The sequence below is a fragment of the Streptomyces sp. NPDC104814 genome (assembly GCF_055583185.1).
The window spans coordinates 1-56,301 of the sequence record NZ_JBVJOL010000003.1; the positions used below are offsets into that span (position 1 = coordinate 1).

Annotated in this window: 51 protein-coding genes (1 of these 51 only partly in view); 30 read left to right on the forward strand and 21 right to left on the reverse strand. The window is 72.6% G+C overall.

From position 1 onward, the window contains the following. Positions 1-309 (reverse strand): carboxyl transferase domain-containing protein (locus ACZ64A_RS13085; protein WP_469810202.1); only part of this gene is annotated, 309 nt, incomplete at its 3' end. Positions 310-420: 111 nt separating this feature from the next. Here ACZ64A_RS13085 and ACZ64A_RS13090 point away from each other — a divergent pair. Together ACZ64A_RS13090 and ACZ64A_RS13095 are read left to right on the forward strand one after the other, a co-directional pair. Continuing rightward, positions 421-1,281, forward strand: coding sequence for a biotin--[acetyl-CoA-carboxylase] ligase (locus ACZ64A_RS13090; protein ID WP_469810203.1), 861 nt, complete (start codon positions 421-423; stop codon positions 1,279-1,281). Between the two features lie 324 nt (positions 1,282-1,605). Continuing rightward, complete coding sequence (locus ACZ64A_RS13095; RefSeq protein ID WP_469810204.1) at positions 1,606-2,709, forward strand: adenylate/guanylate cyclase domain-containing protein; 1,104 nt, start codon at positions 1,606-1,608, stop codon at positions 2,707-2,709. Between the two features lie 75 nt (positions 2,710-2,784). Here the strand turns inward: ACZ64A_RS13095 and ACZ64A_RS13100 are convergent, their stop codons facing one another. Beyond that, positions 2,785-3,411 carry a hypothetical protein gene (locus ACZ64A_RS13100; protein WP_469810205.1) on the reverse strand — a complete coding sequence of 209 codons (627 nt, stop codon included), beginning with the start codon at positions 3,409-3,411 and terminating at the stop codon, positions 2,785-2,787. A 216-nt stretch (positions 3,412-3,627) separates the two neighbouring features. On the opposite strand from ACZ64A_RS13100, the gene ACZ64A_RS13105 reads away from it, so the two are divergent. From ACZ64A_RS13105 to hutH, 3 genes are all read left to right on the forward strand, one after another. Beyond that, positions 3,628-4,437, forward strand: coding sequence for an enoyl-CoA hydratase/isomerase family protein (locus ACZ64A_RS13105; protein ID WP_469810206.1), 810 nt, complete (start codon positions 3,628-3,630; stop codon positions 4,435-4,437). Positions 4,438-4,681: 244 nt separating this feature from the next. Then, positions 4,682-5,824, forward strand: a complete 1,143-nt coding sequence (locus tag ACZ64A_RS13110; protein WP_469810208.1) for a GGDEF domain-containing protein — start codon at positions 4,682-4,684, stop codon at positions 5,822-5,824. A 109-nt stretch (positions 5,825-5,933) separates the two neighbouring features. Then, positions 5,934-7,472 carry a histidine ammonia-lyase gene (gene hutH / locus ACZ64A_RS13115; protein ID WP_469810807.1) on the forward strand — a complete coding sequence of 513 codons (1,539 nt, stop codon included), beginning with the start codon at positions 5,934-5,936 and terminating at the stop codon, positions 7,470-7,472. Positions 7,473-7,556: 84 nt separating this feature from the next. Here hutH and ACZ64A_RS13120 read toward each other — a convergent pair whose 3' ends face one another. Next, positions 7,557-7,910 carry an LAETG motif-containing sortase-dependent surface protein gene (locus tag ACZ64A_RS13120; protein WP_469810209.1) on the reverse strand — a complete coding sequence of 118 codons (354 nt, stop codon included), beginning with the start codon at positions 7,908-7,910 and terminating at the stop codon, positions 7,557-7,559. Positions 7,911-8,044: 134 nt separating this feature from the next. Between ACZ64A_RS13120 and ACZ64A_RS13125 the strand changes: the two genes are divergently transcribed. The 6 genes from ACZ64A_RS13125 to ACZ64A_RS13150 all read left to right on the forward strand — a co-directional run bounded on the left by ACZ64A_RS13125 (position 8,045) and on the right by ACZ64A_RS13150 (position 16,126). Continuing rightward, entirely contained in the window at positions 8,045-8,398 is a 354-nt protein-coding gene (locus ACZ64A_RS13125; RefSeq protein WP_469810211.1) for a hypothetical protein, read from the forward strand. 224 nt (positions 8,399-8,622) lie between these two features. Further along, positions 8,623-9,870, forward strand: coding sequence for a L,D-transpeptidase (locus tag ACZ64A_RS13130; RefSeq protein WP_469810212.1), 1,248 nt, complete (start codon positions 8,623-8,625; stop codon positions 9,868-9,870). A gap of 84 nt (positions 9,871-9,954) precedes the next feature. Further along, on the forward strand, positions 9,955-10,437 hold the full coding sequence (locus ACZ64A_RS13135; RefSeq protein WP_469810213.1) for a GNAT family N-acetyltransferase: 483 nt from the start codon (positions 9,955-9,957) through the stop codon (positions 10,435-10,437). A 74-nt stretch (positions 10,438-10,511) separates the two neighbouring features. Beyond that, positions 10,512-11,939: an ABC transporter permease gene (locus ACZ64A_RS13140; protein WP_469810215.1), complete on the forward strand. Its 1,428-nt coding sequence runs from the start codon at positions 10,512-10,514 to the stop codon at positions 11,937-11,939. A gap of 49 nt (positions 11,940-11,988) precedes the next feature. Then, a complete protein-coding gene (locus ACZ64A_RS13145; RefSeq protein ID WP_469810216.1) occupies positions 11,989-12,672 on the forward strand; it encodes an ABC transporter ATP-binding protein in 684 nt (227 codons plus the stop codon). A 130-nt stretch (positions 12,673-12,802) separates the two neighbouring features. Further along, entirely contained in the window at positions 12,803-16,126 is a 3,324-nt protein-coding gene (locus tag ACZ64A_RS13150) for a S8 family peptidase (RefSeq protein ID WP_469810217.1), read from the forward strand. A gap of 160 nt (positions 16,127-16,286) precedes the next feature. Here the strand turns inward: ACZ64A_RS13150 and ACZ64A_RS13155 are convergent, their stop codons facing one another. After that, positions 16,287-17,252: a helix-turn-helix domain-containing protein gene (locus ACZ64A_RS13155; RefSeq protein WP_469810218.1), complete on the reverse strand. Its 966-nt coding sequence runs from the start codon at positions 17,250-17,252 to the stop codon at positions 16,287-16,289. Between the two features lie 175 nt (positions 17,253-17,427). Here ACZ64A_RS13155 and ACZ64A_RS13160 point away from each other — a divergent pair, with 175 nt between their 5' ends. Then, entirely contained in the window at positions 17,428-18,474 is a 1,047-nt protein-coding gene (locus ACZ64A_RS13160) for an NAD(P)-dependent alcohol dehydrogenase (protein WP_469810220.1), read from the forward strand. Between the two features lie 133 nt (positions 18,475-18,607). Here the strand turns inward: ACZ64A_RS13160 and ACZ64A_RS13165 are convergent, their stop codons facing one another. After that, entirely contained in the window at positions 18,608-19,393 is a 786-nt protein-coding gene (locus ACZ64A_RS13165; RefSeq protein WP_469810221.1) for an SDR family NAD(P)-dependent oxidoreductase, read from the reverse strand. A gap of 182 nt (positions 19,394-19,575) precedes the next feature. On the opposite strand from ACZ64A_RS13165, the gene ACZ64A_RS13170 reads away from it, so the two are divergent. Both ACZ64A_RS13170 and msrA read left to right on the forward strand, forming a co-directional pair. Next, positions 19,576-20,307, forward strand: coding sequence for a helix-turn-helix domain-containing protein (locus ACZ64A_RS13170; protein ID WP_469810222.1), 732 nt, complete (start codon positions 19,576-19,578; stop codon positions 20,305-20,307). A 75-nt stretch (positions 20,308-20,382) separates the two neighbouring features. Further along, on the forward strand, positions 20,383-20,895 hold the full coding sequence (gene msrA, locus ACZ64A_RS13175; RefSeq protein WP_469810224.1) for a peptide-methionine (S)-S-oxide reductase MsrA: 513 nt from the start codon (positions 20,383-20,385) through the stop codon (positions 20,893-20,895). Positions 20,896-20,944: 49 nt separating this feature from the next. Here the strand turns inward: msrA and ACZ64A_RS13180 are convergent, their stop codons facing one another. Then, positions 20,945-22,063, reverse strand: a complete 1,119-nt coding sequence (locus ACZ64A_RS13180; protein ID WP_469810225.1) for a hypothetical protein — start codon at positions 22,061-22,063, stop codon at positions 20,945-20,947. A 131-nt stretch (positions 22,064-22,194) separates the two neighbouring features. Here ACZ64A_RS13180 and ACZ64A_RS13185 point away from each other — a divergent pair, with 131 nt between their 5' ends. After that, positions 22,195-23,349 (forward strand): cystathionine gamma-synthase, encoded by a 1,155-nt coding sequence (locus ACZ64A_RS13185; RefSeq protein WP_469810227.1) that lies wholly within the window; start codon positions 22,195-22,197, stop codon positions 23,347-23,349. A gap of 159 nt (positions 23,350-23,508) precedes the next feature. Here the strand turns inward: ACZ64A_RS13185 and ACZ64A_RS13190 are convergent, their stop codons facing one another. The 3 genes from ACZ64A_RS13190 to ACZ64A_RS13200 all read right to left on the reverse strand — a co-directional run bounded on the left by ACZ64A_RS13190 (position 23,509) and on the right by ACZ64A_RS13200 (position 24,932). Beyond that, positions 23,509-23,757 carry a hypothetical protein gene (locus ACZ64A_RS13190; protein ID WP_469810228.1) on the reverse strand — a complete coding sequence of 83 codons (249 nt, stop codon included), beginning with the start codon at positions 23,755-23,757 and terminating at the stop codon, positions 23,509-23,511. A gap of 13 nt (positions 23,758-23,770) precedes the next feature. After that, a complete protein-coding gene (locus ACZ64A_RS13195; protein WP_469810230.1) occupies positions 23,771-24,277 on the reverse strand; it encodes a sigma factor-like helix-turn-helix DNA-binding protein in 507 nt (168 codons plus the stop codon). Positions 24,278-24,425: 148 nt separating this feature from the next. Continuing rightward, positions 24,426-24,932, reverse strand: a complete 507-nt coding sequence (locus ACZ64A_RS13200) for a MarR family winged helix-turn-helix transcriptional regulator (protein ID WP_469810231.1) — start codon at positions 24,930-24,932, stop codon at positions 24,426-24,428. A 163-nt stretch (positions 24,933-25,095) separates the two neighbouring features. Here ACZ64A_RS13200 and ilvA point away from each other — a divergent pair, with 163 nt between their 5' ends. From ilvA to ACZ64A_RS13215, 3 genes are all read left to right on the forward strand, one after another. Continuing rightward, positions 25,096-26,325 (forward strand): threonine ammonia-lyase, encoded by a 1,230-nt coding sequence (gene ilvA / locus ACZ64A_RS13205; protein WP_469810232.1) that lies wholly within the window; start codon positions 25,096-25,098, stop codon positions 26,323-26,325. Positions 26,326-26,585: 260 nt separating this feature from the next. Further along, positions 26,586-27,563 (forward strand): ATP-binding cassette domain-containing protein, encoded by a 978-nt coding sequence (locus ACZ64A_RS13210; RefSeq protein ID WP_469810233.1) that lies wholly within the window; start codon positions 26,586-26,588, stop codon positions 27,561-27,563. After that, positions 27,560-28,417: an ABC transporter permease gene (locus ACZ64A_RS13215; protein WP_469810234.1), complete on the forward strand. Its 858-nt coding sequence runs from the start codon at positions 27,560-27,562 to the stop codon at positions 28,415-28,417. Before ACZ64A_RS13210 ends, ACZ64A_RS13215 begins: the two co-directional genes overlap by 4 nt. Before the next feature lie 72 nt (positions 28,418-28,489). Here ACZ64A_RS13215 and greA read toward each other — a convergent pair whose 3' ends face one another. Both greA and ACZ64A_RS13225 read right to left on the reverse strand, forming a co-directional pair. Then, the gene (greA, locus tag ACZ64A_RS13220; protein WP_361634279.1) at positions 28,490-28,987 is read right to left on the reverse strand and encodes a transcription elongation factor GreA; all 498 of its coding nucleotides are present in this window, start codon (positions 28,985-28,987) and stop codon (positions 28,490-28,492) included. 243 nt (positions 28,988-29,230) lie between these two features. After that, positions 29,231-29,629 carry a DUF4307 domain-containing protein gene (locus ACZ64A_RS13225; RefSeq protein WP_469810235.1) on the reverse strand — a complete coding sequence of 133 codons (399 nt, stop codon included), beginning with the start codon at positions 29,627-29,629 and terminating at the stop codon, positions 29,231-29,233. A 252-nt stretch (positions 29,630-29,881) separates the two neighbouring features. Between ACZ64A_RS13225 and mca the strand changes: the two genes are divergently transcribed. Together mca and ACZ64A_RS13235 are read left to right on the forward strand one after the other, a co-directional pair. Then, a complete protein-coding gene (gene mca, locus ACZ64A_RS13230; RefSeq protein ID WP_469810808.1) occupies positions 29,882-30,742 on the forward strand; it encodes a mycothiol conjugate amidase Mca in 861 nt (286 codons plus the stop codon). Then, positions 30,735-30,992: a hypothetical protein gene (locus ACZ64A_RS13235; protein WP_469810237.1), complete on the forward strand. Its 258-nt coding sequence runs from the start codon at positions 30,735-30,737 to the stop codon at positions 30,990-30,992. The genes mca and ACZ64A_RS13235 overlap by 8 nt, the downstream gene beginning before the upstream one ends. 61 nt (positions 30,993-31,053) lie before the next feature. Here the strand turns inward: ACZ64A_RS13235 and ACZ64A_RS13240 are convergent, their stop codons facing one another. Beyond that, positions 31,054-34,260, reverse strand: a complete 3,207-nt coding sequence (locus tag ACZ64A_RS13240) for a tetratricopeptide repeat protein (protein ID WP_469810239.1) — start codon at positions 34,258-34,260, stop codon at positions 31,054-31,056. A 293-nt stretch (positions 34,261-34,553) separates the two neighbouring features. Between ACZ64A_RS13240 and ACZ64A_RS13245 the strand changes: the two genes are divergently transcribed. Together ACZ64A_RS13245 and ACZ64A_RS13250 are read left to right on the forward strand one after the other, a co-directional pair. Beyond that, positions 34,554-36,584, forward strand: a complete 2,031-nt coding sequence (locus tag ACZ64A_RS13245) for a thioredoxin domain-containing protein (RefSeq protein WP_469810240.1) — start codon at positions 34,554-34,556, stop codon at positions 36,582-36,584. Positions 36,585-36,919: 335 nt separating this feature from the next. Continuing rightward, complete coding sequence (locus ACZ64A_RS13250; RefSeq protein ID WP_469810241.1) at positions 36,920-38,101, forward strand: glycosyltransferase; 1,182 nt, start codon at positions 36,920-36,922, stop codon at positions 38,099-38,101. Here ACZ64A_RS13250 and ACZ64A_RS13255 read toward each other — a convergent pair. From ACZ64A_RS13255 to trhA, 3 genes are all read right to left on the reverse strand, one after another. Then, positions 38,088-38,816, reverse strand: coding sequence for a Mut7-C RNAse domain-containing protein (locus ACZ64A_RS13255; protein WP_469810242.1), 729 nt, complete (start codon positions 38,814-38,816; stop codon positions 38,088-38,090). The genes ACZ64A_RS13250 and ACZ64A_RS13255 overlap by 14 nt on opposite strands. 141 nt (positions 38,817-38,957) lie before the next feature. Then, positions 38,958-39,587, reverse strand: a complete 630-nt coding sequence (locus tag ACZ64A_RS13260; protein ID WP_469810244.1) for a TetR/AcrR family transcriptional regulator — start codon at positions 39,585-39,587, stop codon at positions 38,958-38,960. Between the two features lie 79 nt (positions 39,588-39,666). Further along, positions 39,667-40,416, reverse strand: a complete 750-nt coding sequence (trhA, locus tag ACZ64A_RS13265; protein ID WP_469810246.1) for a PAQR family membrane homeostasis protein TrhA — start codon at positions 40,414-40,416, stop codon at positions 39,667-39,669. A 291-nt stretch (positions 40,417-40,707) separates the two neighbouring features. On the opposite strand from trhA, the gene ACZ64A_RS13270 reads away from it, so the two are divergent. Beyond that, complete coding sequence (locus ACZ64A_RS13270) at positions 40,708-42,528, forward strand: phosphoenolpyruvate carboxykinase (GTP) (protein WP_469810247.1); 1,821 nt, start codon at positions 40,708-40,710, stop codon at positions 42,526-42,528. A gap of 450 nt (positions 42,529-42,978) precedes the next feature. On the opposite strand, the gene ACZ64A_RS13275 is transcribed toward ACZ64A_RS13270, so the two are convergent. Together ACZ64A_RS13275 and ACZ64A_RS13280 are read right to left on the reverse strand one after the other, a co-directional pair. Beyond that, positions 42,979-43,392, reverse strand: coding sequence for an SCO4983 family protein (locus ACZ64A_RS13275; protein WP_469810248.1), 414 nt, complete (start codon positions 43,390-43,392; stop codon positions 42,979-42,981). 99 nt (positions 43,393-43,491) lie between these two features. Continuing rightward, entirely contained in the window at positions 43,492-44,703 is a 1,212-nt protein-coding gene (locus ACZ64A_RS13280) for a pyridoxal phosphate-dependent aminotransferase (RefSeq protein WP_469810250.1), read from the reverse strand. 126 nt (positions 44,704-44,829) lie between these two features. Here ACZ64A_RS13280 and ACZ64A_RS13285 point away from each other — a divergent pair, with 126 nt between their 5' ends. Both ACZ64A_RS13285 and ACZ64A_RS13290 read left to right on the forward strand, forming a co-directional pair. Beyond that, positions 44,830-45,702, forward strand: a complete 873-nt coding sequence (locus ACZ64A_RS13285; RefSeq protein ID WP_469810252.1) for a hypothetical protein — start codon at positions 44,830-44,832, stop codon at positions 45,700-45,702. A 463-nt stretch (positions 45,703-46,165) separates the two neighbouring features. Further along, positions 46,166-47,011, forward strand: a complete 846-nt coding sequence (locus ACZ64A_RS13290; protein ID WP_469810253.1) for a S1 family peptidase — start codon at positions 46,166-46,168, stop codon at positions 47,009-47,011. Positions 47,012-47,035: 24 nt separating this feature from the next. Here the strand turns inward: ACZ64A_RS13290 and ACZ64A_RS13295 are convergent, their stop codons facing one another. Continuing rightward, positions 47,036-48,646, reverse strand: a complete 1,611-nt coding sequence (locus ACZ64A_RS13295; protein ID WP_469810255.1) for an N-acyl-D-amino-acid deacylase family protein — start codon at positions 48,644-48,646, stop codon at positions 47,036-47,038. Between the two features lie 10 nt (positions 48,647-48,656). Then, the gene (locus tag ACZ64A_RS13300) at positions 48,657-49,922 is read right to left on the reverse strand and encodes an amino acid deaminase (protein WP_469810256.1); all 1,266 of its coding nucleotides are present in this window, start codon (positions 49,920-49,922) and stop codon (positions 48,657-48,659) included. 130 nt (positions 49,923-50,052) lie between these two features. Between ACZ64A_RS13300 and ACZ64A_RS13305 the strand changes: the two genes are divergently transcribed. The 5 genes from ACZ64A_RS13305 (at position 50,053) to ACZ64A_RS13325 (ending at position 54,590) form a co-directional block, all read left to right on the forward strand. Continuing rightward, positions 50,053-51,105 carry a sugar kinase gene (locus ACZ64A_RS13305; RefSeq protein ID WP_469810258.1) on the forward strand — a complete coding sequence of 351 codons (1,053 nt, stop codon included), beginning with the start codon at positions 50,053-50,055 and terminating at the stop codon, positions 51,103-51,105. Then, entirely contained in the window at positions 51,102-51,875 is a 774-nt protein-coding gene (locus ACZ64A_RS13310) for an IclR family transcriptional regulator (RefSeq protein WP_469810259.1), read from the forward strand. Before ACZ64A_RS13305 ends, ACZ64A_RS13310 begins: the two co-directional genes overlap by 4 nt. Further along, positions 51,872-52,282, forward strand: a complete 411-nt coding sequence (locus ACZ64A_RS13315; RefSeq protein WP_399768283.1) for a RidA family protein — start codon at positions 51,872-51,874, stop codon at positions 52,280-52,282. The genes ACZ64A_RS13310 and ACZ64A_RS13315 overlap by 4 nt, the downstream gene beginning before the upstream one ends. A 184-nt stretch (positions 52,283-52,466) precedes the next feature. Beyond that, complete coding sequence (locus ACZ64A_RS13320; RefSeq protein ID WP_469810261.1) at positions 52,467-53,945, forward strand: GntP family permease; 1,479 nt, start codon at positions 52,467-52,469, stop codon at positions 53,943-53,945. Between the two features lie 54 nt (positions 53,946-53,999). After that, a complete protein-coding gene (locus ACZ64A_RS13325; RefSeq protein ID WP_469810262.1) occupies positions 54,000-54,590 on the forward strand; it encodes a hypothetical protein in 591 nt (196 codons plus the stop codon). A gap of 84 nt (positions 54,591-54,674) precedes the next feature. On the opposite strand, the gene ACZ64A_RS13330 is transcribed toward ACZ64A_RS13325, so the two are convergent. Both ACZ64A_RS13330 and ACZ64A_RS13335 read right to left on the reverse strand, forming a co-directional pair. Next, positions 54,675-55,937, reverse strand: a complete 1,263-nt coding sequence (locus ACZ64A_RS13330; RefSeq protein WP_469810264.1) for a hypothetical protein — start codon at positions 55,935-55,937, stop codon at positions 54,675-54,677. A gap of 87 nt (positions 55,938-56,024) precedes the next feature. Next, positions 56,025-56,301, reverse strand: the 3' portion of a protein-coding gene (locus tag ACZ64A_RS13335) for a SigE family RNA polymerase sigma factor (RefSeq protein ID WP_469810265.1). It continues 230 nt past the right edge of the window; the window shows 277 of its 507 coding nt (coding positions 231-507); its start codon lies off the right edge, out of view; its stop codon occupies positions 56,025-56,027.

The window sequence follows — 56,301 nt, forward strand, 5'->3', positions numbered from 1 at the left end:
GTCCTGGGAGAAGACGGCGACGGGGCGGCCGTCGACGGTGCCGTAGCCGGTGACGACGCCGTCGCCGTAGGGGCGGTTGGCGTCCAGGCCGAAGTTGGTGGAGCGGTGCCGGGCGAACTCGTCGAGCTCGACGAAGGAGCCTTCGTCCAGGAGCAGTTCGATGCGTTCACGGGCCGTCAGTTTGCCCTTGGCGTGCTGTTTCTCGACGGCGCGTGCGGAGCCGGCGTGCGTCGCTTCCTCGATACGGCGCTGCAGATCCGCGAGCTTGCCCGCGGTCGTGTGAAGGTCGATCTCTTCCGGCTCGGACATCGGGATCGCGGCTCCCTGCCTGCTCAAAAGGGGGGACGGTTACTCATCCGTAGCGTAGTGCGGCCCCCCGCCGTCGGCAGTGCGGCGTTTCCCACACCTAGGGTGGCTTGCATGACGCCGCGAGATGCATCAGACGACAGCCGCTGGTCCGACCTCGACCGCCCGCCCCTCAGCGCCACGGCACTGCGGCGCGCGCTGGTGCGGGAGGGAAGCCTGTGGTCGGAGCTCGAGGTGGTGCAGCGCACCGGCTCCACCAACTCCGACCTGGTCGCCCGCGCGGAAGCGGGCAAGGCGGCCGAGGGCGCGGTCCTCGTCGCCGAGGAGCAGACGGCCGCCCGCGGGCGCCTGGACCGGCAGTGGACGGCTCCGGCGCGCTCGGGCCTGTTCTTCTCGGTCCTGCTGCGGCCGACGGACGTGCCCGTCGCCCGCTGGGGCTGGATCCCGCTGCTGACCGGGGTCGCCGTCGCCACCGGCCTGTCCCGGGCGGCCGGCGTCGACACGGCCCTGAAGTGGCCGAACGACCTCCTCGTCACCGTCGACGGCGAGGAGCGCAAGGCCGGCGGCATCCTCGCCGAGCGGGCCGGGGAGGGCGGCGTGGTCGTCGGCGTCGGCATCAACGTCACGCTGAAGGCGGCGGAACTCCCGGTGCCGCAGGCCGGGTCGCTGGCGCTGGCCGGAGCGGTGAGCACGGACCGCGACCCGCTGCTGCGGGGCGTGCTGAGGGCGCTGGAGGACTGGTACGGGCGGTGGCGCGAGGCGGAGGGCGACCCGGCGGCGTGCGGTCTGCAGGAAACGTACGCGGCGGGCTGCGCGACGCTGGGCCGCACGGTCCGCGCGGAGCTGCCGGGGGATCGTTCCCTGGTCGGCGAGGCGGTGGCGGTCGACGGCGACGGCCGTCTGGTCCTGGCGACGAAGGACGGCGTCCAGGAGCCGGTGGGCGCGGGCGACATCGTGCACCTGCGCCCGGCGTGAGCTGCGGCGGCCGAGCGTCGACCCGGTGCGTGCGGCCGCGGTGGCCGGCCGGAGGGCGGAAGGACAGCCGACCCGGGGGCGCGGGGAACTGCGCGACCAGCCACCCACGACCCGCACGTGGGCGACGACACCGCCCCCCACGAACCTGAACGGGGGGTCCAGGGGGCGCGGCCCCCTGCGGCCGGTCACGTCGACGCCGGGTGACAACGCGACGCCGCTCGCCTCACCCTCCGGCTCCACCTGACGGAGTGAGGTGGCGCACACCTGCCGTAAAGTTGGAGGCCGGTCGATACCTGACCTCGGCAGATCGGAAGGGCAGCAGGCGTGACCGTCGACGACTCGGGCTCCGGACCCGACGCCTCCGACCCCGGCGAGGATCCCCTCGCCCTGCGCCTGGAACAGCTGATCCTCGGCGCCGAGCGGCGCTACACCCCGTTTCAGGCGGCCCGCAGCGCCGGTGTCTCCATGGAGCTGGCGTCCCGCTTCTGGCGTGCCATGGGGTTCGCCGACATCGGTCAGGCCAAGGCCCTCACCGAAGCAGACGTCCTCGCCCTGCGCCGGCTCGCCGGTCTGGTCGAGGCGGGCCTGCTCAGCGAGGCGATGGCGGTCCAGGTCGCCCGCTCGACCGGCCAGACCACCGCCCGTCTGGCGGAATGGCAGATCGATTCCTTCCTGGAGGGCCTCACCGAGCCGCCCGAGCCCGGAATGACCCGCACCGAGGTCACCTATCCGCTGGTCGAGCTGCTGCTGCCGGAACTGGAGGAGTTCCTCGTCTACGTCTGGCGCCGCCAGCTCGCCGCCGCGACCGGCCGTGTGGTCCAGGCCGCGGACGACGAGGAGATGGTGGACCGCCGTCTCGCGGTGGGCTTCGCGGACCTGGTCGGGTTCACGCGGCTGACCCGCCGTATGGAGGAGGAGGAGCTCGGCGAGCTGGTCGAGGCGTTCGAGACGACGGCCGCCGACCTGGTGGCCGCGCGCGGCGGACGGCTGATCAAGACCCTGGGCGACGAGGTGCTGTTCGCGGCGGACGACGCGGGCACGGCGGCCGAGATCGGGCAGCGGCTGATCGAGACGATGGCGAACGACGAGACGATGCCGGAACTGCGGGTCGGCATGGCGTTCGGCACGGTGACCACTCGTATGGGTGATGTCTTCGGTACGACCGTCAACCTGGCGTCCCGGCTGACCTCGATAGCGCCGCGGGACGCCGTCCTCGTCGACAGCGCCTTCGCGGAGGAGCTGATCCGCACCGGGGAGGCGCCCGCCTCGGAGGCGGAGGCGGCCGAGCGGGCGGCGGCCGCCGAGAAGGAGGGCGAGGAGCCGCCGACGTACCGCTTCGCGCTGCAGCCGATGTACCAGCGCCCGGTGCGTGGACTCGGCGTGGTGTCGCCCTGGCTGCTCGCCCGGCGTGACGACGGCAGGGCGTGACGGCAGGGCGTGACGACGGCAGGGCGTGACGCCAGGGTGTGACGACGGCAGGGCGTGACGCCAGGGTGTGATGGTTCAGCCGAGCAGGCCCGACCCCAGGCACAGGTCGATGACCGGCAGGCACAGTCCCTTGCCGGGGTTGCCGGGCTGCCCGGCCGGCGGCGGGGTCGGCGGCGCGGTGGAGTGGGACGGGCTCGGCGCGGGTGCCCGGGGCGGCGGGGCCGTCGTCGGGGTGGACGCGGGTGGGGCGGCGGGAGGCGCGGACGTCCGCCCGGAGCCGGGCCCACCGCCGGCCGGCGGCTGGGCGACCGGGACGGAGTACGAGGGGGCGGCGGCCGACGGGGCGCGCCCGGCAGCTGCCGTGGCCGGGACCGTGGCGAAGGGGCCGGCGCTCTTCCCGCCCATGACGTCCGCTGCGGAGGGAACGGGGCGTGGCGCGGCGGAGACGGTGGCGGCGGCGTCGGCCGACCGCTCGGTGACGGTACGGCGGCCGGGCTCGTGGTCGGTGCGGGGACCGGCCTCCGCGGTGCCGAGACCGGGGACGCCGGACTCGGGGGCCAGCCGTACGAGGCTGAGCACACCGGCGGCCAGGGCGAGACCGCCGGCGGCGAGCAGCACCCGCCGGTGGCGGGGCCTCCGGTGCCGGCCGCGGGCGGTGTCCTGCGGCGGCCGCTCCGCTGTCTCCGTCGGCGTCTCCGTCATCGTGACGTTCCCCCTTCTGCCCTTGCGCCCCCGATGCGCCGTGGCGGACGCACGGTATGCGCTCCCCCGGACGGAGGACCCGGATTTGGGCGGGATGTCACTCGAACGGGTGCCCGGCGGCTGGTACGACCCGGGTCCGGCCCTTTTCCGGACGGCCCCGGCCTGCGATGATCGGGCCGTTGTCGACTGTTAACCCGCGTTAACCGGGAGGGTGTCATGAGCGAGGAGCGGTTCGGGGAGTTCGTGCTGGTGCGGCGGCACGGGGACGAGGGTGCCCGGCATGTCGCCGAGCTGGCCCTCGACCGGCCCAAGGCCATGAACGCGGTCTCCACCGAGATGGCCCGCTCGATCGCCGCCGCCTGCGAGGCGCTGGGCGCCGACCGGGACGTACGGGTGGTGGTGCTGACCTCGACGCACGAGCGCGCGTTCTGCGTGGGCGCCGACCTGAAGGAGCGCAACTCCTTCTCCGACGCCGATCTGGTGCGGCAGCGGCCGGTGGCGCGCGGCGCGTACACCGGCGTGCTGGAACTGCCGGTGCCGACGATCGCGGCCGTGCACGGGTTCGCGCTCGGCGGCGGCTTCGAACTGGCGCTGTCCTGCGACCTGATCGTGGCCGACCGCACGGCCGTGGTCGGGCTGCCGGAGGTCTCGGTGGGTGTCATCCCGGGCGGCGGCGGCACCCAGCTGCTGCCGCGGCGGGTGGGCGCGGCGAAGGCCGCCGAGCTGATCTTCACGGCGCGTCGGCTGGAGGCCCCCGAGGCGGCCGAGCTGGGGCTGGTGGACCAGCTGGTCGACGCCGGGCAGGACCGCGATCAGGCGCTGGCGCTGGCCGCCCGCATCGCCGGGAACTCCCCGGTGGGCCTGCGCGCGGCGAAGCGGGCCCTGCGTCTCGGTCACGGCCTGGATCTGCGGGCCGGCCTGGAGGTCGAGGACGCCGCCTGGCGGTCCGTGGCCTTCTCGGGCGACCGGGCGGAGGGCGTCGCAGCCTTCAACGAGAAGCGCAAGCCCCAGTGGCCGGGGGAGTGAGGACGGGGCACATGGAAGAGGGGCGGAGCTGGACCCGCCTCCAAGGGGCGCGGGGAACTGCGCGACCGGCCCCGGCGGACCCGCACCCGAAGAACGAGCCCGCCCCACCCCACCCGGGGGCCCGGGGCGCAGCCCCAGGAACCGGACCGTAAACCCACCCGCCCCCCAAACCCGCCCGAACCCACACACACCTGTTCGCCCCATTAACGCACCGATTCTGCCAAAACCTCCCTAGCCTGGAGCAATGGGTGAGGACAGGCGCCTGGCCGCTGTGGTGGCCCTGGCCCAGGGGATGGCCGCGGCACACAGTCCGCGGGAGTCGTGGCGCGCGGCGGCCCTCGGCGGCTGCCGCGCGCTGGCCGGGAGTTTCGCCGCACTCTCGGTGTGGGAGCGGGACCTCGGCCGGCTGCGGGTCCTGGTGAACGTGGGGGACCGGGCGCCGGAGGAAGAGGAGTTCCCGGTGGACGAGACGTACCCCGTCCACCAGTTCCCGGAGATCACCGAGTTCCTGCACGAGCGCTGGGCGTCCGGCGGCGAGCCGAACGCCTGGGTGGAGACCGCCGAGGGGCCGACCGCGAGCCACGCCGGCTACTGCCACCAGCGGGTCGCAGCCCTGCGCCGCCGGGGCCGCGGTTGCTGCGTGGTCGCGCCGATCGTCATGCACGGCCGCGCCTGGGGCGAGCTGTACGTCGCACGCCGGGCCGGTTCTCCGCTCTTCGACCGGGCTGACGCGGACTTCGCGACCGTGCTGGCCTCCGTGGCCGCCGCTGGTCTGGCGCAGACGGAGCGGTTGCAGGAGGCGCGGCGGCTGGCGTTCACCGACGCGCTGACCGGGCTCGCGAACCGCCGTGCCGTGGACGCCCGGCTGGACGAGGCGATCGAGCGGCACCGCCGGGAGGGCGCGGTGGTCAGCCTGGTGGTGTGTGACGTGAACGGGCTCAAGCACGTCAACGACACCCTCGGCCACGCGGTGGGCGACCGGCTGCTGGAACGATTCGGCTCGGTGCTCTCGCTGTGCGGGGCCATGCTGCCCGGGGCGCTCGCCGCCCGGCTCGGTGGGGACGAGTTCTGCCTGCTGGTCGTCGGCCCGCCGGTCCAGGACGTGGTGAAGGTCGCCGAGGAGCTGTGCCGAAGAGCCGCCGAGCTGGAACTGGGGGAGGGCGTGGCCTGCGGGGTCGCCTCCACCGAGGAGCCGATCGGCCCGCTGCACTCGGCCCGCCGGCTGTTCCGTCTGGCCGACGCCGCCCAGTACCGTGCGAAGGCCGAACGCTCCACCCGCCCGGTGGTGGCCGGACAAGAGGGCCCCGACGACCCGGTGATCCGCCTGGCGGACCAGCCCACCTCGGAAGCGGCCCCGGAACGCCGCGCCTTCCGCGGGCGCCTCTAGTCAGTCCCTGTCTCCGGTCCACGGATGAGTGGCGGGACCCGGTAAGGGGCGGACCCCCGACCCACTGGTGACATCTTCGTCTTCAGTGCGTACGCTCCTGAATATGAGTATGCACACTGTGGTGGTGGGGACGTCCGGGGTGACCGCGTCCGACGTTCTCGCGGTCGCCCGTGACGGCGCCCGCATCGAGCTCGCCGAGGAGGCGGTGGCCGCCCTCGCGGCGGCCCGCGGCATCGTGGACGCGCTCGCGGCCAAGCCCGACCCCGTCTACGGCGTCTCCACCGGATTCGGCGCCCTCGCCACCCGCCACATCAGCCACGAGCTGCGCACCCAGCTCCAGCGCAACATCGTCCGCTCGCACGCCGCCGGCATGGGCCCGCGCGTCGAGCGTGAAGTCGTCCGCGCCCTGATGTTCCTGCGGCTGAAGACCGTCTGCTCGGGTCACACCGGAGTCCGGCCCGAGGTCGCCCAGACCATGGCGGACATCCTCAACGCCGGCATCACCCCCGTCGTCCACGAGTACGGCTCCCTCGGCTGCTCCGGCGACCTCGCCCCGCTGTCCCACTGCGCCCTGACCCTGATGGGCGAGGGCGACGCCGAGGGCCCGGACGGCGTCGTGAAGCCCGCCGGAGAACTGCTCGCGGCGCACGGCATCGAGCCCGTCGAGCTGCGCGAGAAGGAGGGCCTGGCACTCCTCAACGGCACCGACGGCATGCTCGGCATGCTCGTGATGGCCCTCGCCGACCTGGACCGGCTGTACAAGTCCGCCGACGTCACCGCGGCCCTGTCGCTGGAGGCCCTGCTCGGCACCGAGAAGGTGCTCGCCCCCGAGCTGCACGCCATCCGGCCGCACCCCGGTCAGGGCGCCAGCGCCGCCAACATGCTCGCCGTACTGAAGGGTTCCGGGCTGACCGGGCACCACCAGGGCGACGCGCCCCGCGTGCAGGACGCCTACTCGGTGCGCTGCGCCCCGCAGGTCGCGGGCGCCGGCCGGGACACCCTCGCGCACGCCCGTCTGGTCGCCGAGCGGGAGCTGGCCTCCGCCGTCGACAACCCCGTCGTCCTGCCCGACGGCCGGGTCGAGTCCAACGGCAACTTCCACGGCGCCCCGGTCGCCTACGTGCTGGACTTCCTCGCCATCGCCGCCGCCGACCTCGCCTCCATCGCCGAGCGGCGCACCGACCGGCTGCTGGACAAGAACCGCAGCCACGGGCTGCCGCCGTTCCTCGCCGACGACGCCGGCGTGGACTCCGGGCTGATGATCGCGCAGTACACGCAGGCCGCCCTCGTCAGCGAGATGAAGCGGCTCGCGGTGCCGGCCTCCGCCGACTCCATCCCGTCCTCCGCGATGCAGGAGGACCACGTGTCCATGGGGTGGTCGGCCGCGCGCAAGCTGCGCACGGCGGTCGGCAACCTCACGCGTGTGATCGCCGTCGAGCTGTACGCGGCGACGCGGGCGATCCAGCTGCGCGAGGGTCTGACGCCCGCGCCCGCATCGCAGGCCGTCATCGAGGCCGTACGGGCCGCCGGGGTCGAAGGGCCGGGCCCGGACCGGTTCCTGGCGCCCGACCTGGCCGCGGCGGACGCGTTCGTGCGCGACGGGCGGCTGGTCGCCGCGGTGGAGTCCGTCACCGGCCCGCTGCAGTAGCGCGTTCGGCGTCACGGGGCCCTGTCGCACGTCGGTGCGGCGGGGCCCCGCCGCGTGTACGGCGGGGCGGACGCCCGAGGCGGCTCAGAAACCGAGGCGTTCCCGGCGTACCGAGTACACGACGAAGCCGGCGCCCAGGGAGAGGAAGACGCTGCCGCCGACGACGTACGGCGTGGTGTCGAAGCTGCCGGTGTCGGCGAGTTGGGCGCCGGTGCCGGAGACCCCGGGGGCGTCCACGGCGTCCGCGGTGTTCACGGCGTGCGAGGCCTCCAGGGCGGACGTGTCCGTCGTACCGGCCGCCGCCCTGGCCTGTGTCGTCGTGTCCTGTGCTCTCGCCGGAGTCTCGGACGACGCGTTGGCGGACGGGACGAACCACAGGGCGCCCAGAAGGGTCGCCGCGGCGGTGGCGGTCAGCAACGAGCGGCGGGCGGATGACACGGACTATCGATCCCCTTGTGGCGCTGGCGAATTGGCCGGCGAATTGGCCCCGCGGGCCAATGCTTGGAGGCGATGCTAATGAAAGGCGCGGGTCGCGGGAAAGCTGTGGGAGCGCGGAGCCTTACGCTCCCGGCGTGACCACTGAAGAGACATCACGTTTTGTGCGGCTTCGCGTGGAACTCGTGCTGGAGGTCGACGACGAGCAGGCGGTGACCGCCGCGGCGTTGCGGCGCCTGGCCGAGGACCGGGAGATGCCGGAGGCGGAGCGCACGCAGGCCGAGGGGGCTGTGACGGAAGACACCGCCGAGGCACTCGCCTATCTCGTCGACCCGTTCGGCCTGGTCAGTGACGTGCCGGGGGTGGAGCTGCAGCAGGCGTCCTGGTCGAGCGAGCGGATCGACTACGACCCGGACTCGCCCGACTGGGACTTGGACGAGGATGATGGCGACGAGGACGAGGACGAGGACGAGGACGAGCACACCGGCTGAGGCCGCGCAGGGGGGTGCCATGACCCCGGGCGGCAACCGCCGTCCGGGGTTTCGTCGTCTCACGGGGCGCATGGACCGGCATCCGCACCACCGGCCTGCCCGGTGGACGTGGTGTGTCCCACACCTACGGGGAATGCGGAACGGGACGAACCGGTCGTAGCGTTGAACGTTCTTACGGGGACACTCGGGGTTTTCGGGATTCGGCAACGATGGAGAAGCGTGTGATGACGGAGGGTAAGCGGCGCAAGGGCCTGATGGCCGCGTCCGCACTGCTCGGCGGGGTGCTGGTGCTCACCGGCTGTTCCGGCGGCGACAAGGCGTCCGCCGGTGGCGGCGGCACCGACACCTCGGCCAAGGTCGACGAGGCGGCAGCCCAGAAGTCGTCCGAGGCGCAGATCACGATCACACCGAAGGACGGCTCGGACAACGCCTCCATCAACAAGTCCGCGACCGTCACGGTGAGCAAGGGAACGCTCACCAACGTGACGATGACGTCGACCGACGGCAAGCAGGTCGAGGGCCAGTTGTCCGCGGACAAGACCAGCTGGAAGCCGAGCGTCCAGCTCCAGCGCTCGACCACGTACAAGGTCGCGGCGGAGGCCACCGACAAGGACGGCCGGGTCGCGCACGAGAACGCCTCCTTCACCACCGTCTCCCCGGCCAACAGCTTCATAGCCAACTTCACGCCGGAGGACGGCGCCACGGTCGGCGTCGGCATGCCGGTGTCGATCAACTTCAACAAGGCGATCACCAACAAGGCGGCCGTCCAGAAGGGCATCACGGTCACCTCCAGCAGCGGCCAGGACGTCGCCTGCCACTGGTTCAACGCCAACCGCATGGACTGCCGCCCCGAGCAGTACTGGCAGAGCGGCTCCACCGTCACCCTCAAGCTCGCCCTGGACGGCGTCGAGGGCGCGTCCGGTGTCATGGGCGTGCAGCAGAAGACGGTCTCCTTCCACATCGGCCGCAACCAGGTCTCCTACGTCGACGCGAAGACCAAGCAGATGAAGGTCACGCAGGACGGCAAGGTCGTCAAGACCATCCCGATCTCCGCCGGTGCGCCCGACCACAAGACGTACCAGGGCCAGATGGTGATCTCCGAGAAGTTCAAGGAGACCCGGATGAACGGCGCCACGGTCGGCTTCACCGACGACGACGGCAAGGGCGAGTACGACATCAAGGACGTGCCGCACGCCATGCGCCTGTCGAACTCCGGCACCTTCATCCACGGCAACTACTGGGGCGCGAAGTCCATCTTCGGCTCGGTCAACACCAGCCACGGCTGCGTGGGCCTGTCCGACACCAAGGGCGCCAACGACCCGTCGACCCCGGCCGCGTGGTTCTACACCCACTCCCTCGTCGGTGACGTGGTCGTCGTCCAGAACACCGGCGACAAGACGGTCGCCCCGGACAACGGCCTCAACGGCTGGAACATGAGCTGGTCCGAGTGGAAGGCGGGCTCGGCGCTCTGACGCCCGCTTCGCTTCGCATGAGCCGAGGGCGGCCGCCCGGGAAATCCCGGGCGGCCGCCCTCGGCATTGCGTAGTGTCCCGCCCATGATCCGGCTGGAACGCCTGCGCCCCGACCACGCGGACGCGCTGCTGTCCTTCGAGCGCGACAACCGCGCCTGGTTCGCCCGCACGATCCCCGACCGCGGCGACGCGTACTTCACGGACTTCCCGGCCCGCCACGCGGCCCTGCTGGCCGAACAGGAGGCGGGCATCTGCCACTTCCACGTGATCCTGTCCTCTGACGGCACCCTGCTGGGCCGTATCAACCTGCTCGACGCCCTCTCGGCCACGGCCGAACTCGGTTACCGCGTCGGCGAACGCTTCACGGGACAGGGGGTGGCGAAGGCCGCGGTCCGGGAGGTGTGCCGCCTGGCAGCCGACGCGTACGGCCTGTCCACGCTGACGGCCCGGACCACCCAGGACAACGCGGCGTCCCGGGCGGTGCTGACGGCCACGGGCTTCACGGCCGCCGGAGAGACGACCGTCGGCGGGCGGCCGGGGATGCGCTACGAGCGCCGGCTGCCCTGAGACGACCGGCCTTCTCATCCTCCTCTCACGGCGCCCTTATCCCTCCATCAGGCGCCCCGCCTAGCTTCCCCCGCATGTTCTTCACCTATCTCGGGCGCGAGTTGCGGCGCCGTGGAAAGGCGGCCCTTGTCGTCGCCTCCGGGCTTGCGCTGGGGATCGCGCTCGTCATCGTCGTCAACTCCGTGTCGGCCGGCATGGGGAAGGCGCAGGACACCGTGCTGCAGTCGCTGTACGGACTCGGCACCGACATGACCGTCACCAAGGCCGCCGCGCCCGCGGCCGACGGGGCGCAGCGGCCGCGGTTCCGGTTCGGGGCGCGGGACAGCGCGGACGGCACCGAGCAGAGCAGTGACCGGGTGATGGTCCAGGGGTTCCAGACGCTGGCCTCCTCCACCGTGGCCGCGGTCGGGCGGCAGAGCGGCGTCGCCGACGCCGTCGGCGGCCTGAGCCTGCATGTGCTCAAGGTCAGCGGGCAGTTCAGCCGGGGGGAGTATCAGCAGAACAGGGGCAGCGGCGGACCGCGCGGGTACGGGCAGGGTGGCGGCGGGGAAGTCAAGGGCGGCGGCGCCGACTTCGACGTCAACAGCTACTCCGTCTACGGCACCGACGTCACCAAGCCCACCCTCGGGCCGCTGACCTCCTCGAAGATCAGCAGCGGGCGGACCTTCCGCACCTCCGAGACCGACGCCGCCGTCGCCGTCGTCGACTCCGGGTACGCCAAGGAGAAGAAGCTCGCCGTCGGGTCGAGCGTGACCATCAAGAGCGTCAAGTTCGCCGTCGTCGGCATCGCCACCGCCGACAGCGGGGACGCCGCCGCCGACCTCTACGTCCCCTTGCAGCGGGCGCAGGCCCTCGCCGGGGCCGCGGACAAGGTCACCACCATCTACGTCAAGGCGGCCGACTCGCAGAAGATCGGCAGCGTCAAGGCGGCGATCCAGAAGAACGTCTCCGGCACGACCGTCACCACCTCCGCCGACCTCGCGGACACCGTCTCCGGGTCCCTCTCCACCGCCTCCTCCCTCGCCACCACCGTCGGCAGATGGCTGTCCGTCGTCGTGCTCGTCGCCGCCTTCCTCGTCGCCGGGCTGCTCACCTCCTCCGCCGTGTCGCGGCGGGTGCGGGAGTTCGGCACCCTCAAGGCGCTCGGGTGGACGTCGCGCCGGGTGACCGGGCAGGTCGTCGGGGAGGCCGTCGTCAACGGGCTGCTCGGCGGGGTGCTCGGGATCGCGCTGGGGGTCGCGGGGGCGTACGCCGTCTCCGCCGCGAGTCCGACGCTCCAGGCGGAGTTGGGCGGCGGAAGCAGCGACGGCGCCGGCTTCGGCGGGCCCGGGCGCCGTATCGCCGGACGGACGCTCGACGTCGTGCTCACCGCGCCCGTCTCCCTCACGACCGTCGCGCTCGCCGTCGGCCTCGCCGTGGCCGGTGGACTCGTCGCCGGGGCGTTCGGCGGCTGGCGGGCCTCACGGCTGCGGCCGGCGGACGCGCTGCGCCGCGTCGCCTAGGCAGCCCAGGCAGCCCTTTCACCCGTCGGCCCGACCTCAGGGACACCCCATGTACGAACTCAACGGCGTCACCAAGCGCTACACCCGCGGCAAGGACACCGTCCACGCCCTCGACGGCGTCGATCTCACCATCCACGACGGCGACCGGCTCGTCATCCAGGGTCCGACCGGCGGCGGCAAGTCCACGCTGCTGCAGATGCTCGGCGGGCTGGACCGGCCGACCTGCGGCGACGTCGTCCTCGACGGTGTCGATCTGGCCAAGTTGCCCGAGGCCAGGCTCACCCGGGTGCGCAGCGAAACCATCGGTTTCGTCTTCCAGTCCTTCAACCTCATCCCCACGCTGACCGCGCAGGAGAACGTCGAGACCGCCCTCGTACCCCTCGGCGTGAAGGCGGGGGAACGGCGGGAGCGGGCCGCGCAGGCGCTCGCGTCCGTGGGGCTCGGGGAGCGGCTCGCGCATCTGCCGGGCGAGATGTCCGGCGGCCAGCAGCAGCGCGTCGCGATCGCCCGGGCGCTGGTCAAGCGGCCCAAGGTGCTGCTCGCGGACGAACCGACCGGCAACCTCGACGAGGGCATGCGCGACGAGGTGATGGAGGTGCTGGAGCGCATGTGGAAGGAGCACGGGCTGACGTTCGTGATGGTCACTCATGACTCCGCGCTGGCACGGAGAGCACCCCGGCTCGCGACCCTGCGCCAGGGACGGATCACGGTGACGGAAAACGCCGACTCGTGACGCAGGGCCGTATTGAGGCACTGATCACCCCCCGGCATACTGCGCACTCCGGGGGGTTGACGTGCAGACGTACGGGACTGCCCCCGGCCGGGTGACAGGGGAAATCGCCCGGTACCAGCAAGGGGGAGTTTTGCGCAGACAAGTGAAGAACGCGGGCGCGGCCGTTGTCGCCGCCGCGGCCGCGGTGGCGCTCGCCGCGGGCATGACCAGCCCGGCGGCGGCCGCCCCTGGCGAGCGGAGTGCGACCGGCGCCGCCCAGGTCCAGCCCTCTGCCCAGGTGAAGCACCGGGTCACCCTCATCACCGGTGACCGGGTCTCCGTCGACGGCAAGGGACGTGTCGTCGGCCTGGAGCGGGCGAAGGGCCGCGAGAACATACCCGTCCAGATCCGCACCGTCGGCGGGCACACCGTCGTGCTGCCCGCCGACGCGGCCCGTATGGTAGCCACCGGCGTGGTCGACCAGCGGCTGTTCGACGTCACCGAGTTGACCCGGTCGGCGACCCTGAAGGCGCAGCGGAACGGCCTGAAGGTCATCGTCGGCTACCGGGGCGCCGCCGCCACCGCCCGCGCCGAGGTACGCGAGGCCGGCACCCTGCGCCGTACCCTGACAACCCTCGACGCCGACGCCGTGCAGACCCCGCAGGCCGGCGCACCCGCTCTGTGGGACGCGGTCACCGACGGCGACCGCACCGCCTCCGGCATCGCGCACGTCTGGCTCGACGGCGTCCGCAGGGCCAGCCTCGACAAGTCGGTGCCGCAGATCGGCGCACCGGCCGCATGGGCCGCCGGATACACCGGCAAGGGCGTGAAGATCGCCGTCCTGGACACGGGCGTCGACGCCTCCCACCCCGACCTGAAGAGCCAGGTCGTCGCGGCGAAGAACTTCTCCACCGCCAAGGACGCCACCGACCACTTCGGGCACGGCACGCACGTCGCGTCCATCGCGGCCGGCACCGGTGCCAAGTCCAAGGGCACGTACAAGGGCGTCGCCCCCGGCGCGCGCATCCTCAACGGCAAGGTCCTCGACGACAACGGCCAGGGTGACGACTCAGGCATCCTCGCCGGCATGGAGTGGGCGGCCCAGCAGGGCGCCGACATCGTCAACCTCAGCCTCGGCGGCCCGGACACGCCCGACATCGATCCGCTCGAGGCCGAGGTGAACAAGTTGTCCGCCGACAAGGGCATCCTGTTCGCGATCGCCGCGGGCAACGAGGGCCCGGAGTCGATCGGTTCGCCCGGCAGCGCGGACGCCGCGCTCACCGTGGGCGCCGTCGACGGCAAGGACAAGCTCGCCGACTTCTCCTCGACCGGTCCGCGCGTCGGCGACGGCGCCATCAAGCCTGACGTGACCGCGCCTGGCGTCGACATCACCGCCGCCGCGGCCAAGGGCAGCGTCATCGACCAGGAGGTCGGCGAGAACCCGGCCGGCTATCTGACCATCTCGGGTACGTCGATGGCGACCCCGCACGTCGCGGGCGCCGCCGCGCTGCTGAAACAGGAGCACCCCGACTGGGGGTACGCCGAGCTCAAGGGCGCCCTGACCGGCTCCGCGAAGGGCGGCGCGTACACGCCGTTCCAGCAGGGCAGCGGCCGTATCGCCGTGGACCGGGCCATCAAGCAGGCCGTCGTCGCCGACCCGGTGTCGGTGAGCTTCGGCACGCAGGCCTGGCCGCACACCGACGACAAGCCGGTCACCAAGCAGCTGACGTACCGCAACCTCGGCAGGAGCGCCGTCACGCTGAAGCTGTCCGCGTCCGCCACCGACCCCAAGGGCAAGGCGGCCCCGGCCGGTTTCTTCACCCTCGGCGCGAGCAGTGTCACCGTGCCCGCGGGCGGCAGGGCCTCCGTGGACCTCACCGTGAACACCAAGCTGGGCGGCACCCTCGACGGCGCCTACTCGGCCTATGTCACCGCGAGCGGCGGCGGGCAGAGCGTGCGGACCGCCGCGGCCGTGCAGCGCGAGATCGAGTCGTACGACGTCACGGTCCGGCACATCGGCCGGGACGGCAAGGCGACCGACGGCTACCTCACCGACCTGTTCGGCTACACCGGCCTCGCCCAGGGCCGGCACTACCAGGCCCCGGTCGCCGCCTCCGGCACCACCACGGTGCGCGTGCCCAAGGGCACCTACCTGCTGGACGCGTGGCTCGCGAAGGACTTCAAGGAGTTCAAGGGCGGCATCGACTGGCTGGTGCAGCCCAAGCTGGACGTCACACGGAACCTGACGCTCACCCTGGACGCCCGTACCGCGAAGAAGGCGGACATCACCGTCCCGGACCGCGCCGCCAAGCCGCTGTCCGCGACGATCGACTACGCCTACGACGCCGCCGGCGTCTTCGCCGGGTTCAGCCAGACCTCCTTCGCCCACGTGCGGATGGCCGCGCTCGGCCCGGACGTCACCGGCCTCACCCAGACCTGGAACGGGCAGTGGACCAAGGGCGCCACGGCCGAGTACGACGTGGCCACGAGCGCCAAGGTCAAGCGGGTCCAGGGCGACAAGGTCCGCCACTTCACGGCCCGTGAACTCACCACCGTGCGGGCCGGCCTCGGCGCCTCCGCCCCGGGCAAGACCGGCGGCCTGAGCGCGCTCGGTTTCCTGCCCGACGACGTCGCCGTCGGGGCGACGGTGGCGCAGAAGCTGCCGGGCACCCGGACGCTGTACCTGTCGACCGCCGACAAGATCCAGTGGACGTTCGGCTTCGAGCAGTACGCGGGCAAGGACGCCGACGGCCTCCCGGTCGTGGACGCCGCCTACAGCCTCGGCGACCCGCAGACCCTCGCCGCGGGCAGGACGTACACGAAGACCTTCAACACCGCGGTCTTCGCGCCGCACGTCGACGCGGACTACGGCGTCTTCCGCGACGGCAACCTGCTCTACGGTGTGCTGCCGCTGTTCGCGGACGGCAGCGCGCACGCCGGGGCGTCGCTCGTCACCAAGGCGACGACGACGCTGTACCGCAACGGCACGAAGGTGGGCTCCAACCGGGACCCGCTCACCGGTGACGGCGTGTTCACGGTTCCGGCCGGCGACGCGGCCTACCGGCTGTCGACGTCGGTGAGCCGCAGCGCCAAGGTCGCGGGCGTGTCCACCCGGATCGACGCGAGCTGGACCTTCCGCTCCGCGAAGCCGGCGTCCGACCAGCAGGCCAGGCTGCCCGTCTCGACGGTCCGCTTCAACGCCGCGACCACGCTGGACAGCAAGGTCGCCGCGGGGCGCACGGCCACCTTCCCCGTCGTCGTGGAGGGCGCGGCGGCCGGCCGCAACCTGAAGTCCCTGACGGTCTGGGCGTCCTACGACGGCGGCAAGACCTGGAAGAAGGTCCAGGTGACGAAGGGCAGGGTCACCCTGAGGAACCCGGCGGCGGGTAAGTCCGTCTCCTTCCGCGCCGCGGTCAGCGACAAGAAGGGCGACACCGCGACGATCACGGTCTTCAACGCGTACTACGGCAAGTGAGCCGCGCACGCTGACCCACGTCTCACCCAACACACCGCCCGCCGGAGGGAGTTCCTCCGGCGGGCGGTGGGGTGTCGAGGGCCGCACGGAGGGCGGGTCGCGGAGGGGCAGCCGGGGTCGGCCGACGAGGGCCGGCCGAGGCGCGGCGGCCGGCCGGGGGTCAGCCGTGGCGGGTCGTCGACTCCGTGCCCGCGCGGGTCGCGTCGGTGCCCCAGCTGGCCAGCAGCCGAAGCGATTCCGCCGACGCCGAGCCCGGCTCGGCGTGATAGGTGATCAGGGACTGCTCGCTGCCGTCGGTCAGCCGGAACGACTCGAACTGCAGGGCCAGATCACCCACCAGCGGGTGGTGCAGCTGCTTCACGCCGTGGGTCTTGTCCTTCACGTCGTGCGTGGCCCACAGCCGGCGGAAGTCCTCGCTCTTCACGGACAACTCGCCGACCAGCGCGGACAGCCGCGGATCGTCCGGGTAGCAGCCGGCGTCCATGCGCAGCGCGCACACGATGTCGATCGCCTTCTGCTCCCAGTCCACGAACAGCTCCCGGTACTCCGGGCGCAGGAACACCAGCCGCGCCCAGTTCCGCTCCGCGGCCGGCAGCTCGGCCCAGTCCCCGAACAGGGCGGCGGCCATGGGGTTCCAGGCCAGGATCTCCGCGCGGCGCCCCACGACGTACGCCGGGACGCCGTCCATGACCTCCAGCAGCTGCCGCAGCGCGGGCCGTACCTGCTGCGGGCGCGCCGCGGGCTTCTTCTTGTGCCGCTTCGGCTTGGCCAGATGCGTCAGGTGCGCGTGCTCCGCGTCGGTGAGCCGCAGCGCGCGGGCGATGGAGTCCAGTACCTCCGCCGACACGTTCCGCCCGTTCCCCTGTTCCAGACGCGTGTAGTACGCCACCGACACCCCGGCCAGCTGCGCCAGCTCCTCACGGCGCAGCCCCGGCACCCTGCGGTGCCGGCCGTAGTCCGGCAGGCCCACGTCGGACGGCTTCAGCCGGGCCCGGCGGGTGCGCAGGAACTCGCTCAGCTCGGCACGGCGGTCGAGCGGGGCCCCGGCACCGCTCTCCGGCTCACCGAAGGCCTCGTCAGCCGCAGGCGCCGCCGGTTCGGGGGCGGGTTCGGGGTGTACGTCCATGCCGTCCAGTATTCCGGGTCGTACGCACCGGAGCCTGACCCCGCCAGTGGTAGGCACAGTGTGCGTACGCAAAGCCGTGGCCTGGGTGGACGACCGCGGCCGGGGCACCCTGAAAGGCGTGCCCGGCCGGAAGGCAGGCCGGGCGCGGACGTTTCTTGGCAAGGAGAACCACGGCATGACCACCCCTGTCGCCGCGTATGCCGCACCCGCCCCCAAGGCCCCGTTGGAGCGCACCACCATCGAGCGCCGCGCGGTCCGTGAGCACGACGTCCTGATCGACATCAAGTACGCCGGTATCTGCCACTCCGACATCCACCAGGCCCGCGAGGGCTGGGGCGAGGCCATCTTCCCGATGGTCCCCGGCCACGAGATCGCCGGTGTCGTCGCCGAGGTCGGTTCCGGTGTGACGAAGTACAAGGTCGGCGACCGCGTGGGCGTCGGCTGCATGGTCGACTCCTGCCGCGAGTGCGAGAACTGCAAGGCCGGCCAGGAGCAGTACTGCACCGGCAGCGGCATGATCGGCACGTACAACGCGGTCGGCAAGGACGGCGAGCCCACCTACGGCGGTTACGCGCAGAAGATCGTCGTCGACGAGGACTTCGTCGTCCGGATCCCCGACGGCCTGTCCCTCGACGTCGCCGCCCCGCTGCTGTGCGCCGGCATCACCCTGTACTCCCCGCTCAAGCACTGGGGCGCCGGACCCGGCAAGAAGGTCGCGATCCTCGGCATGGGCGGCCTCGGCCACATGGGCGTGAAGATCGCGCACGCGCTGGGCGCCGAGGTGACCGTGCTGTCGCAGTCCCTGCGCAAGAAGGACGACGGGCTGCGGCTGGGCGCGGACCACTACTACGCCACCAGCGACCCGAAGACGTTCCAGGAGCTCGCGGGCACCTTCGACCTGATCGTGTCGACGGTGTCGGCGCCGCTGGACTTCAACGCCTACCTGTCGCTGCTGAAGATCGACGGCGCCCTGGTGAACGTGGGCGCGCCGGAGGAGCCGATCTCGCTCAACCTCTTCTCGGTGATCGGCGGCCGCAAGACGCTCGCCGGTTCCATGATCGGCGGTATCGCGGAGACCCAGGAGATGCTGGACTTCTGCGCGAGGCACGGCTTCGGCGCCGAGATCGAGGTGATCCGCGCCGACCAGATCAACGAGGCGTACGAGCGGGTGCTGAGCAGCGACGTGCGGTACCGGTTCGTGATCGACACGGCGACGATCTGAGGTCTGCGGGCGTGTGAGGGCCCCGGGGCGCTGTCCGCCCCGGGGCCCTTTGCGTGCCGGGGGCGCTTCGCGTGCCGGGGCCCTCGTGCATGCCCTCGCGCGCCGGGGCCCTTGTGCCTGCCGTGACCGGTGGTCAGTGGTGGGTGCCGCCGTCGATGCGGATCTCGGTGCCGGTGATGAACTTCCCGTCCTCACTGGCCAGCATCGCGACGACCCCGGCGACCGCCTCGGGCCCGGCGAAGCCCTGGCCGAGCGCCGGGGCCAGCTTCGTGAACAGGCTCCAGTCGGTGTCCTCGGGCAGGCCCGGGCCCTGGCTCTGCTTGCTCTGGCCGGAGCCGTCGGTCATCCCGGAGGAGATGGAGCCGGGCTGCACGGCGGTGAACCGGATGCCCTGCTTGCTGTACTCGGCGGCCAGCGCGTGCGTCATGGACTGGATGCCGCCCTTGCTCGCCGCGTACGCGGCCATGTACGGGTGGGCGAACATCGCGGACGTCGAACTGAAGTTGACCACGGCCGGCGCGTCGCCCCGCAGGAGCGCGGGTATCGCCTCGCGGATCATCAGGAAGGTGCCGGTCAGGTTGACCGTGATCACCTTGGTGAAGTCGGCGAGGGACGTCTCGTGGGTGTGCGAGGAGCGCAGGATGCCGGCCGCGTTGACCAGCACGTCCAGACCGCCGAGCGCGGTGACGGCGGCGGCGACCCCCTCGCGTACGGAGTGCTCGTCGGCGATGTCGACGACCAGGGTGGTGAGCCGGTCGGCGGCGTCACCGGCCTTGGCGACGGTGTCCTTCAGACCGGCCTCGCTGACGTCGGCGGCGACCACGCGGCCGCCCTCCGCGAGCAGGCGCAGCACGGTGGCCTGGCCGATGCCGGATCCGCCACCGGTGATCAGCGCGCGGCGGCCTTCGTAGCGGTTCATGGTGTCTCCCTGGGGTGCGGGGTGGGGGCTCGGTGCGGGGGGCGCGGGGCCCTGGATGCGGGCGGTGGCCCGGTGCTTGGGGGCGTGCCGCCCACAGTGCACCGTACGCCTGCATGGCACGTTTTGCCATAAAGGCACTCCATGCCTTCTGTCACCTCCGAGGCCCCCGTACGCTTCCTGCCATGAACCAGCCCAGGACCTCGCTCACCGAGCGCCGCAAGGCCGCGACCCAGCTCGACATCGCCCGTGCGGCGGCGGAGCTGTTCGCGGAGAAGGGGCCCGACGGCACGACCGCCGAGGAGATCGCGGCCCGCGCCGGAGTCGCGCTGCGGACCTTCTACCGGTACTTCCGCAGCAAGCAGGACGCGGTCGGGCCCCTGCTCGCGGCGGGCGGCGACCGCTGGCGCACGCTGCTCGCGCAGGCGGGTCGGGGCGAGGGGGCGGGGGAGGCCGGTCTCGGTGAGGGGGAGGCTGCTCTCGGCGAGGGGGCGGCGGCGGCCGGTCGGGGCGAGGGTGCGGCGGTCACCGGTCGGGGGCGGGGGCTCGCCCAGGCGCTGGAGGAGGCCGTCGTCGCCTCCCTCACACCGGCGGACGACACGGCGGGGGAGGCCCTGCGCTGGACCCGCGGCCTGCTCCGGGCGGCCCAGGACGACCCGGCCCTGCGGTCGGTCTGGTACGACGTCAACCGCGAGTCGGAGGAGAAGCTCCTCCCCGTCCTCGCCGACTTGGCCGGACCCGAGGCGGACCCCCTGCGGCTGCGGCTGCTCGCCGCCACGGCGACCGACGCGATCCGCGTGGCCCTGGAGACCTGGTCGACGACGGACGCCGGCACGACGGGCAAGGGCGCCCCGGCGGAACTGGCGGTGCGGTGCCTGCGGGAAGTGGCCGGGGGTCTACGGCTCCTGGCGCGCTGACCAGGGCACGGAATCGCCCGGCACCCTCACGTGTTGAGGAGGGCGGGCAAGCAGACGAAATTTTGGAGGACCGCAATGGCTGCGCAGACGCAGAGGGCCGTGCTCGCGGGCGGATGTTTCTGGGGGATGCAGGACCTGATCCGCCGGCTTCCCGGCGTGACCGCGACCCGGGTCGGCTACACCGGGGGCGACGTGCCGAACGCGACGTACCGCAACCACGGCACGCACGCGGAGGCCATCGAGATCCTCTTCGACCCGGAGCAGACCGACTACCGCGCCCTGCTGGAGTTCTTCTTCCAGATCCACGACCCGAGCACCAAGAACCGCCAGGGCAACGACATCGGCCTCAGCTACCGCTCGGCGATCTACTACGTGGACGACGAGCAGAAGCGGATCGCCGAGGACACGATCGCGGACGTGGACGCCTCCGGCCTGTGGCCGGGCAAGGTCGTCACCGAGGTGGAGCCGGCCGGCCCCTTCTGGGAGGCCGAGCCGGAGCACCAGGACTACCTGGAGCGCTACCCGGACGGCTACACCTGCCACTTCCCGCGTCCGGGATGGCGCCTGCCCACCCGCGCGGAGGGCTGACCTCGACGACGGCCCGGCGGCAAAGCTGCCCGCGCGAGCACCCGCGTGCTCAGTGCGGCAGTGTCGCCGGGCTGCCGCCGTTCGCCTCGTAGCCCGCCACCGCCAGCGCCCGGTAGACCGCGAACTCCGCGGCCGGGTCCGGCGACAGCGTCCACGGCAGGGCGCCGACATGGCCGTCGACGTGCACCAGCTGGTTCATGGCCTCCGCCCAGCGCTCGGCCCGCACCAGGAAGAACACCAGCAGGTGCCGCACGTGCGCCAGCATCGGATCGTCGTGACGGGCCGCGTGCACCGCGTGCAGCGCGCCGTGGATCGCCCTGGTGACGACCTCGCTCTGGTAGAAGCCGCGGACCAGGTTCACCTCCGGCAGGTGCTCGAACACCGCGAACAGCGGCATCGCCGCCAGCAGCGAGCCTCTCGGGGCCCGCGCGGCCGCCGCCTCCGCGAACTGGTACGCCAGCTCACGCGAGCCGTGCCACTTCTCGCACCAGTAGTGCAGGGCGGCGAGGTGCGCGCCCATGTGGTTCGGCGCGCGGTCCAGGATCTTCAGCCACAGCTGCTCGAACTCCTCGCGCGCATACGCCAGACCGCGCGCCACCGACAGCTCGACGATGTACGGGACCGGGTCGCCCGGCGCGAGCAGCGCCGCCTGCCCGCAGGCCGCCTTGGCCTCCTCCATGATGATCCGGAAGTCGTCCGTGCCCGGCGTGGACGTCCGCCACGCCTGCTGCACCAGGAACTCGGCGTGCACCGCCGCGCCGCCCGCGTCCTTGGGCTGCTCGGCCCGCCACACCCGCAGCCACTGCCCGCCGGGGATCTCGCCGACCCCGCCCGGCCGCTGCTGCAGCTCCAGCGCGGCCGCGCCCGCGAACGCCTGCACCCGCTGCCAGCGCAGCTCGCCCTGCATCTCCGTGCCCGCCAGCAGCTGCGCCGCCGCCTTGTACTCCCGCGTGTGCTGCACGACGTCCAGCACGTCCAGCAGGTCCTGGTCGGCGCCGGGCATGCGGATGTCCAGCTCCTCCTCGCGCACGAAGCCGTAGTCCGCGGGGTCCGCCGCGTCCGGGTGGCCGGGCGGGACCTGCTCGATCATGCTCCGCCGGCGCCTCAGCACCGGCAGCAGCACGATGGACAGCATGGCCGCGGCCATCAGGGCCCAGAGAATCTCCATGGCTCCAGCGAACCAGACCGCGCCGACAATTGGCCAACCCGTCCGGCGGACCTGTGGAAAACTCCTCGGGCGGGCACCGGCGCCGCCTCCGGGGCGCCATTCGGCGACCGCGCGCACTACGCTCGGTGCCCATGAGCGACAGGCACATCAGTCAGCATTTCGAGACCCTCGCGATCCACGCGGGCAACACCGCGGATCCCCTCACCGGCGCGGTCGTCCCGCCGATCTACCAGGTCTCGACCTACAAGCAGGACGGCGTGGGCGGCCTGCGCGGCGGCTACGAGTACAGCCGCAGCGCCAACCCGACCCGCACCGCCCTCGAGGAGAACCTCGCCGCCCTGGAGGGCGGCCGCCGCGGCCTCGCGTTCGCGTCCGGACTGGCGGCCGAGGACTGCCTGCTGCGTACGCTGCTCAGCCCCGGCGACCACGTCGTCATCCCCAACGACGCCTACGGCGGCACCTTCCGCCTCTTCGCCAAGGTCGTCTCCCGCTGGGGCATCGAGTGGTCGGTCGCCGACACCAGCGACCCGGCCGCCGTGCGCGCCGCGATCACCCCGAAGACCAAGGTCGTATGGGTCGAGACGCCCTCCAACCCGCTGCTCGGCATCACCGACATCGCCGCCGTCGCCCAGGTCGCCCGGGACGCCGGCGCGAAGCTCGTCGTCGACAACACCTTCGCCACGCCCTACCTTCAGCAGCCGCTGTCGCTCGGCGCGGACGTCGTCGTCCACTCGCTCACCAAGTACATGGGCGGGCACTCGGACGTGGTCGGCGGCGCGCTGATCGTCAGTGACCAGGGCCTCGGTGAGGAACTGGCCTACCACCAGAACGCCATGGGCGCGGTCGCCGGGCCGTTCGACTCCTGGCTGGTGCTGCGCGGCACCAAGACCCTCGCGGTGCGCATGGACCGGCACAGCTCCAACGCGACCAAGGTCGCCGAGATGCTCACCCGGCACGCGCGCGTGACGAAGGTGCTCTACCCGGGCCTCGAGGACCACCCCGGGCACGAGATCGCCGCCAAGCAGATGAAGGCGTTCGGCGGCATGATCTCCTTCCGTGTCGAGGGCGGCGAGGAAGCGGCCGTCGAGGTCTGCAACCGCGCGAAGGTGTTCACGCTCGGCGAGTCCCTCGGCGGCGTCGAGTCGCTGATCGAGCACCCCGGCCGGATGACCCACGCCTCCGCGGCCGGCTCCGCGCTCGAGGTGCCGGGCGACCTGGTGCGCCTGTCCGTCGGCATCGAGAACGTCGACGACCTGCTGGAGGACCTGCAGCAGGCGCTCGGCTAGGACCTGCCGTTCGGACCGGACCGGCCGTGAGGTGCGGTGCCTCCCGGCCGGTCCGAGCGGAAGGACCGTGGGCATCCGAGCGGAAGGACCGTGGACGCCCGGCCGGTCCGGGCGGGAGCGGACCGCGGGCGCCCGGCCGGCCGGACCGCCCGGGTGCATTCACCAGCCGGTCAGGGGCGGCGTCGTGTCGGACGGCGGCTGCGCCCACGGCTGCACCGTCACCGCCCAGACGGTGAACGCCACGGCGGCCGCGGCCAGCAGCAGCCACATCAGCCGGCGCGCCGTCGCACGGCGGTGCAGCAGGCGCGTGCCGCGGCGCACCGCCTCCCCGTGCAGCTCCGGCGGCACCCGCACCGACGTCTGCTCCATGATCCGCCGGACCTGCGCCTCGCGCTCCGGCCGGTTCACGTCCGCCTCCCGGTCATGACGGTGCAGCCTTCGCCGCGACGGGAGCCGGGGCCGGGCCCCGCGGCGGGTGCAGCAGCGTCGTCATGGCGCGGTGGGACAGGGCCCGCACCCGGTCCACGGGGAAGCCCAGCAGCGCCGCGATCTGTTCCTCGCCGACGCCTTCGAACAGCCGCAGGACCAGGACCAGCCGCTCCTGCGGTGACAGACGGCCCAGCGGGGCGCCGGGCCGGGGCGGGGTGCGGTCGAGGAGACCGCCGTACTGGTGCCAGGCGCTGTGGGCGAAGCGGGTGGCCAGATACCGGCGGGCGCGGTCGTAGGGGTCCTCGCCGCGCAGCCGGTCCCAGCACGCGTACGTGTGCGCGAGCGCCAGCGTGAGCAGGCGCCGGGCGCGCGGGTTGTCGTCGGGCGGCTCCGCGGTCAGCAGGGTGGCGGTGTGCAGCAGCCGCCCGGCCGCCCCCGCCACGAACGCCTCGAACTCCCGGGCCCGCCGGGCACCCTGCGACGCATGCCGTTCCCGCACCGCGCCTCCCCCTGAGGGCGTCCGAAGAGAAACCGGGCCCCGGGGCCGTACCGGCGGGCACCCGGTCTCATATGAGGCCAGGCGCAGCCTTTCGGTCAAGAGCCGCGCACGACCTCGTGCGGCCGGGGTGCCCGGGGCGTTCCGGCCGTCAGGTCGCCGGGGTGGTCTCGGCCTGGGGCAGGCCCTGGCCCGCCGTGCGGGCGGAGAGGGCGCCGTTGAAACGCGTCAGGAGCGCGCAGAACGTCTCCCGCTCCTCCGGCGCCCAGTCGTGCGTCAGCTCGGCCATCAGCTGACGCCGGGAGGAGCGCACCTCCTCCAGCCGGGTCTGCCCGCGCGGGGAGAGCTGCAGGACGACCGCCCGGCCGTCCTCGGGGTGCGAGGTCCGCTTGACGAGGCCGGTGTCGACGAGCGGCGCGACCTGGCGGGTGACCGTCGAGGAGTCGATCCCCATGCTCGCCGCGAGCGCCTTGACGCCCATCGGGCCTTCCTTGTCGAGCCGGTTGAGCAGCAGATACGCCGCACGGTCCATGGAGTTGCGCACCTGCCCGACCCCGCCGAGCCGGGTCTGTTCGGCGCGGCGGGCGAACACCGCCACCTCGTGCTGGAGGGTGTCGAGAAGACCGGTGTCACCGACGGTCGTCATGTCCATCGACATTTCTGGTGTTGTGGGCATGGCCGGGGGCTCGCTTCATGAAGGGCTGCTGGGTTGGGGGACAGGGTACGCGGCCCGGCCCCCGGCCGTACCGACGCTGCGCGATCCGGGTCTCGGTGGTTGGTCACAGCCGCGCCGCGCCGGGGCGAACTGCGAGACTTGAGGGATGAACCACCGCACGGTCACCACCCTGCCGCCGGTCACCCTGGACGACGTCCGCGGGGCCCGGAAGATGCTCACCGGGGTCGCGCGCGTGACCGCGATGGAGGGCAGCCGGCGCCTGTCGCAGCTGGTGGGCGCGCCGGTGCACCTCAAGTGCGAGAACCTCCAGCGGACCGGGTCGTTCAAGCTGCGCGGCGCCTATGTACGGATCGCGGGGCTGCTGCCCGAGGAGCGGGCCGCCGGGGTGGTCGCCGCGAGCGCGGGCAACCACGCGCAGGGCGTGGCGCTCGCCTCGTCGCTGCTCGGGGTGCGCTCGACGGTGTTCATGCCGAAGGGCGCCCCCCTGCCCAAGATCAGCGCCACGGAGGACTACGGCGCCGAGGTGCGCCTGCACGGACATGTGGTCGACGAGACGCTGGCCGCCGCGCAGGAGTACGCGGAGCGGACCGGAGCGGTGTTCATCCACCCCTTCGACCACCCCGACGTCATCGCCGGCCAGGGCACGGTCGGCCTGGAGATCCTGGAGCAGTGCCCGGAGGTCCGCACCATCGTCGTCGGGATCGGCGGCGGCGGACTGGCGGCCGGGATCGCGGTCGCGGTGAAGTCGCTGCGGCCGGACGTGCGCGTCGTCGGGGTGCAGGCGGAGGGCGCCGCCGCGTATGTGCCGTCGCTGGCGGCGGGGCGGCCGGTCGTGGTCGAGCACCCGGCGACGATGGCCGACGGCATCCGGGTCGGGCGGCCCGGCGACGTGCCGTTCGCCCTCGTCGAGGAGCTGGTCGACGAGGTCCGCACGGTCAGCGAGGACGCGCTGTCCACCGCGCTGCTGCTGTGCCTGGAGCGGGCCAAGCTGGTGGTGGAGCCGGCCGGAGCCAGCCCGGTCGCGGCGCTGCTCAGCGAGCCGCACGCCTTCGAGGGCCCGGTGGTGGCGGTGCTCTCCGGCGGCAACGTCGACCCGCTGCTGATGCAGCGCATCCTGCGCCACGGGCTGTCCGCGCAGGGCCGCTACCTGGCCGTCCGGGTCCGTCTGACGGACCGGCCGGGCGCGCTCGCCGCGCTGCTCGGGGTGTTGTCGGCGGTCGACGCCAACGTCCTCGACGTGAGCCACGTCCGGACCGATCCGCGGCTCGGGCTGACGGAGGCCGAGGTCGAGCTGCACCTGGAGACCAAGGGCCCGGCGCACTGCGCCGAGGTCGGCCAGGCCCTGAGCCGGGCGGGCTACACGGTCATCGGCTGAGGCGTCCACCGGGAAGCCCGGAACCCCGGAAACGTCCACCGGGAAGCCCGGAACCCCGGAAGCCCGCGGCAGCCCGGAAACGCAGCCGAGACCGCTTGCGTCACTCGTTCGGGGAAATCCATTGAGGGACGCGATACATCGCGTTATGGTGTGAGTCACAGGGCAGGCCGTCGCCGACCGCGTCCACCCGGACCTGCCAGGCGGAACAAACCACCCGAATCTAGGCTTTCCGAAGAATCCCCCATGACGTGGAGACCCATATGCCAGGCGCCATCTATGCCGAGGGGCTGGTCAAGACCTTCGGTGACGTAAAGGCTCTGGACGGCGTCGACCTCGACGTCCCCGAGGGCACCGTCCTCGGCCTGCTCGGGCCGAACGGCGCGGGCAAGACCACCACGGTCCGCTGCCTGACGACCCTGCTGCGCCCCGACCGCGGCCGGGCCGTCGTCGCCGGTGTCGACGTGCTCAAGCACCCCAACGACGTGCGGCGCTCCATCGGCCTGTCCGGCCAGTTCGCCGCGGTCGACGAGTATCTGACCGGCCGGGAGAACCTCCGGATGGTCGGCCGGCTGTACCAGATGAAGGCCAGGGCGGCGAAGGCCCGGGCCGCCGAGCTGCTGGAGCAGTTCGACCTGGCGGACGCGGCCGACCGCCCCACCAAGACGTACTCCGGCGGCATGCGCCGCCGCCTCGACCTGGCCGCCGCGCTGGTCGTCTCCCCGCCGGTGATGTTCATGGACGAGCCGACCACCGGTCTGGACCCGCGCAACCGCCAGCTGCTGTGGGAGGTCATCAAACAGCTCGTCTCCGGCGGTACGACGCTGCTGCTGACCACCCAGTACCTGGAGGAGGCCGACCACCTCGCGCACGACATCGCGGTCGTCGACCACGGCCGCGTCATCGCCCGCGGCACTTCCGACCAGCTCAAGGCCCGCACCGGCGGCGAGCGCGTGGAGGTCGTGGTGCACGAGCGGGAGCACATACCCATCGCCACCGAGGTGCTGCGCGGCTTCGGCAAGGGCGACACCACGGTCGAGGACCACACCCGCAAGCTGACCGTGCCGGTCACGGGCGGCGCCAAGCTGCTCGCCGAGGTGATCCGCGAGCTCGACACCCGCGGCATCGAGATCGACGACATCGGCCTGCGCCGGCCCACCCTCGACGACGTCTTCCTGTCCCTGACGGGACACGTCGCCGAGAAGAAGGAAGAAGAGACGGACAAGGAGGCCGTGAAGTGAGTGCCCTCACCGACAGCGCCCGGGTGGCCCCGTCGGGCAACCCGGTCAGCCAGTCCGTCCGCGACTCACTGGTCGTCGCCCAGCGGAACCTGATCCGGATGTCCCGGATTCCCGAGATGGTGATCTACGGCCTCATCCAGCCGATCATGTTCGTGGTGCTGTTCACCTACGTCTTCGGCGGCTCCATGCAGATCGGCGGCAGCACCAGCGCCACCGACTACAAGAACTTCCTGATGGCCGGCATCTTCGCCCAGACCGTCACCTTCGCCACCGCCAGCTCCGGTGCCGGTATCGCCGACGACATGCACAAGGGGCTCATCGACCGCTTCCGTTCCCTGCCCATGGCGCGCGGCGCGGTGCTCACCGGGCGTACGCTCGCCGACCTCGTGCAGACGGCCCTGACGCTGGTCGTGCTCGCCGTGGTGGCGCTGCTGGTCGGCTGGCGCGTCGGGTCGAACGGCGACACCAACGCGGCCAAGGTCCTCGCCGCGTTCCTGCTGCTGCTCCTGCTCGGATACGCCTTCACCTGGATCGGTGCGCTGATCGGGCTGTCCGTGCGCACCCCGGAGGCGGCCACCTCCGGTGGACTGATCTGGCTCTTCCCGGTCACGTTCATCTCGAACGCCTTCGTGGACACCAGTCACATGACGCCATGGCTGCGGCACATAGCGGAGTGGAACCCGTTCAGCGCCACGGTGCAGGCCGCCCGGGTGCTGTTCGCCAACCCCGGCCAGTCGCACTCCGGTGCCTGGCCCATGCAGCACCCGGTGTGGGCGTCGCTGATCTACTCGATCCTGATCATCGTCGTCTTCCGCACCCTGGCCGTCCGCAAGTACCGCTCGGCCACGGCCTGACCCACGGCACGGCGAAGCCCCCGGCGTCGTGGACGCCGGGGGCTTCGCGGTACAGCCGGTGGGGGCGGGCCGTCAGCCGTTGTACGGCTCGGCCGTCAGGATGCGGACCGAGGCCTTCTTGCCGTTGGGCAGCTCGTACTCCGCGTCGTCGCCGACCTTGTGGCCGATCACGCCCGAGCCGAGCGGGGACTGCGGCGAGTAGGTCTCGATGTCGGAGCTGGCGTACTCGCGGGAGGCGAGCAGGAAGGTCAGCGTGTCGTCCTCGTCACCGTCGAAGGCGATCGTCACGACCATGCCCGGCGCGACCACGCCGTCGGAGGCCGGCGCCTCGCCGACCTTGGCGTTCTCGAGGAGCTGGGTCAGCTGCCGCACGCGGAGCTCCTGCTTGCCCTGCTCCTCCTTGGCCGCGTGGTACCCGCCGTTCTCACGCAGGTCGCCCTCCTCGCGCGCGGCCGCGATCTTCGCCGAGATCTCCGCGCGCGCGGGACCAGTAAGGTACTCAAGCTCAGCCTTGAGCTTGTTGTACGCCTCCTGGGTCAGCCAGGTGACGTTCTCGCTGGTCTGGGTCACAGGTGCTCCTCGTAGGTACTGGGATACAAAGCATCGCCCTACCCAGAAGAATGTTCCCTCATGGATGGGCGAAACCACGAGCCTAACAATTCAGGGGCCGCAGGGGGAGGACATAAGCCATCTAATTTGCGTCAACGCAGGTCAGGGCCTGCGTATTCCGGGTGATGGCGGACGTGTCAGCCGTATCAGGGGTGTCGCGCGTGGCCTGTGTGCCCACCGGGACACCAGGGACCGGCCGCTGCGTCAGCCGCGGTGGCAGCCGAGCAGCTCGGCCGTCGACCCGCGAGCCGTCGTACGCAGCGTGACGACCCGGTCGATACGGGTGTCCGGCCCGGTGAAGCGGAAGTCCGCGCGGCCCACCTCGGTGCCGTCCGCCGCCTGCGAGCGCAGGGTGCAGTAGCCGTCGGTGCCGGCGTCCTTGTGGACCTCCAGATGCACCTTGACCGCGTTGTCCGAGGCGTCGAAGGTGATCACCTGGGCGCTGATGCCGCTGCCGGCGACGTAGTGGTAGCCGAACCAGCCGATCACGGCGAGCAGTACGGCGCCCAGAACCGCCCCGACGATCTTCAGGGTGCGGTCGCTGCGCACGTCCGAGGAGCGGCCGTAGCGCTCCTGCGGCAGCTGTGTGCTCGCCGTACTCATGATCGTCCTCTCGGCAGGCCCTCGGCGGGACGGGCGGGGCGGAGACACGTCCGGAAACGGACGTCCGCGGGGGAGCCGGAATTATTCGCCGCCCGATTCGGTCACTATAGAAGCCGCCCGCCCGCCAGCCGACCACCGCCCCTGAACGACGTCCCCGCGGGACGACACCAGCTCACTTGCGCCCGAGGACACCGGGGGACCCCGGGGGCGCCGACCTACGAGGATCGAGTCTTGACTGACCAGCTGCGACTGATGGCCGTCCACGCCCATCCCGACGACGAGTCGAGCAAGGGCGCGGCCACCATGGCCAAGTACGTGTCCGAGGGGGTGGACGTGCTGGTGGTGACCTGCACGGGCGGGGAACGCGGCTCCATCCTCAACCCCAAGCTCCAGGGCGACACGTACATCGAGGAGAACATCCACGAGGTCCGCCGCAAGGAGATGGACGAAGCCCGCGAGATCCTCGGGGTCAAGCAGGAGTGGCTCGGCTTCGTCGACTCCGGGCTGCCGGAGGGCGACCCGCTGCCGCCGCTGCCGGAGGGCTGCTTCGCCCTGGAGGACGTCGACCACGCGGCCGGGGAACTGGTGAAGCAGATCCGCGCCTTCCGTCCCCAGGTGATCACCACCTACGACGAGAACGGCGGCTACCCGCACCCCGACCACATCATGACCCACAAGATCTCGATGGTGGCGTTCGAGGGTGCGGCGGACACGGAGAAGTACCCGGAGGACGTGTACGGCCCGGCGTACCAGCCGCTGAAGCTGTACTACAACCAGGGCTTCAACCGTCAGCGGACCGAGGCGCTGCACAAGGCGCTGCTCGACCGGGGGCTGGAGTCCCCCTACGGCGAGTGGCTCAAGCGGTGGGACGAGTCGGACCGGCCGGAGCGCACGCTGACCACGCACATTCCGTGCGCCGAGTTCTTCGAGATCCGCGACAAGGCGCTGATCGCGCACCGTACGCAGATCGATCCGGACGGCGGGTGGTTCCGGGTGCCGCTGGAGCTGCAGAAGGAGGTCTGGCCGACGGAGGAGTACGAGCTGGCGAAGTCGCTCGTCGACACCTCCCTCCCCGAGGACGACCTGTTTGCGGGCATCCGCGACAATGCCTGACATGAGCGCAAGCATGAGCCTGGCCGTGACGCACCTTCTGCCCGTCGCCGCCGACAGCTTCGACAAGGACAAGGTGACGCCGGGCATCCTCGGCTTCGTCGTCTTCGCGGCGATGGCGCTGGCGGTGTGGGCCCTGATGAAGTCCATGAGCAAGCACATGCGCAAGGTCGACTTCCAGGAGACGCCGGAGAGTGAGCCCTCGGGCGCCGAGGGCACGCCCTCCGGGAAGGTCAAGCCGCAGCAGGGCTGAGCGGGCGCTGCCGGCCGGGCCCATCACAGCCCGGCCGGGAGGGACGCTCCGGCGGCTTCGGTCAGTTCTCCGCCGGGACCCGCACGCCCATCACCTCGCGGGCGTGGCGGTTCGGGGTCATGCCCAGGCGCCAGGCCTGCCAGCCCGCCTCCAGGGTGATGCCGCGCTCCAGCAGCAGCTGGTACGCCTCCAGGTAGTCGTCCAGCTTCCCGTCCCGGCCGGGATGGCCGGCGCGGGCCAGCCGGGACAGCTCCTCCTGCGCGACCGCCGTGCCGACCTCCACCCCGCCGGGGGCCGCGTACGGCAGCAGCGTGCAGCGCAGGAAGCGTGCCCAGTCCTCGCCGCGCCGGTCGCCGTAGGAGGCGAACAGGTCGGCGGCCTCGTCGCACAGCGCCAGCGCCTGCGGGATGCGCGCGTTGCCCGCGTCCACCACCGCCAGCTCCAGACACGTCCACGCCTCGCCGTGGGCGACGCCGATGCGCTGGAAGTCGGCGCGGGCGTCCACCAGCAGCTGCCGCGCGAACCCGGAGTTGCGCAGGCTGCCGGTCTGCGCCGCCCGCTGGTCACGGGTGACCCGCGCCGAGTGGTGCCGGGCGCAGGCCAGGCCGTACACGTCCCGGATCCGGGAGAACATCGTCCGGGCCCGTTCCAGCTCGCGTACCGCGCGGTCCAGGTCGCCGGTCTCCTCCAGCGCCTGGCCCAGGTAGTACAGCGTCCACGCCTCGCCGCGGGCGTCCTCGTTCTCCCGGTGCCGTGAGGCCGCCCGGCGCAGCCCGTCCAGCGCCTCGGCGGCGTCGCCGTCGACGAGCCGGGCGCGGGCCAGCTGGGTCATCGCCCAGGCCTCTCCGCGCGCGTCACGGGTCCGGCCGTACAGCTCCAGCGCCCGGCGCAGGTCGCCCTCCGCACGCGGTACGTCGCCCCTGCGCAGCCCCAGCTGGCCGAGCTGGAAGTGGGCCCAGGCCTCGCCGTGCACGGAGCTGCCCTCGCGGTGCAGCACCAGGGAGTCCTCCAGCAGGGTCAGCGCCTCGGCGAGCCGGCCGCGGTCGCGTTCGACGGCGGCCAGCGCGTGCATCGTCCAGGCCCGGTCCGTGGCCAGGTCCGGCGCCGCCTGCATCTCAAGCGCCTCGCGCAGCTTGGCGGCGGCCTCGGTGAGGTTGCCCTGGTGGTGCAGGGTGATGCCGAGGGAGCACAGGGCGCGCGCGGCACCCGCGTCGTGGTGCGCCTCCAGGTACAGGTCGACCACGGACGTCAGCGTGGTGCGCGCCTTGTCCAGTTCACCGAGCTGACGGGCCGCGATGCCGGTGCGCCACTGCACGGAGCGGATCAGCAGGCCCTGGTCGACGCTCTGCGCCAGTTCGCTGATCTCGCCGAGCCGGTACAGGTCGCCGCGCAGCAGGCAGTAGTCGCACAGCGCGCCCAGCAAATTCAGCACCGCGCGCTGGTCGACGCCCTCGGCGTGCCGGAGGGTGGCCGTGATGAAGCTGGACTCGTCGTCCAGCCAGCGCAGCGCCTCGTCCAGCGAGGTGAAGCCGTGCGGGCTGAACCGGTCCGAGCGGGTGGAGACATTGCCGTCGACCAGCCGCAGCACCGAGTCGGCGAGGTCGGCGTAGCTGAGGATCAGCCGCTCCTGCGCCGCCGTGCGCTCGGCGGGCTCCTCCTCGTCCAGGAGGCGGGCCTGCGCGAAGGAGCGCACCAGGTCGTGCAGCCGGTAGCGGCTGCCGCGCACATGGTCGATCAGGCCCGCACGGGCGAGGGTGGTCAGATGCCGGGTGGCCTCCGCGCGGTCGGTGGAGAGCAGTGCGGCGGCCGCGGCAGCGCCGAGGGAGGCCCGGCCGGCCAGCGCCAGGCGCCGCAGCAGCCGCCGGGGCTGCTCGTCGAGATCGGTGTAGCGCAGCCACAGGGCCCGCTCGACCGGTTCGACCGGGCCGTACGCGCCGAGGTCGCCGGCCAGCTGCCGCGGCGAGCGCGGGCCGAGCGCCGAGCCGGCGACGCGCAGCGCCAGCGGCAGCGCGCCGCACAGCTGCCGGATCCGGTCCGTGGACTCGGCGTCGTACGGCCCCGAGCTGTCCTCGGCCATGGCGCCGAGCAGCTCCTCCGCGCCGGCCGCGTCGAGCGCCTCGACGGGCAGGTGGTGCACCCGGGCGTCGAGGCCGTCGGGCAGCTGGAGGGGGTGCCGGGCGGTGACCAGGACGAGGCTGTCGGAGTGCTCGGGGACGAGGGCGCGGACCTGCTCGGGGTCGCCGGCGTCGTCCAGGATCACGGTGACCGGCACCCCGGTCAGATGCCGGTGGTAGAGCTCGCCGAGCCGCTTGAGCTGCTGGTCTGGGGAGGAGCGCTCGCGGAACAGCAGCTGCTCGCGGGGCGCGCCGAGCCGGTTCAGCAGGTGCAGCAGCGCGTCCCGGGTGGGCAGCGGCGGCTCGCCCGCGCCGTCCCCGCGCAGATCGACCACGCACGCCCCGCGGAACTGGTCGCGCACATCGTGCGCGGCGCGTACGGCGAGGGTGGTGCGGCCGCTGCCGGGCACGCCGTGCAGGACGACGACGGTCGGCTTGGTCTGTGTGCCGGCCCGGGCCGCCTGCACCCACTGCCGGATCCGCGCCAGCTCCGCCCGGCGCCCGGCGAAGGGGCCGTCCGCGTCCGGGAGGTGGCCGAAGGACTGCTCCAGCGCCGTACGCCCGCGGGCGGCCGCGCTCTTGTCGGCGCCGCGCAGCTGCGGCCCTGCCTTCTTGCCGACCGGTCCGGTGGAGGCGGCCAGCACCCGCTGCTGGTCCAGAAACGGGCGGATGCCCCGTACCTCCAGCGCCGTCAGCCACTGCAGCCGCAGCTGCTCCGGGCCGCCGGGCTGGCCGGCGGCACCGGCGCGGTGGTGGGCGGCGGGCAGGTGCGCGCCGGCCGCCTTGACCACGGTCGCCGCGGCACCCACCACACCGGCGGTCACGCCCGCGCCGAGCGCGGTGCCGGCGTCGGTGCCCAGGGCCAGGTCGGCGACCCCGGCGGCGACGGCGGCGACGACCGCCACCAGCAGCGGAGTCGTGCCGCCCTGCTGGGCGTAGCGCTGTCCGAAGCCCAGCCGCCCGGCCTCGGCCTCGTCGAGGGCGCGGGTGTAGGCCGCGTACTCCTCGCCCGCCGTCTGCGCCATGGCGTCCAGCGCGGCGCGCGCCCGCCCGAGCAGCACCTGGCCGTCCGTGCGCCCTCCGGAGCGCCGTACCTCCTCCTCCACGGCCCGGGCCAGCAGCCGCTCGGCCTCCGTGCGGTGCGCGTCTCGCATGCCTCGTCCCCCTCCGACGGCAACTCCCTTGTCCATGAGTGTCCTTCGGGACGCGCTCCGATGCGAGAGGGGTGACGGTCCGTCACCGCGAGGGCGGGGCCGCCCGGCCGCCGTCGGTACCTCGATCCCGGGCCGCCGACCGCTTCCGCGCACCACGCCGTCCTGAAGCGATACGGCTCTGAAGCGATACGGCCCTGGAGCGGTACGGCCGGGAGCGCGACGCGGCACCGGACGGGCCCCGCCGGTGGCCCTGCGTTTCTCCCTGGCGGCGGAGCCCGTGCGAGAGTGGAAGGGTGAACCGACTGGCGCATGAGACCTCCCCGTATCTCCTCCAGCACGCCGACAACCCGGTCGACTGGTGGCCCTGGTCCACCGAGGCCTTCGACGAGGCGCGCAAACGGGGCGTCCCCGTGCTGCTGAGCGTCGGGTACAGCAGCTGCCACTGGTGTCACGTCATGGCGCACGAGTCGTTCGAGGACGAGGCCACCGCCGACTACCTCAACGCGCACTTCGTCAACGTCAAGGTCGACCGCGAGGAACGCCCCGACGTGGACGCCGTCTACATGGAGGCCGTGCAGGCCGCCACCGGGCACGGCGGCTGGCCGATGACCGTGTTCCTCACCCCCGACGCCGAGCCGTTCTACTTCGGCACCTACTTCCCGCCCGCGCCCCGGCACGGCATGCCGTCCTTCCTCCAGGTGCTGGAGGGCGTCCACCAGGCGTGGACCGACCGCCGGGACGAGGTCGCCGAGGTCGCCGGGAAGATCGTCCGGGACCTGTCCGCACGGGAGATCTCCTACGACGCGGTCGCCGCGCCCGGCGAGCAGGAGCTGGCGCAGGCGCTGCTCGGGCTCACCCGGGAGTACGACCCCCAGCGCGGCGGGTTCGGCGGGGCGCCGAAGTTCCCGCCGTCCATGGTGATCGAGTTCCTGCTGCGCCACCACGCGCGCACCGGCGCCGAGGGCGCGCTGCAGATGGCGCTGGACACCTGCGAGCGGATGGGTCGCGGCGGGATCTACGACCAGCTCGGCGGCGGCTTCGCGCGCTACTCCGTCGACCGGGACTGGACGGTGCCGCACTTCGAGAAGATGCTCTACGACAACGCGCTGCTGTGCCGGGTGTACGCGCATCTGTGGCGTGCGACGGGGTCCGAGCTGGCCCGCCGGGTGGCCCTGGAGACCGCCGACTTCATGGTCCGCGAACTGCGCACCGCCGAGGGCGGGTTCGCCTCCGCGCTGGACGCCGACAGCGACGACGGGACCGGCAGGCACGTCGAGGGCGCGTACTACGTGTGGACGCCGGATCAGTTGCGCGAGGTGCTCGGCGAGGACGACGCCGAACTCGCCGCGCAGTACTTCGGGGTGACCGAGGAGGGCACCTTCGAGCAGGGCTCCTCGGTGCTGCAACTCCCGCAGACGGAAGGCGTGTTCGACGCCGGCCGGATCGACGGCATCAGGCAGCGGCTGTTCGACGCCCGTGCCCAGCGGCCCGCCCCCGGCCGGGACGACAAGGTCGTCGCCGCGTGGAACGGCCTCGCGATCGCCGCGCTCGCCGAGACCGGCGCGTACTTCGACCGCCCGGACCTCGTCGACGCCGCGCTCGGCGCCGCCGACCTGCTGGTCCGGCTGCACCTGGACGAGCACGCCCGGCTCGCCCGCACCAGCAAGGACGGACGCGCCGGCGCCCACACCGGCGTACTGGAGGACTACGGCGATGTCGCCGAGGGATTCCTCGCGCTCGCGTCCGTCACCGGCGAGGGAGTGTGGCTCGACTTCGCCGGCATCCTCCTCGACCATGTGCTGGCCCGCTTCACCGACCCGGAGACCGGCTCCCTGTACGACACCGCCGCCGACGCCGAGCAGCTGATCCGCCGGCCGCAGGACCCGACGGACAACGCGACGCCCTCCGGCTGGACGGCGGCCACCGGCGCCCTGCTGAGCTACGCCGCGCACACCGGCTCCGAGCCGCACCGCGCCGCCGCCGAGAAGGCCCTCGGCGTGGTGAAGGCGCTCGGCCCGCGCGTGCCCCGCTTCATCGGCTGGGGCCTGGCCGTCGCCGAGGCCCGCCTCGACGGGCCGCGCGAGGTGGCGGTCGTCGGCGCCTCGACCGACGACGAGGCCGCCCGCACCCTGCACCGCACGGCTCTGCTCGGCACGGCCCCCGGCGCGGTCGTCGCCTACGGCACCCCCGGCAGCGACGAGTTCCCCCTCCTCGCCGACCGCCCCCTCAGGGACGGCACCCCGACGGCCTACGTCTGCCGCAACTTCACCTGCGACGCCCCGACCACCGACCCGGACACCCTCCGAGCGTCCCTCCGCGACTGAACCACCGCCGACGGGACGCGCCCGACGGCACGGGCACGGGCCCGGGTCGGCAAAGCCGCGGGCGCGCGCCTGCGCCGCGCGGGTGCGCCGCGCGGGTGCCCGCCGTCCTGCCGGCGGTGCGTCGCCCCCGTGTCGGGGGGTGTTCATCTGGGGCCCATCGGGAGGGCCCTCGGGTGTCAAGGGGTGGCGTTAGCCTCGGCGGCTGGGCGTGACGGGAGTGACCGCTGTCGCGTGCCGGGGGTTCAGGGGCTCGGGAGATCGCCCTGCCCAAGGGCGAGCTGCCGTACGCGCGGAACACGGCTCGCTCCTCCTCACGACGACCCGGGAGGCGTCCGATGACCCACGAGTACACCGTGCCCGCCCCTGACCTCGGCGCGGCCGAGCTGCCCGAGCCCGGCGCCGTCACCATCGTCGTACCGACCTTCAACGAGTCGGCGAACATCCGCCGGCTGCTGCGGCGCATCACCGAGTCCGTGCCCGCGCGGCTGCCCTGCGAGGTCGTCTTCGTGGACGACTCCACCGACGACACCCCGCAGGTGATCGCCGACGCGGCCCGTGACTGCCCCTTCCCCGTGACCGTGCTGCACCGCGACGAAGCGGCCGGCGGACTCGGCGGCGCCGTCGTGGAAGGGATCAAGGCGGCCGGTGCCGACTGGATCGTCGTCATGGACGGCGACTGCCAGCACCCGCCGCACCTGGTGCCCGAGCTGGTCGCCACCGGCGAACGCACCGGCGCCGCCCTCGTCGTCGCCTCCCGCTACACCGCCGGCGGCAGCCGCGCCGGACTCGCCGGCGGCTACCGCGTGGCCGTCTCGCGCGGCGCGACCTGGCTCGCCAAAGGGCTCTTCCCGCGCCGGCTGCGCGGCATCAGCGACCCCATGAGCGGCTTCTTCGCCGTCCGCCGCAGCGCCGTCACCGCCGACGTCCTCAAGCCGCTCGGCTACAAGATCCTCCTCGAACTCGCCGTGCGCAGCCGCCCCGAGCGGGTCGCCGAGGTGCCGTTCGTCTTCGAGGAGCGCTTCGCGGGCGAGTCCAAGTCGACCGCCCGCGAGGGCCTGCGCTTCCTGCGGCACCTCGCCGGTCTGCGCACCGACGCGCCGCTCGCCCGCATGATCGGCTTCGGGCTGATCGGGGCGAGCGGCTTCGTGCCCAACCTGGCCGGACTGTGGGCGCTCACCGCGCTCGGCGTGCACTACCTCCCGGCGGAGATCGTCGCCAACCAGTTCGGCGTGGCCTGGAACTTCCTGCTCATCGAGCACCTGCTGTTCCGCGAGCGGCGCGCCCACCGCCGCTGGTGGGACCGGCTCGGCCGGTTCGCGCTGCTCGCCAACGCCGACCTGGTGCTGCGCATCCCGCTCATCGCGCTGTTCGTGCGGGACCTCGGCCTGGGCCCGCTGACCGCGACCGCGCTCGCGCTGGTCACGACGTTCGTCCTGCGGTTCGTCGGCACCGAGGCGCTGGTGTACCTGCCCCGCCGCCGCTCCGGGCGGGGGGACGCGGACGTCAGCCGCGGCTGAACTCCGCCAGGGCGCGCTCCACGATGGCCTCCAGCTGCTCGTGGTGCGCGCCCTTCCAGTAGGCGCGCCCGCACTGGCGGCACTGCGCGAACACGTCGTACGTGCGATGCGTGCCCTGTTCCAGCTGGTCGGCGACCTCCTCCTTGGTGGCCCGGCGCAGCAGGCCGTTGCAGGCGGTGCACCGGGTCCAGGGCCGCAGTTCGGGGCGGAAGCGGTCGAGCACGTCGCGGAGCTGGTCGTCGGGCCGGGTGCTGTAGACGAACGCGCCCGCCCACAGCTCGCGGCGGCGCAGCAGCCCCCGGTCGCGGCTGAGCATCACCCGCTGCTCGGCGGCGGAGCGGGCGGAGAGCGCCGGGTCGCCGATGTCGGTGGACTCGTACGCCGTGTCCACGCCGAGCAGACGCAGCCGGCGGGCGAGGGTCCCGAGGTGCACGTCGAGCAGGAAGCGCAGCGGGGCGCCGGGGACCTGCTGGGGGCGCTCCACGGCGCCGACCGTGACCCGGTCGCCCGGCGCGGGGACGTACGACACCGGGACCTCGCGGCCGTCCACGGCCAGCGCGCCGACCTCGGTGAGCGGCACGCCGAGCGACTCCACGACATGGCCGAGCGACGAGACACCGTCGACGGAAGCCGCGGCGGCTCCCCGGCGCCGTGCCTGCGGGACGAACAGATGCAGCTCGGGGGCGAACTCGACGTGGATCTCGGCTGTGTTCACCTGGTCAGGATGGCATGGCGGGGCCGGGCGGCTCCTGCGGATTCCCGCGTCCGGCGAGCGGATGCGCAGACCGGGCGCCCGGGAGCGCGGCGCGGCGCGGGTCCGGCGGTGCGGGAGCGCGGCGCGGCGGATCGGGCGGTATCAGGCGGTGCGGGCCGGCAGTCCGTGTTCCAGGACGTCGAACGCGCGGTCGACGAGGGTGGTGAGGTCGGCGTGGAAGCCGTTCTCGGCCCAGTGCAGGGACGCCTCCATCAGGCCGCCCATCAGGGACGTCGCGAAGACCCGTACCTCCAGCGCGTCCGGGGCGAGGCCGGTGCGTTCGGCGAGGGCGCGGCACAGCAGCCGGCCGGTGGCGGAGGCGTTCTCCATCATCCGTGCGCGCACCGCGGGCACCTCGGCCATCAGCGCCGTCCGCAGCCGGGTGACCTCGGGCTCCTCGCGCAGCCCCCGGCCGACGGCCGTGTGGATCACGGACCGCAGGGACTCCATGGGCGGCTCACCGGGCGGCCGGCCCCGCAGCTCCTCCAGCAGGATCGCGTCGTACTCGTCGGTGAGGACGATGTCCTCCTTCGCCGGGAAGTAGCGCGAGACGGTCGACGGCGAGACCTCGGCGCGCTCGGCGATCTGCTCGACCGTCGTGGCCTCGTAGCCCTGCTCGCGGATCAGTCCGTAGGCGGCGGCGCGGATCGCCCGGCGAGTCTTGATCTTCTTCCGCTCGCGCAGGCCCGGACGCGGGCTCTCGGCAGGGGTGGGGGTGCGTGCGGCCGTCATGGTCGTCATTGTCGGACATCGCACGGGGGGCCACGGCCGTCCGGCCGTGGCCCCCGGGGGGGCGGACGTCGCGCGGAGGTCACCCGTGCTGGTACGCCACCAGCGAGATTCCCACGTAGTGGGTGATGAACGCGGCCAGCGTGAAGGAGTGGAACACCTCGTGGAAGCCGAACCAGCGCGGTGACGGGTTGGGCCGCTTGATGCCGTAGATGACGCCGCCGGCGCTGTAGAGCAGACCGCCGACGACGACCAGGACCAGCACCGCGATGCCGCCCGCGTGCATGAAGTCCGGCAGGAAGAAGACGGCGGCCCAGCCCATCGCGATGTAGCAGGGGGTGTAGAGCCAGCGTGGCGCACCGACCCAGAAGACGCGGAAGACTATGCCGGCGGCCGCCGCCGCCCAGATGCCCCACAGCAGCCACTGCCCCTTGGCGCCGGGCAGCAGGAGCATGGTGAGCGGGGTGTAGGTGCCCGCGATGATCAGGAAGATGTTCGCGTGGTCCAGCCGGCGCAGGATGCCGTCCATGCGCGGGCTCCAGTTGCCCCGGTGGTACAGCGCGCTCACGCCGAACAGCAGGCACGCCGTCAGGGAGTAGATGCCGCAGGCGATGCGGCCGCGCGTGGAGTCGGCCAGCGCGGTGAGGACCAGACCGGAGACCAGGGCGGCGGGGAACATGCCGAGGTGCAGCCAGCCGCGCAGCTTGGGCTTGAGCGGCTGGGCGAGCGAGTGCGCGAGCTGGTGGGCCATCGAGGGCACGGAGGCGTGCGCGGCGGTACCGCGGCCGGCGGCCTGCGTGTCCGAGGGCGCGTCGGGGGCGGACGAAGTCATGGGCCGCATGGTACCGAGCCACCCGTAAGTCAGGTGTCAGCGCGGGCCCCGGGACTGTGGTCGGCAAAAAATCCTTCAGGTTAAGCCAAGACATACACAAAGGGAACGTAAACCCGCCGGATAACCGTGGCATTCCTCACGCCGCTCACCTGTGAGGCCCCCTGGACATATGGGCAGTCGTGTCGGATACGATCAAATGAGTGCGGTCGGCACCGGATGAGCAGCACAGAAGCGTCCGGGTCGCAGCCCCCACGGGGCCACAAGGACAAAATCCCTCACTTAGGAGCAACCGTGGCGCGCGACAACTCGGCTTCCAGCGTTCCCACCAACCATCAGGAACTGATCTCGTGGGTGAACGAGATCGCCGAACTGACGCAGCCGGACAACGTCGTCTGGTGTGATGGATCCGAGGCCGAGTACGACCGCCTCTGCGAGGAGCTGGTCGCCAAGGGCACCTTCAGGAAACTCGACCCGATCAAGCGCCCGAACTCCTACTACGCGGCCTCCGACCCGACCGACGTCGCGCGCGTCGAGGACCGCACGTTCATCTGCTCCGAGAAGGAGGAGGACGCCGGCCCCACCAACCACTGGAAGGCCCCCGCCGAGATGCGGGAGATCTTCAGCGGTGACAAGGGCCTGTTCCGCGGCTCCATGCGCGGCCGCACCATGTACGTCGTCCCCTTCTGCATGGGCCCGCTCGGCTCCCCGCTGTCCGCGATCGGCGTCGAGATCACCGACTCCGCCTACGTCGCCGTCTCCATGCGCACCATGACCCGCATGGGGCAGCCGGTCCTCGACGAGCTGGGCTCGGAGGGCTTCTTCGTCAAGGCCGTCCACACCCTCGGCGCCCCCCTGGAGGAGGGCCAGGAGGACGTGCCGTGGCCCTGCAACTCCACCAAGTACATCTCGCACTTCCCCGAGTCCCGCGAGATCTGGTCCTACGGCTCCGGCTACGGCGGCAACGCCCTGCTCGGCAAGAAGTGCTACGCCCTGCGCATCGCCTCCGTCATGGCCCGCGACGAGGGCTGGCTCGCCGAGCACATGCTGATCCTCAAGCTCACCCCGCCGCAGGGCGAGTCCAAGTACGTCGCCGCCGCCTTCCCGAGCGCCTGCGGCAAGACCAACCTCGCCATGCTGGAGCCCACGATCTCCGGCTGGACCGTGGAGACCATCGGCGACGACATCGCCTGGATGCGCTTCGGCGAGGACGGCCGCCTGTACGCGATCAACCCCGAGGCCGGCTTCTTCGGCGTCGCGCCCGGCACCGGTGAGCACACCAACGCCAACGCGATGAAGACCCTGTGGGGCAACGCCGTCTTCACCAACGTCGCGCTCACCGACGACGGCGACGTGTGGTGGGAGGGCATGACCGAGGAGGCCCCGGCCCACCTCACCGACTGGAAGGGCCGCGACTGGACCCCCGGGTCCGCGGAGCCCGCCGCCCACCCCAACGCCCGCTTCACCGTGCCGGCCTCGCAGTGCCCGATCATCGCGCCCGAGTGGGAGGACCCCAAGGGCGTGCCGATCTCCGCGATCCTCTTCGGCGGCCGCCGCGCCAGCGCCGTACCGCTGGTGACGGAGTCCTTCGACTGGAACCACGGCGTCTTCCTCGGCGCCAACGTGGCCTCCGAGAAGACCGCCGCCGCCGAGGGCAAGGTCGGCGAGCTGCGCCGCGACCCGTTCGCGATGCTGCCGTTCTGCGGCTACAACATGGGCGACTACATGGCCCACTGGGTCGACGTGGCCAAGGACAAGGACCAGTCCAAGCTGCCGAAGATCTACTACGTCAACTGGTTCCGCAAGAACGACGAGGGCAAGTTCGTCTGGCCCGGCTTCGGCGAGAACTCCCGCGTCCTGAAGTGGATCGTGGAGCGCCTGGACGGCAAGGCCGAGGGCGTCGAGACGCCGATCGGTGTCCTGCCGGCGAAGGGCGCCCTGGACACGGACGGCCTGGAGCTGGCCGACAAGGACCTGGACTTCCTGCTCACCGTCGACAAGGAGGTCTGGCGCGAGGAGGCCGCCCTGGTCCCCGAGCACCTGAACACCTTCGGCGACCACACCCCGAAGGAGCTGTGGGACCAGTACCGCGCTCTGGTCGAGCGCCTGGGCTGAGCCCTTTGAAGACCCCGCGGCCGGCTGAACCGACTGTGCCCTGACCAGCTACATCGTCACGGCCGGCCGCGGAGCACACCGGCGAGGCAGCGCACAACGGCGTGCGCGGCCCCGGGCCTGCCGTCACCGCCCCGTCCGCCCCGACGACGGCGAAGACGGCAGGCCCTCGCTGTTTTCGAGACACCGGGACACAGGCGCCCCGAGCTCCGTCCCCGGCAACGCCGCCAGGGGGCGCGCAAGGAATCGCACGCCGCGCCACCCCGGCCCGGCCCGACGCCGACAGGGACGCGGGGAACTGCACGACGAGCCACGACGGACCCGCACCCGCGAGAGATCATCAGCCCCCGCGGCGAGGGACCCGGCGAAAGCGAACGCAGTGATGTGGCTCCCGGTCCGCGCGTCGCTGCAGGGCACGCGGACCGGGGCCGATCAGGGGAGCCCCCGGAGGGCTCAGCGGGACGCCAGCTCGCGCGGCTCCAGTGCCGCGGCGTGCAGGTCCATCTGCTGGGCGGCCAGGATCGCCGCGGCCGTGTCGGCCCGCGACGCGGCGACGACCAGCGCACGTCCGGCGAGGGTGTGCGCCCGCTCGTGCAGGGACCGCGCGTCAGCGGCGCCCGCGCCCGCGGCACGCAGCGGCGCGCCGCTTCCGCGCAGCCGGGCCACCTGCTCCGCGAGCCGCTCGCCGGCGGCGTCCAGCTCGGTCGACGGCGTCAGCGCCCGCAGCTCGTCCGTGACGGCGAGCAGCGCGGCGAGATGGCCCGCGAGCTGGAACTCCAGCTCCTCCTCGCGGGAGCGGTGGGGATAGTCCGAGGACGTGCCGGCCATCGTCCGGTGGACCGACTTGGTGCGGATCGGTTCGTACATGGATGGCCTCCCGAGTGCTTCGGGAAGCCATCCTAGCTTAGATTCTGTCTAAAGTTGAGTCGTTCACAAAAGCGGACACTGTGCACACCGAGGGTGACGTCAGTGCTGGCCGTACCCGTCCAGGAAGCGTCCGATACGGCCCACCGCGTCCCGCAGATCGGTCACCGACGGCAGGGTCACCACACGGAAGTGGTCGGGTTCCGGCCAGTTGAAGCCGGTGCCCTGCACCACCATGATCTTCTCGCTGCGCAGCAGGTCGAGGACCATCCGCCGGTCGTCCTTGATCTTGAAGACCTTGGGGTCGAGCCGAGGGAAGAGATACAGCGCCCCCTTCGGCCGTACGCACGTCACGCCCGGGATCTGGGTCAGCAGTTCGTACGCGGTGTCGACCTGCTCCTTCAGTCGGCCGCCCGGCAGCACCAGGTCGTTGATCGTCTGCCGTCCGCTGAGCGCGGCCACCACACCGTGCTGACCCGGCATGTTCGCGCACAGCCGCATGTTCGCGAGGATCGTCAGGCCCTCGATGTAGGAGTCGGCGTGGGCGCGCGGCCCGGAGATCGACATCCAGCCGACCCGGTAGCCGGCCACCCGGTACGCCTTCGACATGCCGTTGAAGGTGAGGGTCAGCAGGTCGGGGGCGACCGCGGCGGTCGGGGTGTGCGTGGCGCCGTCGTAGAGGATCTTGTCGTAGATCTCGTCGGAGCAGACCAGCAGGTTGTGCCGGCGGGCGATGTCCGTCAGCCCCTTGATCACGGCCTCGTCGTAGACGGCGCCTGTGGGGTTGTTGGGGTTGATGATGACGATCGCCTTGGTGCGGTCGGTGACCTTGCGCTCGACGTCGGCGAGGTCCGGCATCCAGTCGGACTGCTCGTCGCAGCGGTAGTGCACGGCGGTACCGCCGGACAGGGACACGGCGGCGGTCCACAGCGGGTAGTCCGGCGCGGGGACGAGCACCTCGTCACCGTCGTCGAGCAGTCCCTGCATCGCCATGACGATCAGCTCGGAGACGCCGTTGCCGATGAAGACGTGCTCGACGTCCGTCTCGATGCCGAGGGTCTGGTTGTGCATGACGACGGCGCGGCGGGCCGCCAGGAGCCCCTTGGCGTCCCCGTACCCGTGGGCGGTGGAGACGTTGCGGAGGATGTCCTCGAGGATCTCCGGCGGGCACTCGAAGCCGAAGGCGGCCGGGTTGCCGGTGTTCAGCTTGAGGATGCGGTGACCCGCCGCCTCAAGCCGCATGGCCTCCTCGAGAACCGGGCCCCGGATCTCGTAACAGACGTTGGCGAGCTTGGTCGACTGGATCACCTGCATGTCAAGGAGCTTACGGCCGCATAACGCGCCATGGGCGGTGTTTTCCGCCACGTGAGACGGGGCGGTTTGACCGGTTATCGCCGCCGACTGTCCCAGAGGCCTCTTGCGTCCCTAGAATTCGCGCCCATGTCCAGCCAGGGTCAGTACGGAAGCGGGGCGCACGACGCGCCGCAGGGGCCGCCGAACGTGTATCACCCGAACGCCGCCCCCACCCCCGCGTACGACCAGTACGCGGACCCGGCCACCGCCCACGGCTGGCAGAACGAGTACGACGCGACGGCCCCCCTCCCGGCGGTGCCATGGCCCACCCCCACAGCCGGGAACCACGCCGCGCCCGCGTACGGCACCGACGAGTACGGCGCCGACGCGTACGGCGCCGGTGGGTCCTACGGCGCCGACGGGGGCCAGGAGCCCGCGTGGGCGGATGACGACGAGGGACGGGATGCCGGGCGGACGGCCTCGACCGGCGACGGACCGGAGGCCGCCGCCCGCAACGGCCGCACGGGCACCCGCGCCGCCGCCCGCCGGGCGCAGCGCCACCGGGGAGGCCGGCGCCGGGCGGTGATCGCCGTCGGCGCGGTCACCGCCGTGTCCGCCGCGGCGCTCCTCGCCGCGTTCTCCTTCTCGGGCTCGCCCTCCGAGGGCACCGAGAGCCGCCAGGACCCCGCCCCGACCGCGACCGACGGCTCCCCGGACCGAGCCGACGACTCCGGCGGCACCGCTGGGGCCGCCCCGACTGCGGCGGCCGAGGCGACGGACGCGGCTCCCCAGGCTCCGGCGCCGGCCGGCACCACGAGCACCCCGACAGCCGAGTCGCCGACCTCGAAGGCCCCGGTGACCAGCCCGAGCAGAACCGGCTCGCCGACCCCGACGCAGTCCCCGACGCCCACGCCCACCCCCACCCCGTCCTCGGCGTCTCCTACCCCCACGACGTCACCCACCAGCCTCCCCCCAGGCAAACCCGGCCACGGCCCCGGCGGCCCCAAACACCCGAGGTAGCCAGCCTCCACGCGCCGACGGTCACGCCAACTCCCCAAGGGGCGCGGGGAACTGCGCGACCGGCCCCCCAACCCCCCGCACCCGGCACACGACAGAACCCGCCCCCACGCGCCGTCGTCCACGCCAACTCCCCAAGGGGCGCGGGGAACTGCGCGACCGGCCCCCCAACCCCCCGCACCCGACAGACGACAGAACCCGCCCCCGCGCGCCGACGTCCACGCCAACTCCCCAAGGGGCGCGGGGAACTGCGCGACCGGCCACCCAACCCCCCGCACCCGGCACACGACAGAACCCGTCCCCTCCGTAGCCCTCCGGTCAAGCCCCGCAGGGCCACGCAGGGAAACCCCTATGGCTCAAACCCGCACCTTGTACCCCCCACACCACGGCGATCACAATGCGCATGACAATCAAGTGGGCGACCGGAAGAACTCCGGTCGCCCCCGTCGTAAGAGGGGACCCCCACATGAGAAAGCCTCTCGTCGCCGCGCTGTTCGCGCTGACCGTCACCGCAGCCGGCGCGGCACCCGCGATCGCCGCTCCCACGCGCAGCGCCCCCGCGCCTGCCCCGACGCTGAAGGCCGTCGACTTCGCCGGCGCCGTCGCGCTCAGCAACTGTTCCGGCTCCGTCATCCGTTTCCCGGCCTCCCAGGACACCGACCCGGCGCTCGTGATGAGCAACGGCCACTGCCTGGAGACCGGCTTCCCGGCGCCCGGCGAGGTCATCGTCGACCAGCCCTCGTCGCGCTCCTTCACCCTGCTGAACTCCTCCGGCAGGGGCGTCGGCACGCTGCGCGCGAGCAAGGTCGCGTACTCCACGATGACCGACACCGACGTGACGATCTATCAGCTCACCCGCACCTACGCGCAGATCAAGAGCACCTACGGCATCAACGCGCTCACCGTCCAGGACACCCACCCGGTCGCCGGCACCGCCATCAAGGTCGTCTCCGGGTACTGGAAGCGGACGTACTCCTGCAACATCGACGGGTTCGTGTACCGCCTGAAGGAGGGCGACTGGACCTGGAAGGACTCGGTCCGTTACACCTCCTCCTGCAACACCATCGGCGGCACGTCCGGCTCGCCCGTGATCGACGCCACCACCGGCAAGGTCGTCGCCGTCAACAACACCGGCAACGAGGACGGCCAGCGCTGCACGGAGAACAACCCGTGCGAGGTCGACCAGAACGGCAACGTCACCGTCCGCCAGGGCATCAACTACGCCGAGGAGACGTACCAGATCCCCGCCTGCTTCGGCGCCGGCAACAAGCTGGACCTCGGCCGCAGCGGCTGCGTCCTGCCCAAGCCGTGACCCGCGCGGGGCGGGCCGGTGCGCTCAGCGCGCGGTCCTGCGCACCGCCCGCCCCGCCAGCACGTCCGTACGCCGCCCGTCCTCGATCACGAAACGGCCGTCGACCAGCACGTACGGGATGCCCGTCGGCAGCCGGCGCGGCTCGGCGTAGGTCGAGCCCGCCGCCACCGTCGCCGGGTCGAAGAGGACCAGGTCGGCGCGGTGGCCCTCGCGGACCAGACCCCGGTCCGGCAGGCGCAGTCTGGCCGCCGGCCGGCCGGTGAGATGCGCGACGCACTCCTCCAGCGACAGCACGCCCAACTCCCGCACGTAGTGGCCGAGATAGTGCGGGAACGTGCCGTAGGCCCGCGGATGCGGCTTGGTGCCCTGGAGGATGCCGTCCGAGCCGCCGGTGTGGACGCGGTGGCGCATGATCGCCCGTACGTTCTCCTCGTGGCCGACGTGCTGGAGGATCGTCGTGCCGAGCCGGTCGGCCGTCAGCAGCCGGCGGGCCACCGTCCACGGTTCCTCGCCGCGCCGGGCGGCCACCGCGCCGACCGTGTGGCCGACGTACGCCGCGAGTGACGGGTCGCCGACTCCGGAGATCTCGATCGTCTCCCACTCCACCGGCACCCCGTGGCAGCCGTCGGAGCCCTCCATCTCCAGATGGCGGCGGATCCGCTCGGCCGTGTCGTCGTCCGCGAGCCGCTTCAGGGCCGCCTCCGGGCCGCCCTCGCCCGCCCAGCTCGGCAGCAGCGCGGCGAGCGTGGTCGAGCCGGGGGTGTACGGGTAGGTGTCCAGCGTGATGTCGGCGCCCGCGGCCAGCGCGTCGTCCAGCAGCGCCAGCAGCCGCGGCGCGCGCCCCTCGTTCACGCCGAAGTTCATGGTGGCGTGCGCGAGGTGCAACGCGCAGCCCGCCTCCCGCGTCAGCTCCACCATCTCCGCGTACGCCTCCAGCGCGCCCGCGCCGTAGGAGCGGTGGTGCGGGCAGTAGTAGCCGCCGTAACGCGCCACCACCCGGCACAGCTCGGTCAGCTCGGCGTCCTTGGCGTACATGCCCGGCGTGTACGTCAGGCCCGACGACAGCCCGACCGCGCCCTGCTCCAGCCCCTCGGCGACCAGTTGCCGCATGCGGTCCAGCTCCCGCGGCGTCGCCTCACGGTCCTCCCAGCCGACGACCAGCGCCCGCACGGTGCCCTGCGGGATCAGATAGGCGGCGTTGACGGCGATGCCGCGGTCCAGCCGGTCCAGGTACTCGCCGACCGAGCGCCAGTCGAAGTCGATGTCGTCGCCGGGGCCGTTCCAGCCGGCGATGGCCCGGCGGACCTCGCCGAGGGTGCGGTCGTCGACCGGCGCGTACGACAGCCCGTCCTGCCCGAGGACCTCCAGCGTCATGCCCTGCGCGGCCTTCGCGCTGTGATCGGGGTCGCGCAGCAGCGCCAGGTCGCTGTGGGCGTGCATGTCGATGAAGCCGGGGGCCAGGACCAGCCCCTCCGCGTCCAGCTCGCGCATGGCCTGCGGACGCTGGCACCCGGCGGCCGCCGCCTCCTTGACGATGGACACGATCCGGCCGTCGTCGACGACGACGTCGGCGCGGTAGGAGTCGGCGCCGGAGCCGTCGACGACGTCCGCGTCCCGGATGACGAGGTCTTCCACGCCGGCCTCCCTAGAAGAACGTGCGGATGTAGTCGACGACCGTGCCGTCCGCCTCGGCCACCGGGATCAGCGGCCACTTGTCGAACGACGTGCACGGGTGCGAGAGCCCGAGGCCCACCCAGTCCCCGACCGCCAGCTCCGCCTCCGGGGCGGTACGCAGCCAGGCGTGCTGGTCGGACAGGCCCGTCACCTCGATCCCGGTCGCCGGGCGTTCGTCACCGTTTCGGCGTACCACCTGGGCCACGGGCAGGTCCAGGTCGTAGGCGGCGTCCCGCTTGCCCGCGTTGAGGAACGCCTGCTCGGGCGTGGGGCGGGAGACGACCTGCGCCCACAGCCGGAACGCCGGCTCCAGCGCGCCCTCCTCGGGCACCCGGTTGAACGGGGTGAGGCGGCGGTAGTGGCCGTCGTCGTGCGAGACGTACGCGCCGGAGCGCAGCAGCCTCAGCACCGGCGCCGACAGGCCGGGGACCTCGGCGAACACCTCGGCGACGGCGTCGAACCAGGCGCTGCCGCCCGCGCTGACCACGATCTCGTCCAGCCCCGCGAACCGCCCCGCCTTGTCGAACCCGGCGGCCAGCGCCACCAGCCGCCGCAGCCACGCCGTCACCCGCTCATGGCTCGCCCGCGGTACCTCGCCCTCGTACCCGGCGACCCCGACCAGCCGCAGCGTCCGCACGGCCGCCACCGCGTCCGCGACGGCCGCGCACTCGGCCTCCGTCCGCACACCGGTGCGCGCCCCGTCGCCGGCTGCCAGCTCCACGACGACGTCCAGCGGACGGGTCGCGCCCGCCAGCGCCGTGTCCATGAGTTCCACCCCGCGCACGGAGTCGACGTAACAGATCACGCGGAAGTCCGGGTCGGCGTCCTGCTCGGCCGCGATCCAGCGCAGGGCGGCCGGGTCGACCAGCTCGTTGGCGAGGAACACCCGCCGGATCCCGAAGGCCCGCGCCACCCGGACCTGGTGCGGCACGGCGAGCGTGATGCCCCAGGCGCCGTGCTCGATCTGCCGCTGGAACAGCTGCGGCGCCATGGAGGTCTTGCCGTGCGGTGCGAAGGCGAGGCCGTGTCGGGCCGCGTACGTCTCCATCAGCCTCAGGTTGTGCTCCAGCCGCTCGGCGGACAGCGCGAGCACGGGTGTGGCGAACCCGTCCGTGAACAGGTTGCGGCGCTCGGCGGCCAGCTCGCCGACGGTCAGGCCGTCCGCGTCCGGCGGGAGGCCCTTGAAGCGGTGGTCGACCCGGTCGTCGGCCAGGCGGGCGAGAGCGTCGCTACTCATGGGACCTCCCTGATCAGGTGCGTTGCAGGCTCTGCAACGCTCATTGCGTATGTCGCTTACCGCTGTCTAACATCTCGGCCGACGCGGGGTCAACGACGGCGGGCCCCCTGACCGAGGAGCTACGACCATCGTGACCAGGACCGCACCCCGCCATGCCCCCGACGTCGACGCGGTCGACGTCGTCGCGCTCGGCGAGTCCATGGTCACGTTCCTGCCCACCCGGCCCGGCCGCCTCGCCGACGTCCCCTCCTTCGACCGCGCCATCGGCGGCGCCGAATCCAACCTCGCCTGCATGCTGGCCGCCGCGGGACACCCCGTGCGGTGGATCAGCCGGGTCGGCGCGGACGGCTTCGGCGACCACCTGGTGAGGGCGATCGGCTCCTACGGCGTCGACGTCACCTCCGTCCAGCGGGACCCGGACCGCCCCACCGGCGTGTACTTCCGCACCGCCGGGGAGCGCGGCACGGACGCCCACGAGGTCGCGTACTACCGGGCCGGCTCGGCGGCCTCGGCGATGTCCGTCGCCACGGTCGACCTGACGGCGGCCCGCTCCTGCCGGGTGCTGCACCTGTCGGGGATCACGGCGGCACTCTCGGACGACTGCCGGGGCCTGCTGCGCGCCCTCACCGCGCCGGGCGCCGGCCGGCCCCTGGTGTCGTTCGACGTCAACCACCGGCCCGGACTGTGGAGCACCACCGACAGCCCCGACCTGCTGCTGGAGTCGGCCCGCGGGGCGGACGTGGTGTTCGTGGGGGAGGACGAGGCGGAGGCGGCCTGGGGCGTCACAGGCGGCCCCGAGGCCATCCGCGCCCTGCTGCCCGAACCGGCGACGCTGGTGGTGAAGCAGGGCGAGCGGGGCGCCACGGCGTTCTCGCCCCAGGCGCCCCCCGTCTCCGTCCCGGCCCTCCGCGTCGACGTCGTGGCCACCACCGGCGCCGGTGACGCCTTCGCCGCCGGCTTCCTGCACGCCACTCTGCGCGACCTGCCCCTCGCCACGCGGCTGCGCACCGCCCACCTCTGGGCCGCCGCCGCCCTCACCACCCCCGGCGACCTCACCGCACCCCCCGCCCGCGCACACGCCGACCGGCTCGCCGCCGTCGACGAGCGGACATGGGGGACACTTCGACTCGGCCCCGGCTGGACGCAAGCCGAGCAGGCCGAAGAGGAGGTACCCGCCCCATGAGCCAGACCGTCGACCGCGCCCTGAGCATCCTGCCGCTGCTCGCCGAGGGCCCCGCCGACCTCGGACAGGTCGCCGACCGCCTCGGCGTCCACAAGTCGACCGCCCTGCGCCTGCTGCGCACCCTGCACGAGCACGGCCTCGTCTACCGCCAGTCCGACCAGCGCTACCGGCTCGGCGCCCGCCTCTTCGCCCTCGCCCAGGAGGCGATGGAGAACCTCGACATCCGCGAGATCGCCCACCCCCACCTCGCCCGCCTGAACGAGGTCTGCGGACACACCGTCCACCTCGCCGTGTACGAGGAGGGCGAGGTCCTCTACATCGACAAGGTGGACAGCCGCTACCCGGTGCGCATGTACTCGCGGATCGGCAAGCCCGTCGCCATCACGGTGGCCGCCGTCGCCAAGCTGCTCCTCGCCGACCTGCCCGAGCACGAGCGCCGCGCGATCGCCGAGAAGCTCGACTACCCCCTGTACACGGCCCGTTCGACACCGAACGCCGACGCGTTCCTCAAGGAACTGGCCAAGGTGCGCGAACAGGGCTGGGCCACCGACCTCGGCGGCCACGAGGAGTCCATCAACTGCGTCGCCGCGCCCCTGCGCGGCGCCGACGGCCGGGTGGTCGCCGCGATGTCGGTGTCCGCGCCGAACGTCGTCGTCACCGCCGACGAACTCCTCACCCTGCTCCCGCTGGTGCGCCGTACCGCGGACGCCATCAGCGGCGAGTACTCCGGAAGAACGCCCGTGACGGACCCCACGAAGGACCCCGCATGACCGACAAGACCGCGCTCACCCCCAAGACCCACACCACCCCGCCCGCGAAGTTCTCGCACGGCGTGAGGAAGGGGAACATCCTCCAGGTCGCCGGCCAGGTGGGCTTCCTGCCGGCCGAGGAGGGCAAGGCCCCCACCCCGGCCGGCCCGACCCTGCGCGAGCAGACCCTGCAGACCCTCGCCAACGTCAAGGCGATCCTCGAAGAGGGCGGCGCGAGCTGGGACGACGTGATGATGATCCGCGTCTACCTGACCGACGTGGACCACTTCGCCGAGATGAACGAGATCTACAACGCCTACTTCGAGGAGCAGGGCCTCACCCAGCCGCCCGCCGCGCGCACCACGGTCTACGTCGGCCTGCCCGCCGGGCTCCTCATCGAGATCGACGCGCTCGCCGTCCTCGGCTGAGGCGCCTTTCCCGGCTGAGGCACCGACCCCGGCTGTCTCCCAGGGCGCGCTGACGCCCCCTCACCTCCCGCACGTCCGCACACGGTACGGCGCCCCCTCGGGCGCCGCGCCGCGATGCCCCCTGCCCGAAAGCAGCATGCACTTACCCCGTCCCCCGCCCCCGCCCCGTAGAGGACCAGCCCGCATGTCCCTCTCGCTCGCCGCCTCCGCCCCCGCCGCGACACCACCCCACACCGGCGGCCTACTCCTCCTGATCGGCGGCACCACCGGGCTTCTCACGGTCGCCGCCGTGGGCATCGCCCTGCTGCTCTTCCTGATCATCAAGGTCAGACTCCAGCCCTTCGTCGCCCTGCTCGCCGTCTCCATAGCCGTCGGCCTGCTCGCCGGACTGTCCGTCACCGAACTCTTCGGCACGGTCCAGCGCTCCGACGCCGTCTCCACCATCGAGTCCGGCATGGGCGGCATCCTCGGCCATGTCGCGATCATCATCGGCCTGGGCACCATGCTGGGCGCCGTCCTCGAGGTCAGCGGCGGCGCCGAGGTCCTCGCCTCGCGCCTGCTGGGCCTGTTCGGCGAACGCCGCGCCCCGCTCGCCATGGGCCTGACCGGCCTGATCTTCGGCATCCCGGTCTTCTTCGACGTCGGCATCTTCGTCCTGGCCCCGATCGTCTACGCCGCCGCCAAACGGTCCGGCAAGTCGATCCTGCTGTACTGCCTGCCGCTGCTCGCCGGCCTGTCGATGACCCACGCCTTCCTGCCGCCGCACCCCGGCCCGGTGGCCGCGGCCGGACTGCTGCACGTCGACCTCGGCTGGATCATCCTCATGGGCGTCGTCTGCGGCATCCCGGCGGTCCTCGCCGCCTGGGCGTACGCCGCCTGGATCGGCCACCGCCTCTTCGTCCCCGTGCCGCAGGACATGGTGGAGGCGGCCGAGGAGGCCAAGGCGGCCGTGCTCGCCGAACAGCGCGGGCAGGGCGTCGAGCCGCGCGAGGCCCCGGTTCCGCTCGGCACGGTCCTCGGCATCATCGGCACGCCGCTGGTGCTGATCCTCGCCGCCACCTTCTCCTCGATCGCCCTGGACCCCTCCACGGGCCGCTCGGTGATCGAGTTCTTCGGCCACCCCTTCGTCGCCCTGACGATCGCTCTGCTCCTCGCGTACTACCTGCTCGGCGTCCGCCGCGGCTGGTCCCGCAAGTCCCTGGAGACCGTCTCGACGGCCTCGCTGAAGCCGGTCGGCAACATCCTGCTCGTCGTCGGCGCGGGCGGTGTCTTCGGCGCCGTGCTGAAGGCCAGCGGGGTCGCCCAGGCGCTGTCGGACACCTTCCACGGCGTGGGCCTGCCGGTGATCGTCCTGTCGTACCTGATCTCGCTCGTGCTGCGGGTCGCCCAGGGCTCGGCGACGGTCGCGATCGTGACCACGGCGGGCATCGTCGCCCCGCTGGTGTCCGTCGGCCACCACAGCCAGGCGTTCGTGGCCCTGGTCATCATGGCGATCTCGGCCGGGTCCATCTTCGCCTCGCACGTCAACGACGGCGGCTTCTGGATGGTCGCCAAGTACTTCGGCATCAGCGAGCGGGACACGCTGAAGTCGTGGACGGTGCTCGAATCGGTGCTGTCGCTCGCCGGGTTCGCGGTGGCCGCCGGCGTCAGCCTCTTCGTATAACGATGCAGGGGCTGGCTGTGTGCGACACAGGAACGTCGACCATACTGCTGCGCTGTGGAGCAGCGCATAGGTGACAGCAGCCGGCCCCTGAAGGCCGAGGCCCTGAAAGCCGAGCCCGTGACGGGCGCCGGGTTCGACCCCGCCTTCGTCCCCGGGATCACCGCGCCCAAGCCGGGGGAAGCGGAGGACGTCGTGCCGGAGAGGGACACACCGGCCGAACCGGAGACGGCGGAGGACTCGGAGGACGCGGCGGAACGGGGGACGGCCGAGGACGCGGCCGGGCCGGCGGCGGCCGACGCGGACAAGCCGGCGGCGGCCGAAGCGGACGAGCCGGTCGACGGGCCCGTCTTCGAGGCCGCCGACCGCCGCGCGCGGATCGTCGCCGACCACCAGGGCGTACGGCTCTCCCTCGACGACCAGGCGTGCGAGTTCCGTTGGGACGAGATCGGCGCGGTGGAGACGGAGACGGCCCGCTTCGGCAAGCGGTTCACGGTCACCGTGCACACGCCCGAACGCCGCTGGTACCCGATCGAGATCGAGGCCGCGTCCCGCGCCGACTTCGCGACATGGGAGGCGGAACTGGACGCGGTCCTCGACGCGTACTTCGAAGAGGGCGACGGCGAGGCGCAGACCCCGCAGGAGTGACGCCGGGGCGGCTGTTCCCGGTCCTGTGCGTCAAGCAGGTCCGGGACCAGCCGTGGTCGGAGTTCTTCCGGCCACCGTCCGTGCTCAGCCGCGCCAGCTCGGGCTGAGGGCGATCTCCCTGAGCTGCCGGATGGTCAGCGCCGGGGTGGCGCGGGTGGCCGCGTCGTGCTGGGAGCCGGAGTTGAAGGCGCTGATGACGATCCGGAAGCCGTCCGTGCGCAGGGTGTCGACGGTCCACATCACGACGCCCTCGCCACCCTTCTCCCCGGGCCCCTGGTGCACGGCGACCCGGGTGCCGTCGGGCAGCGTCTCGTCGCCGGAGCCGAAGAGGTCACCGCGCACGTCGTTCATGTTCGGCTGCACGTTGACCTGCACCAGGCTCCTGCCCTTGCCGTCGTCCACGACGACGTAGGCGAAGTCGCCGTCCTCACTGCTCTTGCCGACGACCTTCAGCTTCTTGGGCAGCAGGGCGAGCAGCTTGGCGCGGGCGTGCAGCTCGGCACCCGGGTCCGTGGGGTCGGCGGACGGGCGGTGGGGATCGCGCGGGAGGGCGTCCACGAGGGGCCGCCAGTCCTTCGCCGACGCCAGCCGGGTCAACGCGGCCGGGTCCAGCGGAGGCTCGTCCCGGCTGACGGCCGCGTCCTTCTCGGCGGGGGCGTTCCACTCCATCACCGAGACGTGCTGCCCGGTCGGCGTGACCAGGTCGGCGGTCCAGAGCTTGGTGTCCACCCGCTTGTCGGGATACTCGTACCCCTGCAGGATCCTGATCACGGAGCCGTCCGCGAGGTGGTTCGTCGCGCAGGCGTCGTAGGGGATGTAGACCTTGTCCGGGCACTGGACCGCCTGCCGCGCGTCCAGCCCGCCCGGCTCCACCTGGTTGATGCTGACGGACAGGGCGGCGGCGCCCTTGCCGTCGTCGTAGACCACGGAGGCGTAGGGGAACACCGTGGCCCCCTCCTCGGACCCGCGCCCGTTCTCCTCACTGAACTGACCCTTGGGCAGCAGTCGTTCGAGAGTCGCGATCATCTGCTGCTTGGTGACGCCCGTGGCCGCCGCGCTCCTCGCGGGCTGCGGCTTGGTCGCGACGCTGGACAGGGCCGGCGCGGCGGGGGAGTCCTGCCCCCACGGCACGAGGAGGACGCCGCCCACCCCGGCGAGCGCCACACCGGCCACGCCGCCGGCGACGGCGGCCCGGCGCCGCAGCCGCAGCCGCCGGCCCCGCAGCGCGCCGCCCGCGGTGAGGGCGGTCCGGTCCGTCTCGAAGGTGCCGCCGGCCTGGTGCAGGGCGGCGGAGAGCTGGTCTTCGAAGGGGTCGCTGTGCGGATCGCTGTGCTGGTCGAAGGGCATGGCAGAACCACCGTTTCCGCGAGGTAGGAGGGAGGAAGGGGAAGGGGAAGGGGAAGGGAGTGGAGAGGGGAGAAGGCAGCGGCCCGCTCAGGGCCGCGCGTACGCGCCGATGTCCTCGCCCAGCAGCTCCCGCAGCCGGGCCAGCGCCCGCACACACCGGGTCCGCACGGACGCCGAACTGGCGCCCAGCGCCGCGGCGGTCTCCTGGACGGACCGGTCCTCCCAGTAGCGCAGGACGACGACGGCACGGTCCTTGGCGGGCAGCCGCGCGAGCGCGTCGAGCAGCGTCAGCCGCAACGGCGTGTCGCCCGCGGCGTACGGCGTCTCCGGCAGCACGGCCGTCACCCGTTCCCCGCTGCTGCGC

Excerpts from the sequence above, each read along its gene's own strand:
- ACZ64A_RS13090 (WP_469810203.1), top strand. The coding sequence starts at position 421 with ATGACGCCGCGAGATGCATCAGACGACAGCCGCTGGTCCGACCTCGAC.
- ACZ64A_RS13100 (WP_469810205.1), bottom strand. The coding sequence starts at position 3,411 with ATGACGGAGACGCCGACGGAGACAGCGGAGCGGCCGCCGCAGGACACC.
- ACZ64A_RS13105 (WP_469810206.1), top strand. The coding sequence starts at position 3,628 with ATGAGCGAGGAGCGGTTCGGGGAGTTCGTGCTGGTGCGGCGGCACGGG.
- ACZ64A_RS13110 (WP_469810208.1), top strand. The coding sequence starts at position 4,682 with ATGGGTGAGGACAGGCGCCTGGCCGCTGTGGTGGCCCTGGCCCAGGGG.
- hutH (WP_469810807.1), top strand. The coding sequence starts at position 5,934 with ATGCACACTGTGGTGGTGGGGACGTCCGGGGTGACCGCGTCCGACGTT.
- ACZ64A_RS13130 (WP_469810212.1), top strand. The coding sequence starts at position 8,623 with ATGACGGAGGGTAAGCGGCGCAAGGGCCTGATGGCCGCGTCCGCACTG.
- ACZ64A_RS13135 (WP_469810213.1), top strand. The coding sequence starts at position 9,955 with ATGATCCGGCTGGAACGCCTGCGCCCCGACCACGCGGACGCGCTGCTG.
- ACZ64A_RS13140 (WP_469810215.1), top strand. The coding sequence starts at position 10,512 with ATGTTCTTCACCTATCTCGGGCGCGAGTTGCGGCGCCGTGGAAAGGCG.
- ACZ64A_RS13145 (WP_469810216.1), top strand. The coding sequence starts at position 11,989 with ATGTACGAACTCAACGGCGTCACCAAGCGCTACACCCGCGGCAAGGAC.
- ACZ64A_RS13155 (WP_469810218.1), bottom strand. The coding sequence starts at position 17,252 with ATGGACGTACACCCCGAACCCGCCCCCGAACCGGCGGCGCCTGCGGCT.
- ACZ64A_RS13160 (WP_469810220.1), top strand. The coding sequence starts at position 17,428 with ATGACCACCCCTGTCGCCGCGTATGCCGCACCCGCCCCCAAGGCCCCG.
- ACZ64A_RS13165 (WP_469810221.1), bottom strand. The coding sequence starts at position 19,393 with ATGAACCGCTACGAAGGCCGCCGCGCGCTGATCACCGGTGGCGGATCC.
- ACZ64A_RS13170 (WP_469810222.1), top strand. The coding sequence starts at position 19,576 with ATGAACCAGCCCAGGACCTCGCTCACCGAGCGCCGCAAGGCCGCGACC.
- msrA (WP_469810224.1), top strand. The coding sequence starts at position 20,383 with ATGGCTGCGCAGACGCAGAGGGCCGTGCTCGCGGGCGGATGTTTCTGG.
- ACZ64A_RS13180 (WP_469810225.1), bottom strand. The coding sequence starts at position 22,063 with ATGGAGATTCTCTGGGCCCTGATGGCCGCGGCCATGCTGTCCATCGTG.
- ACZ64A_RS13185 (WP_469810227.1), top strand. The coding sequence starts at position 22,195 with ATGAGCGACAGGCACATCAGTCAGCATTTCGAGACCCTCGCGATCCAC.
- ACZ64A_RS13200 (WP_469810231.1), bottom strand. The coding sequence starts at position 24,932 with ATGTCGATGGACATGACGACCGTCGGTGACACCGGTCTTCTCGACACC.
- ilvA (WP_469810232.1), top strand. The coding sequence starts at position 25,096 with ATGAACCACCGCACGGTCACCACCCTGCCGCCGGTCACCCTGGACGAC.
- ACZ64A_RS13210 (WP_469810233.1), top strand. The coding sequence starts at position 26,586 with ATGCCAGGCGCCATCTATGCCGAGGGGCTGGTCAAGACCTTCGGTGAC.
- ACZ64A_RS13225 (WP_469810235.1), bottom strand. The coding sequence starts at position 29,629 with ATGAGTACGGCGAGCACACAGCTGCCGCAGGAGCGCTACGGCCGCTCC.
- mca (WP_469810808.1), top strand. The coding sequence starts at position 29,882 with ATGGCCGTCCACGCCCATCCCGACGACGAGTCGAGCAAGGGCGCGGCC.
- ACZ64A_RS13235 (WP_469810237.1), top strand. The coding sequence starts at position 30,735 with ATGCCTGACATGAGCGCAAGCATGAGCCTGGCCGTGACGCACCTTCTG.
- ACZ64A_RS13240 (WP_469810239.1), bottom strand. The coding sequence starts at position 34,260 with ATGCGAGACGCGCACCGCACGGAGGCCGAGCGGCTGCTGGCCCGGGCC.
- ACZ64A_RS13250 (WP_469810241.1), top strand. The coding sequence starts at position 36,920 with ATGACCCACGAGTACACCGTGCCCGCCCCTGACCTCGGCGCGGCCGAG.
- ACZ64A_RS13260 (WP_469810244.1), bottom strand. The coding sequence starts at position 39,587 with ATGACGGCCGCACGCACCCCCACCCCTGCCGAGAGCCCGCGTCCGGGC.
- trhA (WP_469810246.1), bottom strand. The coding sequence starts at position 40,416 with ATGACTTCGTCCGCCCCCGACGCGCCCTCGGACACGCAGGCCGCCGGC.
- ACZ64A_RS13275 (WP_469810248.1), bottom strand. The coding sequence starts at position 43,392 with ATGTACGAACCGATCCGCACCAAGTCGGTCCACCGGACGATGGCCGGC.
- ACZ64A_RS13280 (WP_469810250.1), bottom strand. The coding sequence starts at position 44,703 with ATGCAGGTGATCCAGTCGACCAAGCTCGCCAACGTCTGTTACGAGATC.
- ACZ64A_RS13285 (WP_469810252.1), top strand. The coding sequence starts at position 44,830 with ATGTCCAGCCAGGGTCAGTACGGAAGCGGGGCGCACGACGCGCCGCAG.
- ACZ64A_RS13290 (WP_469810253.1), top strand. The coding sequence starts at position 46,166 with ATGAGAAAGCCTCTCGTCGCCGCGCTGTTCGCGCTGACCGTCACCGCA.
- ACZ64A_RS13300 (WP_469810256.1), bottom strand. The coding sequence starts at position 49,922 with ATGAGTAGCGACGCTCTCGCCCGCCTGGCCGACGACCGGGTCGACCAC.
- ACZ64A_RS13310 (WP_469810259.1), top strand. The coding sequence starts at position 51,102 with ATGAGCCAGACCGTCGACCGCGCCCTGAGCATCCTGCCGCTGCTCGCC.
- ACZ64A_RS13315 (WP_399768283.1), top strand. The coding sequence starts at position 51,872 with ATGACCGACAAGACCGCGCTCACCCCCAAGACCCACACCACCCCGCCC.
- ACZ64A_RS13320 (WP_469810261.1), top strand. The coding sequence starts at position 52,467 with ATGTCCCTCTCGCTCGCCGCCTCCGCCCCCGCCGCGACACCACCCCAC.
- ACZ64A_RS13330 (WP_469810264.1), bottom strand. The coding sequence starts at position 55,937 with ATGCCCTTCGACCAGCACAGCGATCCGCACAGCGACCCCTTCGAAGAC.